The 56,329-nt window shown below is 37.2% G+C and carries 61 protein-coding genes and 1 pseudogene; 45 read left to right on the top strand and 17 right to left on the bottom strand.

Annotation, left to right across the window (positions count from 1 at the left end; genetic code table 11):
- Positions 1-228 precede the first annotated feature (228 nt).
- Positions 229-1,505 (top strand): annotated as a pseudogene (locus ACFXN8_RS16295) (IS3 family transposase).
- Positions 1,506-1,638: 133 nt separating this feature from the next.
- Here the strand turns inward: ACFXN8_RS16295 and ACFXN8_RS16300 are convergent.
- From ACFXN8_RS16300 to ACFXN8_RS16310, 3 genes are all read right to left on the bottom strand, one after another.
- Positions 1,639-1,932, bottom strand: a complete 294-nt coding sequence (locus ACFXN8_RS16300) for a DJ-1/PfpI family protein (protein WP_386846616.1) — start codon at positions 1,930-1,932, stop codon at positions 1,639-1,641.
- Positions 1,929-2,177: a DJ-1/PfpI family protein gene (locus tag ACFXN8_RS16305; RefSeq protein WP_386846537.1), complete on the bottom strand. Its 249-nt coding sequence runs from the start codon at positions 2,175-2,177 to the stop codon at positions 1,929-1,931. The genes ACFXN8_RS16300 and ACFXN8_RS16305 overlap by 4 nt, the downstream gene beginning before the upstream one ends.
- A gap of 84 nt (positions 2,178-2,261) precedes the next feature.
- Entirely contained in the window at positions 2,262-2,774 is a 513-nt protein-coding gene (locus tag ACFXN8_RS16310) for a GNAT family N-acetyltransferase (RefSeq protein ID WP_386846539.1), read from the bottom strand.
- Positions 2,775-2,983: 209 nt separating this feature from the next.
- On the opposite strand from ACFXN8_RS16310, the gene ACFXN8_RS16315 reads away from it, so the two are divergent.
- Both ACFXN8_RS16315 and tkt read left to right on the top strand, forming a co-directional pair.
- The gene (locus ACFXN8_RS16315; RefSeq protein ID WP_386846541.1) at positions 2,984-3,217 is read left to right on the top strand and encodes a DUF896 domain-containing protein; all 234 of its coding nucleotides are present in this window, start codon (positions 2,984-2,986) and stop codon (positions 3,215-3,217) included.
- Between the two features lie 126 nt (positions 3,218-3,343).
- Positions 3,344-5,338: a transketolase gene (tkt, locus tag ACFXN8_RS16320; protein ID WP_386846543.1), complete on the top strand. Its 1,995-nt coding sequence runs from the start codon at positions 3,344-3,346 to the stop codon at positions 5,336-5,338.
- 161 nt (positions 5,339-5,499) lie between these two features.
- On the opposite strand, the gene ACFXN8_RS16325 is transcribed toward tkt, so the two are convergent.
- Positions 5,500-5,715 (bottom strand): hypothetical protein, encoded by a 216-nt coding sequence (locus tag ACFXN8_RS16325; protein WP_386846545.1) that lies wholly within the window; start codon positions 5,713-5,715, stop codon positions 5,500-5,502.
- Positions 5,716-5,851: 136 nt separating this feature from the next.
- Between ACFXN8_RS16325 and ACFXN8_RS16330 the strand changes: the two genes are divergently transcribed.
- Together ACFXN8_RS16330 and ACFXN8_RS16335 are read left to right on the top strand one after the other, a co-directional pair.
- A complete protein-coding gene (locus ACFXN8_RS16330; RefSeq protein ID WP_386846547.1) occupies positions 5,852-6,838 on the top strand; it encodes a serine hydrolase domain-containing protein in 987 nt (328 codons plus the stop codon).
- A gap of 19 nt (positions 6,839-6,857) precedes the next feature.
- Entirely contained in the window at positions 6,858-7,505 is a 648-nt protein-coding gene (locus tag ACFXN8_RS16335; protein ID WP_386846549.1) for an HAD family hydrolase, read from the top strand.
- 65 nt (positions 7,506-7,570) lie between these two features.
- Here ACFXN8_RS16335 and ACFXN8_RS16340 read toward each other — a convergent pair whose 3' ends face one another.
- The 6 genes from ACFXN8_RS16340 to ACFXN8_RS16365 form a co-directional block, all read right to left on the bottom strand.
- Complete coding sequence (locus ACFXN8_RS16340) at positions 7,571-8,203, bottom strand: response regulator transcription factor (protein ID WP_386846551.1); 633 nt, start codon at positions 8,201-8,203, stop codon at positions 7,571-7,573.
- Positions 8,178-9,215: a sensor histidine kinase gene (locus tag ACFXN8_RS16345; RefSeq protein WP_376069593.1), complete on the bottom strand. Its 1,038-nt coding sequence runs from the start codon at positions 9,213-9,215 to the stop codon at positions 8,178-8,180. Before ACFXN8_RS16345 ends, ACFXN8_RS16340 begins: the two co-directional genes overlap by 26 nt.
- A complete protein-coding gene (gene liaF / locus ACFXN8_RS16350; RefSeq protein ID WP_376069596.1) occupies positions 9,212-9,895 on the bottom strand; it encodes a cell wall-active antibiotics response protein LiaF in 684 nt (227 codons plus the stop codon). Before liaF ends, ACFXN8_RS16345 begins: the two co-directional genes overlap by 4 nt.
- Before the next feature lie 278 nt (positions 9,896-10,173).
- Positions 10,174-11,262: an alpha/beta fold hydrolase gene (locus tag ACFXN8_RS16355; protein WP_386846554.1), complete on the bottom strand. Its 1,089-nt coding sequence runs from the start codon at positions 11,260-11,262 to the stop codon at positions 10,174-10,176.
- Positions 11,263-11,404: 142 nt separating this feature from the next.
- A complete protein-coding gene (locus ACFXN8_RS16360; RefSeq protein WP_386846556.1) occupies positions 11,405-12,043 on the bottom strand; it encodes a PspA/IM30 family protein in 639 nt (212 codons plus the stop codon).
- A 15-nt stretch (positions 12,044-12,058) separates the two neighbouring features.
- Positions 12,059-12,412, bottom strand: coding sequence for a lmo0954 family membrane protein (locus ACFXN8_RS16365; RefSeq protein WP_376069607.1), 354 nt, complete (start codon positions 12,410-12,412; stop codon positions 12,059-12,061).
- 274 nt (positions 12,413-12,686) lie between these two features.
- On the opposite strand from ACFXN8_RS16365, the gene sirA reads away from it, so the two are divergent.
- The 3 genes from sirA (at position 12,687) to ACFXN8_RS16380 (ending at position 14,047) form a co-directional block, all read left to right on the top strand.
- Positions 12,687-13,112 carry a sporulation inhibitor of replication protein SirA gene (gene sirA, locus ACFXN8_RS16370; RefSeq protein WP_053483154.1) on the top strand — a complete coding sequence of 142 codons (426 nt, stop codon included), beginning with the start codon at positions 12,687-12,689 and terminating at the stop codon, positions 13,110-13,112.
- A gap of 100 nt (positions 13,113-13,212) precedes the next feature.
- Positions 13,213-13,431, top strand: a complete 219-nt coding sequence (locus tag ACFXN8_RS16375) for a YneF family protein (protein WP_386846558.1) — start codon at positions 13,213-13,215, stop codon at positions 13,429-13,431.
- Between the two features lie 145 nt (positions 13,432-13,576).
- Positions 13,577-14,047: an S-ribosylhomocysteine lyase gene (locus tag ACFXN8_RS16380; protein ID WP_376069611.1), complete on the top strand. Its 471-nt coding sequence runs from the start codon at positions 13,577-13,579 to the stop codon at positions 14,045-14,047.
- Positions 14,048-14,128: 81 nt separating this feature from the next.
- On the opposite strand, the gene ACFXN8_RS16385 is transcribed toward ACFXN8_RS16380, so the two are convergent.
- A complete protein-coding gene (locus ACFXN8_RS16385) occupies positions 14,129-15,100 on the bottom strand; it encodes an alpha/beta hydrolase (RefSeq protein ID WP_386846561.1) in 972 nt (323 codons plus the stop codon).
- A gap of 256 nt (positions 15,101-15,356) precedes the next feature.
- Here ACFXN8_RS16385 and ACFXN8_RS16390 point away from each other — a divergent pair, with 256 nt between their 5' ends.
- From ACFXN8_RS16390 to ACFXN8_RS16450, 13 genes are all read left to right on the top strand, one after another.
- Positions 15,357-16,541, top strand: a complete 1,185-nt coding sequence (locus ACFXN8_RS16390; RefSeq protein ID WP_386846563.1) for an acetyl-CoA C-acetyltransferase — start codon at positions 15,357-15,359, stop codon at positions 16,539-16,541.
- A 23-nt stretch (positions 16,542-16,564) separates the two neighbouring features.
- Positions 16,565-16,831: a YqkE family protein gene (locus ACFXN8_RS16395; RefSeq protein ID WP_079560678.1), complete on the top strand. Its 267-nt coding sequence runs from the start codon at positions 16,565-16,567 to the stop codon at positions 16,829-16,831.
- A gap of 459 nt (positions 16,832-17,290) precedes the next feature.
- The gene (locus tag ACFXN8_RS16400; protein WP_386846565.1) at positions 17,291-18,385 is read left to right on the top strand and encodes a sugar ABC transporter substrate-binding protein; all 1,095 of its coding nucleotides are present in this window, start codon (positions 17,291-17,293) and stop codon (positions 18,383-18,385) included.
- Between the two features lie 67 nt (positions 18,386-18,452).
- Positions 18,453-19,976 (top strand): sugar ABC transporter ATP-binding protein, encoded by a 1,524-nt coding sequence (locus ACFXN8_RS16405; protein ID WP_386846567.1) that lies wholly within the window; start codon positions 18,453-18,455, stop codon positions 19,974-19,976.
- Entirely contained in the window at positions 19,963-20,937 is a 975-nt protein-coding gene (locus ACFXN8_RS16410) for an ABC transporter permease (RefSeq protein ID WP_386846569.1), read from the top strand. The genes ACFXN8_RS16405 and ACFXN8_RS16410 overlap by 14 nt, the downstream gene beginning before the upstream one ends.
- A 12-nt stretch (positions 20,938-20,949) precedes the next feature.
- Positions 20,950-22,143: an S-methyl-5-thioribose kinase gene (gene mtnK, locus ACFXN8_RS16415; protein ID WP_376069627.1), complete on the top strand. Its 1,194-nt coding sequence runs from the start codon at positions 20,950-20,952 to the stop codon at positions 22,141-22,143.
- Positions 22,143-23,183 carry an S-methyl-5-thioribose-1-phosphate isomerase gene (mtnA, locus tag ACFXN8_RS16420; RefSeq protein ID WP_386846572.1) on the top strand — a complete coding sequence of 347 codons (1,041 nt, stop codon included), beginning with the start codon at positions 22,143-22,145 and terminating at the stop codon, positions 23,181-23,183. Before mtnK ends, mtnA begins: the two co-directional genes overlap by 1 nt.
- 20 nt (positions 23,184-23,203) lie before the next feature.
- Positions 23,204-23,992, top strand: coding sequence for a DeoR/GlpR family DNA-binding transcription regulator (locus ACFXN8_RS16425; protein WP_376069632.1), 789 nt, complete (start codon positions 23,204-23,206; stop codon positions 23,990-23,992).
- Positions 23,993-24,035: 43 nt separating this feature from the next.
- Positions 24,036-24,689 (top strand): L-fuculose-phosphate aldolase, encoded by a 654-nt coding sequence (locus ACFXN8_RS16430; protein ID WP_376069635.1) that lies wholly within the window; start codon positions 24,036-24,038, stop codon positions 24,687-24,689.
- Between the two features lie 257 nt (positions 24,690-24,946).
- Complete coding sequence (locus ACFXN8_RS16435) at positions 24,947-25,450, top strand: GNAT family N-acetyltransferase (protein ID WP_386846575.1); 504 nt, start codon at positions 24,947-24,949, stop codon at positions 25,448-25,450.
- Between the two features lie 162 nt (positions 25,451-25,612).
- Positions 25,613-26,134: a hypothetical protein gene (locus ACFXN8_RS16440; RefSeq protein WP_386846577.1), complete on the top strand. Its 522-nt coding sequence runs from the start codon at positions 25,613-25,615 to the stop codon at positions 26,132-26,134.
- Between the two features lie 315 nt (positions 26,135-26,449).
- Positions 26,450-27,334 (top strand): protein kinase domain-containing protein, encoded by an 885-nt coding sequence (locus ACFXN8_RS16445; protein WP_386846579.1) that lies wholly within the window; start codon positions 26,450-26,452, stop codon positions 27,332-27,334.
- A gap of 185 nt (positions 27,335-27,519) precedes the next feature.
- Positions 27,520-27,939 carry a flavoprotein gene (locus ACFXN8_RS16450; RefSeq protein ID WP_386846581.1) on the top strand — a complete coding sequence of 140 codons (420 nt, stop codon included), beginning with the start codon at positions 27,520-27,522 and terminating at the stop codon, positions 27,937-27,939.
- Positions 27,940-28,157: 218 nt separating this feature from the next.
- On the opposite strand, the gene ACFXN8_RS16455 is transcribed toward ACFXN8_RS16450, so the two are convergent.
- Positions 28,158-28,649 carry a VanZ family protein gene (locus tag ACFXN8_RS16455; RefSeq protein ID WP_386846583.1) on the bottom strand — a complete coding sequence of 164 codons (492 nt, stop codon included), beginning with the start codon at positions 28,647-28,649 and terminating at the stop codon, positions 28,158-28,160.
- Positions 28,646-29,545: an aldo/keto reductase gene (locus tag ACFXN8_RS16460; RefSeq protein WP_386846585.1), complete on the bottom strand. Its 900-nt coding sequence runs from the start codon at positions 29,543-29,545 to the stop codon at positions 28,646-28,648. Before ACFXN8_RS16460 ends, ACFXN8_RS16455 begins: the two co-directional genes overlap by 4 nt.
- A gap of 76 nt (positions 29,546-29,621) precedes the next feature.
- On the opposite strand from ACFXN8_RS16460, the gene ACFXN8_RS16465 reads away from it, so the two are divergent.
- The 3 genes from ACFXN8_RS16465 (at position 29,622) to fur (ending at position 31,403) form a co-directional block, all read left to right on the top strand.
- On the top strand, positions 29,622-30,158 hold the full coding sequence (locus ACFXN8_RS16465; RefSeq protein ID WP_376069657.1) for an NUDIX domain-containing protein: 537 nt from the start codon (positions 29,622-29,624) through the stop codon (positions 30,156-30,158).
- A 73-nt stretch (positions 30,159-30,231) separates the two neighbouring features.
- Entirely contained in the window at positions 30,232-30,744 is a 513-nt protein-coding gene (locus ACFXN8_RS16470) for a hypothetical protein (protein WP_376069660.1), read from the top strand.
- Positions 30,745-30,938: 194 nt separating this feature from the next.
- Positions 30,939-31,403, top strand: coding sequence for a ferric iron uptake transcriptional regulator (gene fur / locus ACFXN8_RS16475; protein WP_079560689.1), 465 nt, complete (start codon positions 30,939-30,941; stop codon positions 31,401-31,403).
- A 62-nt stretch (positions 31,404-31,465) separates the two neighbouring features.
- On the opposite strand, the gene ACFXN8_RS16480 is transcribed toward fur, so the two are convergent.
- Positions 31,466-32,944, bottom strand: coding sequence for a TcaA NTF2-like domain-containing protein (locus ACFXN8_RS16480; RefSeq protein ID WP_386846588.1), 1,479 nt, complete (start codon positions 32,942-32,944; stop codon positions 31,466-31,468).
- 137 nt (positions 32,945-33,081) lie between these two features.
- Here ACFXN8_RS16480 and ACFXN8_RS16485 point away from each other — a divergent pair, with 137 nt between their 5' ends.
- The 12 genes from ACFXN8_RS16485 to ACFXN8_RS16540 all read left to right on the top strand — a co-directional run bounded on the left by ACFXN8_RS16485 (position 33,082) and on the right by ACFXN8_RS16540 (position 44,599).
- The gene (locus ACFXN8_RS16485; protein WP_376069667.1) at positions 33,082-33,504 is read left to right on the top strand and encodes a zinc ribbon domain-containing protein; all 423 of its coding nucleotides are present in this window, start codon (positions 33,082-33,084) and stop codon (positions 33,502-33,504) included.
- On the top strand, positions 33,504-35,096 hold the full coding sequence (locus tag ACFXN8_RS16490) for a hypothetical protein (RefSeq protein ID WP_376069669.1): 1,593 nt from the start codon (positions 33,504-33,506) through the stop codon (positions 35,094-35,096). Before ACFXN8_RS16485 ends, ACFXN8_RS16490 begins: the two co-directional genes overlap by 1 nt.
- Positions 35,097-35,209: 113 nt before the next feature.
- Positions 35,210-36,112 (top strand): site-specific tyrosine recombinase XerD, encoded by a 903-nt coding sequence (xerD, locus tag ACFXN8_RS16495; protein WP_386846591.1) that lies wholly within the window; start codon positions 35,210-35,212, stop codon positions 36,110-36,112.
- An 83-nt stretch (positions 36,113-36,195) separates the two neighbouring features.
- Complete coding sequence (gene deoB, locus ACFXN8_RS16500; RefSeq protein ID WP_386846593.1) at positions 36,196-37,377, top strand: phosphopentomutase; 1,182 nt, start codon at positions 36,196-36,198, stop codon at positions 37,375-37,377.
- Positions 37,378-37,391: 14 nt separating this feature from the next.
- A complete protein-coding gene (locus ACFXN8_RS16505; RefSeq protein WP_386846595.1) occupies positions 37,392-38,642 on the top strand; it encodes a thymidine phosphorylase in 1,251 nt (416 codons plus the stop codon).
- Between the two features lie 292 nt (positions 38,643-38,934).
- On the top strand, positions 38,935-39,246 hold the full coding sequence (locus ACFXN8_RS16510; RefSeq protein ID WP_386846597.1) for a hypothetical protein: 312 nt from the start codon (positions 38,935-38,937) through the stop codon (positions 39,244-39,246).
- 149 nt (positions 39,247-39,395) lie between these two features.
- Complete coding sequence (gene spoIIAA / locus ACFXN8_RS16515) at positions 39,396-39,749, top strand: anti-sigma F factor antagonist (protein WP_376069693.1); 354 nt, start codon at positions 39,396-39,398, stop codon at positions 39,747-39,749.
- Entirely contained in the window at positions 39,742-40,182 is a 441-nt protein-coding gene (spoIIAB, locus tag ACFXN8_RS16520) for an anti-sigma F factor (protein ID WP_386846600.1), read from the top strand. The genes spoIIAA and spoIIAB overlap by 8 nt, the downstream gene beginning before the upstream one ends.
- Positions 40,183-40,240: 58 nt before the next feature.
- Complete coding sequence (gene sigF / locus ACFXN8_RS16525; protein WP_386846618.1) at positions 40,241-40,972, top strand: RNA polymerase sporulation sigma factor SigF; 732 nt, start codon at positions 40,241-40,243, stop codon at positions 40,970-40,972.
- Between the two features lie 27 nt (positions 40,973-40,999).
- Positions 41,000-42,448, top strand: a complete 1,449-nt coding sequence (locus tag ACFXN8_RS16530) for a spore germination protein (protein ID WP_376069698.1) — start codon at positions 41,000-41,002, stop codon at positions 42,446-42,448.
- Between the two features lie 257 nt (positions 42,449-42,705).
- Positions 42,706-44,025, top strand: coding sequence for a diaminopimelate decarboxylase (gene lysA / locus ACFXN8_RS16535; RefSeq protein ID WP_376069701.1), 1,320 nt, complete (start codon positions 42,706-42,708; stop codon positions 44,023-44,025).
- Positions 44,026-44,224: 199 nt separating this feature from the next.
- Positions 44,225-44,599, top strand: a complete 375-nt coding sequence (locus ACFXN8_RS16540; RefSeq protein WP_386846603.1) for a GNAT family N-acetyltransferase — start codon at positions 44,225-44,227, stop codon at positions 44,597-44,599.
- On the opposite strand, the gene ACFXN8_RS16545 is transcribed toward ACFXN8_RS16540, so the two are convergent.
- Positions 44,593-45,099 carry a DUF309 domain-containing protein gene (locus ACFXN8_RS16545; protein ID WP_376069707.1) on the bottom strand — a complete coding sequence of 169 codons (507 nt, stop codon included), beginning with the start codon at positions 45,097-45,099 and terminating at the stop codon, positions 44,593-44,595. The two genes, ACFXN8_RS16540 and ACFXN8_RS16545, sit on opposite strands and share 7 nt — an antisense overlap.
- Positions 45,100-45,154: 55 nt before the next feature.
- On the opposite strand from ACFXN8_RS16545, the gene ACFXN8_RS16550 reads away from it, so the two are divergent.
- The 3 genes from ACFXN8_RS16550 to ACFXN8_RS16560 all read left to right on the top strand — a co-directional run bounded on the left by ACFXN8_RS16550 (position 45,155) and on the right by ACFXN8_RS16560 (position 48,027).
- Complete coding sequence (locus ACFXN8_RS16550; RefSeq protein ID WP_376069710.1) at positions 45,155-45,934, top strand: segregation/condensation protein A; 780 nt, start codon at positions 45,155-45,157, stop codon at positions 45,932-45,934.
- Positions 45,906-46,499: an SMC-Scp complex subunit ScpB gene (gene scpB / locus ACFXN8_RS16555; protein ID WP_386846620.1), complete on the top strand. Its 594-nt coding sequence runs from the start codon at positions 45,906-45,908 to the stop codon at positions 46,497-46,499. The genes ACFXN8_RS16550 and scpB overlap by 29 nt, the downstream gene beginning before the upstream one ends.
- Positions 46,500-46,956: 457 nt before the next feature.
- Positions 46,957-48,027 carry a D-alanyl-D-alanine carboxypeptidase family protein gene (locus tag ACFXN8_RS16560; RefSeq protein WP_386846606.1) on the top strand — a complete coding sequence of 357 codons (1,071 nt, stop codon included), beginning with the start codon at positions 46,957-46,959 and terminating at the stop codon, positions 48,025-48,027.
- Between the two features lie 369 nt (positions 48,028-48,396).
- Here the strand turns inward: ACFXN8_RS16560 and ACFXN8_RS16565 are convergent, their stop codons facing one another.
- Positions 48,397-48,528, bottom strand: coding sequence for a hypothetical protein (locus ACFXN8_RS16565; RefSeq protein WP_386846608.1), 132 nt, complete (start codon positions 48,526-48,528; stop codon positions 48,397-48,399).
- 466 nt (positions 48,529-48,994) lie between these two features.
- On the opposite strand from ACFXN8_RS16565, the gene ACFXN8_RS16570 reads away from it, so the two are divergent.
- The 6 genes from ACFXN8_RS16570 (at position 48,995) to ACFXN8_RS16595 (ending at position 56,132) form a co-directional block, all read left to right on the top strand.
- Complete coding sequence (locus tag ACFXN8_RS16570) at positions 48,995-49,726, top strand: pseudouridine synthase (RefSeq protein WP_376069727.1); 732 nt, start codon at positions 48,995-48,997, stop codon at positions 49,724-49,726.
- 343 nt (positions 49,727-50,069) lie between these two features.
- Positions 50,070-50,603, top strand: a complete 534-nt coding sequence (resA, locus tag ACFXN8_RS16575) for a thiol-disulfide oxidoreductase ResA (RefSeq protein WP_376069730.1) — start codon at positions 50,070-50,072, stop codon at positions 50,601-50,603.
- 13 nt (positions 50,604-50,616) lie between these two features.
- Positions 50,617-52,293, top strand: coding sequence for a cytochrome c biogenesis protein ResB (resB, locus tag ACFXN8_RS16580; protein ID WP_376069732.1), 1,677 nt, complete (start codon positions 50,617-50,619; stop codon positions 52,291-52,293).
- Positions 52,290-53,477, top strand: a complete 1,188-nt coding sequence (gene ccsB, locus ACFXN8_RS16585) for a c-type cytochrome biogenesis protein CcsB (protein WP_386846611.1) — start codon at positions 52,290-52,292, stop codon at positions 53,475-53,477. Before resB ends, ccsB begins: the two co-directional genes overlap by 4 nt.
- Before the next feature lie 170 nt (positions 53,478-53,647).
- Complete coding sequence (locus ACFXN8_RS16590) at positions 53,648-54,364, top strand: response regulator transcription factor (RefSeq protein WP_049668637.1); 717 nt, start codon at positions 53,648-53,650, stop codon at positions 54,362-54,364.
- Positions 54,357-56,132, top strand: a complete 1,776-nt coding sequence (locus tag ACFXN8_RS16595; RefSeq protein ID WP_376069738.1) for an ATP-binding protein — start codon at positions 54,357-54,359, stop codon at positions 56,130-56,132. Before ACFXN8_RS16590 ends, ACFXN8_RS16595 begins: the two co-directional genes overlap by 8 nt.
- A 16-nt stretch (positions 56,133-56,148) precedes the next feature.
- Here the strand turns inward: ACFXN8_RS16595 and ACFXN8_RS16600 are convergent.
- The coding region (locus tag ACFXN8_RS16600; protein WP_386846614.1) for a hypothetical protein at positions 56,149-56,329 on the bottom strand (181 nt) is incomplete at its 5' end.

Raw genomic sequence — 56,329 nt, forward strand, 5'->3', positions numbered from 1 at the left:
ACGGCGGAAGACCTCGTTAACATCAACAAGGATTTAGTGAAATAAAGTCTTTTTGTAATGGAATAAAAAAAGGATACCATCCCGATCAAGAATGTAATATGGTACCTGTAGTTAGGACATTTGAAAAAGAGTGTGCTAACTGCAGGTGTTTTTTATATACTAGACTTTCAAGATTAAAGGAGAAACCAGAGGCTACATGAGTAAAAATTTTTTTTACCAAAACAGGTACTGCAACTTCAAAAAAACCCGAACGTACAACAGGTTAGCGAACGTACGATTACCTATACAGATACATTTAAGAGTCAATTCCTTGATGAATACTTCGCAGGGAAAACACCGAGACAAATTTTTAAGGAATATGGCTTTGATGAAGAGATAATTGGAATCAAACGTATTGAACAATCAGCATTTCGTTGGCGTAGAGCATATGAAAAGAACGGCTTAAATGGCTTAAGGATACACTCAGATCTGGATCAGGAAGACCGATTAAACGCGAATTAACAGCGGGAGAAGTCATTGAAAGGCAAGCTGCACGCATTCAACTATTGGAGGGGCAACTAAATTTACTAAAAAAGCCCGAAGCGACAGAAAGGAGGCTGCTAAACGACAGCCAAAAACTAAGCACTAATAAGGTCTTTCACCTCATTTCAGATACGCTCACTCAGTTTTCATTTGAACGGCTGGTGACGTATTTTAATGACTTATTAAAGGTTTCTCGCTCAGGCTATTATAGCTATTTACAGGCGAGTGATGCACGAGCAGTGAGAGAACAGAAGGATTTAAAGGCACGCGATTTAATTTTAAAAGCCTTTGATTGTCGTGGTTATAAGAAAGGCTCTCGTTCGATTAAAATGACACTCGAGCAGGATTTTCAATGTGTGATGAGCCGAAAAAAATCCAACGTATTATACGCAAGTACGGGATTGTCTGCCCGCATCGTAAACCGAATCCATATAAACAAATGGCGAAAGCAACGAAGGAACATCGCGTTGTGCCAAATAAATTAAATCGTGAATTTAAGCAAGGTATCCCTGGGAAAGTATTATTAACGGACATCAGCTATGTGCCATATAACGGAAAGTGTATGGCTTATTTGTCAACGATAAAAGATGCCTCAACGAACGAAATTTTAGCGTACCATGTCTCAGACCGAATCACGCTCGAAATCGCTACGGAAACGATTGGAAAATTGATCTGTTATAAGCGCGTTCATCTTCATCCAGAGGCCTTTATCCATTCAGATCAAGGGGTTCACTATACAAGTCCACGCTATCAAACGTTCTTAAAAAACATGGCTTAGGTCAATCGATGTCACGCCAAGGAAACTGTTGGGACAATGCGCCACAGGAATCGCTTTTCGGTCATTTTAAAGACGAAGTAGACTTTAGCTCATTGAAGACACTTGAAGAACTAAAAGCGAAAATTAATCACTACATGTTCTATTACAATATAATCTAAAAAGGATGGCTCCTGTGCAATACAGAAACCATCTCTTAGCTGCTTAATCTCTTTTTTAGTTTGTCCTTGACTTGGGTACCACATTAATTTCTACCTCTCTTTCTCAATATTCTATATAATGTTTGAAGAGGAACTTGCCATCTTTTGCTATAGTAATCTTTTCTATCAATTAGAGCTACTTTATTCTCTGTACCAACTTTCATCAAAAGAGAGCTGTAGGGCTTTACCCACAGTAATACCAAATTGTGTAAAACCTCTACCTCTTGCAGTTATTATGTTACCATCTTGTACAACTAGATCCTCAGAGAAATGATTAAGATCGAAGAAGTCTAATTTTCTTATACCTTCTAGCGGCAATCCGACAGTATACTTTCTGTTTTTTAATACTCCAGCTTTCGCTAAAAGAGATGGAGAGCTAGAGATACTGGCAATAATTGCTCCTGTGGCATTCGTATTACTAATAAAATCAATTATTTTTGCTCATTTATTAGGTTAGCTATATCCATACAGCCTGGTAGCAACAAGCTATCGATTTCGTCAAGATTAACTTCACTTATTTGTATATCGGCTATACAAGATAACCCCGATTCCCCTTTAATTTTTTCATTGTTTAACCCAACAGTAATAATGGGTTTATCTCCTTGCATTAATATTGATAATGCCACACTCAGTTCATATTCACTAAATTGAGGATACAATAATACAGCGGTCCTTTTCATATAATTCTCTCCTCTATTTTAAAACGAAGATTTAGAAATCGACATGGTAGTATAGTAGATTTTATCAATTCCTGAAAGTGTATCTTATGCCCATTCCTCATCTAAGACAGCATAGTAGTATTCATCCCACCACTCATCTCCATTGGGTATACATTTTTTAAAATAACCCTCACGTCTCATGCCGATTTTCTCCATCACTTTATAGGAGGGGATATTTTCTGGCTGGCATGTTGCAATAATTCTATGAAGTTTCATTTCTTTAAATCCGTAGTCCAGTACAGCCCTTGCTGCTTCAGAGGCATATCCATTATTGTAATAGTTCGGATTCAATACCCAGCCAATCTCATACGTATGGTCACCAAAATATTGATGGAAAGTAATATGACCAATAACAATATTTTCACTTAGTAAAATAACAGGGAAGTATTTTGCTTTTTCATCGCTATTTTCTGAAACAAACTTTTTTGCTTGCTCCTCATTAAAAACGCCCTCCGGAATATACCTCATCACATTTGGATTTGAAGTATATTCATAGACAGCTTGCCAATCTTGAATTTCGAATTCTCTTATTAATAGTCTTTTTGTTTTGATAAACAATTCATTTTCCTCCAAACATAAATCGATTGTTGTTTTGGAACCCTATAAATCAGTTATACACTTCTAACTTCTCAAAGTCATGTAATTTATGGTATTTATTTCAAAAACATATGATTGCTAGAAAGGTTGGTATAACTGCATTTTAAGGGAATTCATGCTATACTTTGCATACCATATTCATTAAGATATGTATTGAAAGGTGTGTAATTATGTTATCAAAAGAAAAAATTAACCGAATCAATGAACTTTCTGCTAAGGCTAAAAATGGTACTTTAACAGAGGCAGAAGCTAAAGAACGAACAGCGCTTCGTAAGGAATATCTAGATACATTTAGAGCAACGATGCGTGATACAATTGAAAACGTAAAAGTGGTAGATGCTGAAGGAAATGATGTAACACCAGAAAAAGTTAAACAAGCGAAAAAAAATAAATTTCTCAATTAATATGACACATTTCTATAAAGTATGTTATAAAACGTTAATAGTATAACAAAACCATTGTTTTCTGAAGCAATGTTGACTAAACTGTAAAAGAACAATATATAGGACGAGAAAGGATGTCACAAAATAATGACTCAACATGCGGATCAACTAGCGATTAATGCTATCCGAACTTTGTCAATCGATGCAATTGAAAAAGCAAACTCAGGTCACCCAGGTTTACCGATGGGGGCAGCGCCAATGGCTTATACGCTTTGGACAAAACAACTTCGCCATAATCCGGCGAATCCAAAATGGTTTAACCGCGATCGTTTTGTACTTTCTGCAGGTCATGGCTCTATGCTTCTATACAGCCTACTTCACCTTGGGGGCTACGGCTTACCAATGGAAGAAATTCAAAACTTCCGTCAATGGGATTCATTAACTCCAGGACATCCTGAATATGGTCATACTGTTGGGGTAGAGGCAACAACAGGTCCTCTAGGTCAAGGTATTGCTATGACAGTTGGTATGGCAATGGCTGAACGCCATTTAGCAGCTACTTACAATAAACCAGGACATGACATCGTTGATCACTATACATTTGCACTTTGTGGCGATGGCGATTTAATGGAAGGTGTAGCAGCTGAAGCTATCTCTTTAGCAGGTCACTTAAAACTTGAAAAGTTAATCGTTTTATACGATTCAAACGATATTTCTTTAGATGGTGATTTAGAAAAATCATTCTCAGAAAATGTCCAAAAGCGTTTTGAATCTTATGGCTGGAACTATTTAAAAGTTGCTGATGGTACTGATGTTGAAGCAATTAACGCAACTATCGAAGAAGCTAAAAAATCAACTGGCAAGCCTACACTGATCGAAGTGAAAACTGTTATCGGTTTTGGTTCACCAAACAAATCAGGTAAAGCTGCTTCTCACGGTGCACCACTTGGTCAAGATGAGGTCGTTTTAACAAAAGCAGCATATGAATGGGCGCATGAGCCATTCCAAATTCCTGCTGAAGCATATGATACATTCGCAGCAGCTGCTGAAGTTCAAGGGGCACAACCTGAAGAAGCTTGGAATGCTAAGTTTGAAGCATATAAGCAAGAGTTCCCAGAATTAGCAGCACAATTTGAAAACGCAATGAATGGTCAATTACCAGAGGATTTCGCTTCAGAATTACCAGTTTATGAAGCAGGTAAATCAGTAGCAACTCGTTCTTCTTCTGGAGATGTAATCAATGCCATTGCGAAGAAAACTCCTTCATTCTTCGGTGGTTCAGCTGACCTTGCTGGCTCAAACAAAACAACGATGAAAGACGCTGGAGATTTCTCTGCAGATGATTATGCTGGCCGTAATATTTGGTTCGGTGTACGTGAGTTTGCAATGGGTGCTGCTATGAATGGTATGGCACTTCACGGTGGTGTTAACGTATTCGGTGGTACATTCTTCGTATTCTCTGATTATGTTCGTCCAGCTGTACGTCTTTCTGCATTAATGGGTCTTCCTGTTACTTATGTATTTACACATGACTCAATTGCTGTAGGGGAAGATGGTCCGACACATGAACCAATCGAACACCTTTCATCTTTACGTGCAATGCCAAATTTATCTGTTGTTCGCCCAGCTGATGCAAATGAATCAGCAGTTGCATGGGAGCTAGCAGTAGCATCTGAAAAAACACCAACTGTGTTAGTATTATCTCGTCAAAACTTACCTGTGCTTGACGCATCTATTGATACAGTACGTGAAGGTGTTACAAAAGGTGCTTATACAGTGTCTCCTGCTACAAAAGAAGTGGCAGATGCCATTTTAATTGCAACAGGCTCTGAGGTTTCACTTGCAGTTGAAGCACAAAAAGCACTAAAAGCTGAAGGCATGGATGTGGCAGTTGTTTCAATGCCATCTATGGATCGCTTCGAAAAACAAGATGCAGCTTACAAAGAGTCTGTTCTTCCAAAAGCTGTAACAAAACGTCTTGCAATCGAAATGGGCGCATCATTCGGCTGGCATAAATACACTGGTTTTGAAGGAGACGTTCTTGCTATTGACAAGTTCGGCGCTTCTGCACCAGGTGAATTAGTAATGGAAAAATACGGATTCACAGTAGAAAATGTTGTAGCGAAGGTAAAAGCGCTATAATTTATAAAATACCGCAATACTCAGAGGGGGTTAAATCTCCCCTGAGTGCTGCGGTATTTTTTCGCGTTTAGAAGATTTCATTAAAGAAATCCATATAGCTGCACAATGAATTAGAAGTATAGCAACAAAGTAGTAAAAGGCCTTGGAACTTCCTCCAATGTTTAGTTCATCAACAATAATCCCACTAAACCAAAGCAGCTGACCTGTGACAATGACTGAGAGACTACAAAAAGTAAACAAAACCAAATAGATACTTTTTTTACAATCACAATGATGAGTAGCAAAACAGCAAAAAGTAGGGTAGCTTCAAAAATAGGGTCAAGAAGTGAAAACGTATTTTCATTTACGAAATGCTTATAAGTAAATCGAGTATCCACACAACCCCTCCTTGAAAATAATAATGTTTTTGGTAATAAAAGGTTTTTTGATTAAGAAACTTATCTAGTATTAATTTCCATTTGGTATACAATGATAAGTGTAGCTATCGAACTAGAAATGTTGAGGTGTATTTAAATGAATTCACAAGCTATACTCACACAAGTAAAGAAAACTTTCTCAAAATTAGATTGTACAGGTGGCGGAGTTATTATTAATAAACATGGTCAAACCGTACTAGAAGAATATTTTGGTGTGCAAGGACAACAACAAGACGCCAAAAGAGTAGGACCACATACTTTTTTTCATCTTGCTTCAGTTCGTAAAACATATGTAGGATTTGCTGTAGCATATGCGATATTTCATAACTATATTGCCTCAATAGATGATACACTAAGTGATTATTTAGAGAATGAAAAAGTTTTTGCCGATGTATCAATTAGACATCTACTAACACATACTCACGGTTTACGTCGCCAAAATGAAAAAGTGATGCAGGAATTCAAAGCAGGCTATAACTGGGCATACCGAGATATCAATGTAGAACTACTTGCACAAGTCATTTTTAAAGTTACTGGAAAAAGTATTGCTGAAATTGTGGATGAGCAAGTATTTCAGACATTGTCTTTAACTGAAACAAATTGGTTCAGTGAAAAAAACGAACAGTATATAGATGTAATACATAATGATAGTCCATTTTGGTATAAAAGTGATATATGTGATGGTAGCAAAATGAATATGTATAGCTCATTAAGAGAGTTAGCTAAGTGGGGGCAAGTGCATCTTGATAAAGGGAGATTACATGGAAAACAAATTATACCTGAAGAAATCATACAGCTAATGACGACAATTCAATCCCCGAATTCTAAACCAAAGAATCTACCAACTAATGGTTTTTTCTGGTTTGTTCAGCCAGAACAGAAAGAAGGGATTACAGAGTTAAGCCCAAAATTACCACAAGGAAGCCTTCAGTTACTTGGTTATACAAGTGTTGCATTATTGGTAATTCCAAAAGAAAATATTGTCGCGGTCCGTGGATTTAATAGTTTCGGGTCACCTAAGGGGTTTGATTATATCAAGGATATTCATGATTTTGGTTCAACCGTGTATCAATCAATACTTTAACAATAAAAGGAGAGCTTGTATGAAAAAGTATAGCGTAGTTTTATTTGATTTAGACGGCACAATATCTGATCCTAAAGTAGGGATAACGAAATCAGTTCAATATGCTTTACAAAAAATTGGTATAGTTGAAGAAGATTTGGATAAGCTTGAAACGTTTATTGGGCCGCCGTTACAAGTATCATTTCGAGAAATATATGGATTGGATGATGTTCAAATACAGCAAGCGATTGCCTATTACCGTGAACGTTTTATTCAAATCGGCATGTATGAGAATAATTTGTATCAAAATATATCTTCATTATTAGAATATTTACAGAAAGAGGGATATCAGTTAGCAATAGCTACATCTAAGCCAACCGTATTTGCAGAACAAATATTACAATATTTCAATCTTAAACATTTTTTTGACCTTGTCGCAGGTAGCAACTTAGATGGTACACGTTCAGCAAAAGGGGAAGTCATCACATTTGCACGCGAACATTTTAATGAAGCGAATATCGATCAATTTATTATGATTGGAGATCGTAAATACGATATTGTTGGGGCACATGAAAATCAAATGGATTCTATCGGTGTTACTTATGGCTATGGCTCACTTGACGAATTATCGGATGCGCAAGCAACATACATAGTTAACAGTGTAAACGAGCTTCAAGAAATTTTTTAATAGATTAGGTTAAAAAAATACGAAACTGCAGAGTAAAAATGCAGTTTCGTATTTTTTTGAAAAACTTACTTCGCAATCCCATTTTGAAAAGCGTAGACAACTGCTTGTGTGCGATCTTGAACATCGAGCTTCGCTAAAATATTGCTGACATGTGTTTTTACGGTTTTTACTGCAATGTATAAATCGTCGGCGATTTCCTGATTTGCTTTGCCTTGAGCCATGAGCAATAATACTTCCATTTCACGCTCGGTAAGTTGCTCATACAATGGGGTACTAGAGCCGTGGCGCATGCGATGCATCATTTTGGATGTTACTTCTGGCTCTAAAACGGTTTCACCGCCCATTGTTTTACGAATGGCGTCAGCGATTTGCTTCGCATTTGATGTTTTTAAAATATAGCTGACTGCACCAGCCTCTAATGCAGGATAGACTTTGTCATCATCTAAAAAACTTGTCACCATCATAATTTTTGCTTCTGGCCATGCAGCTAAAATTTCAACTGTCGCCTCAGCTCCTGTCATGACTGGCATTACATTGTCCATTAAAATAATGTCTGGACGCAAGGCGAGAGCACGTTCCACTGCCTCTTTACCATTTTCAGCTTCACCTACAACAGTGATATCTGGTTGTGCTGATAGATAGGCAGATACACCGATACGCACCATCTCATGGTCATCCACTATTAACACTTGAATCATTCACTTCAACCTCCTTTTGTAAATGGGTTTTCACCTCTACAATTGTTCCTTCCCCAGGTACTGACACAATTTTGTACGTACAGCCTATCTCCACAGCGCGTTCAGCAATATTTTGCAGTCCATAAGAAGTAGATTTATCTGCTTCGACATCAAAGCCAAGGCCATTGTCCTGAATACGTAAAATGGCTAAATCATCGCGGGCAACGAGCAGTAATTCAACTTCGCTAGCTTTTGCATGGCGTAGCGTATTCGATAACGCTTCCTGTGCAATACGGAATAAATGGTCCTCCTCCGCTTTGGATAGTGACATTTCTTCAAGCTCATATTCAATATGAAAAAATACTTTTTGCTGCAGCTCAATAATTAACTCCTCAAGACCTTGTGCAAGCGTTTTATTGTGCAGAGCTACTGGACGTAAATGTAATAATAATGCGCGCATTTCAAGCTGTGCCTGTTGCACAACTTTTTCAACCTGTTTTAAGCTTGTAGGATTTTCAGCAGTTTCGGTTAATGCGGAAAGCAACATCGAAGCTGCGAATAATTGCTGTGATACAGAATCATGGAGCTCACGAGCAAGGCGTTGACGTTCAGCAATAATTCGCTCTTGAATAATTTTATCATTAGCTTCTGCACGTTCATTGGATAAGCGTTGTAAGCTTTTTCGTTGGGTATCGATTAATTCACTTGTTTGAACTAAAGCTTTTTTCAAAGGTTTTGGTAAAGGTTGTTTTTTAGGTAATACAAAATCCGGTTCAACTAACTGTTTTACGATACGGGTTGCCTGAGCCTCTCTTGCACGGGCAGTCATACTAATCCAGCTTGCAATCAGTAAACTAAGCGCAAAAAGAATGACGACAATAAAACCACCGAGTGGGATATTATTATAATTCTGCTGCCATAATGGCTCCCACGTTTTCTCGTTTGGCTCGCCCCACACAACGACAAGAAGACCGAATGCAGCACTCATCAAAATAAAAAGTAGAGTAAATATTCTCGAGATAAAGGCAATCATTTACGTAGCACCTCCAAGTCCCCAAGCCATGTTGCAACATGTATCACAAGTGTACGCTTTGCATCCTCTGGGTTTCCATCTGAGAAACTTACACTTTCATTGAGTAAGCGTTGCGGTCCAACATGTAGGCATTTTAATTCACCAAACAAGGTCGTATAGTGTAAGCGGAATGGAATTTCATATGGGATATAAATTTGTACCTTACCAATGCCTTGTCGAATTGTAATGAGACTTGTGCCAGCAGGTAAAATTGTTTGTGTTGTATCAATCGTAATGTCACCTACAAGTCGCTGAATTTGAACATCTTGCCATTTATAGGCATCTAATGGTGCAGGCATTGTGCCGAATAATTCGTTCTTCGTAGCAGGAAGTTTTTCGAAAAGCTCCAAGCCAACAACTTTGGCTTCGTTTTCTCTTTGCAAGTATTGATAGAGCATATATAAGAGAATGATGACGATAAATAAGCGTAAACTCCACATCGTAAAGAGGGCAATCGAGATAAAGAAAATTCCTGTCCATTTAAAGAAACGATTTTTTTTCGAGAAACTTAAATAAAGAAGTCCTACTCCAATCAATAGACAAAAGGCGCCACCGTTATTAAAAATTGTGAGCTCCATAAAAACGAGTAAAAAGAAGCATAGTACCCAAAAAGTGAGCTTATTAGTTGTGAAATTTTGCAAGAGGGTCACCCTTCTTTCTACGAATTGATGAGAGAAGACGAACTTCTCTTAAAATAAGATATTTCATTTTAAAATTTTTTTGTGGCTCATCCCCATAGCATAGGGTTGATTTCCGTTCCGGCTGGGCGCTTTCCTGGGGGCGTCCGATGAGCCGCTTCACTCGCGCTGCTCGCTCCAGAGTCTCATCCGTGACGCTGATCCCCAAGGAGTCGCCCAGCCTCCACTCCAATCAACTTAATACATGGCAAATGTCTTCCAAATTTTTGGTGATGGGCCTTTTAATGATTTTCAAGCATTTTTTTGAATGTATCATTTAGCAATGTGGAATCGAGTGTATTTGGATAATGAGCGGAGTGCTCTAAAGTGATAAATTCCTTACCATTCGGTGCATCTAATAGTTCATAATATTGCTTTGCTAATTCATAATTCGTCTGTTTATCATATTTACCTTGTATTAAATAAACGGGTATATCTATACTTTTTACAGAATCAAAAAAATTAGTATGGATAATTTCTTTTTTTAGTTCTTGGCTTTTTATAAGGCTAAATTGTGGCCCTGAAATAAATGCTTTATACAGATCCTGTAAAGAGTAATCAGGGGAAGTAAATGCCCCTTTTATCAAGTCAAAGAGATTCACTTTCTTTATCGAATCATCAAAATAATTCATGCCTTTATACTGATTGATAAGATCGCTAAATTGATCCTCATCTTTTGCTAAATAAGGACCCTCGCCTATATCTTTTAAAATTTGGAGTGTTTTTTTATCTCCATTAGCTAGTGCTTCACTATGTAACCAATTGTAGCCAAGTTCTTGACCTTTACTAATATTTGTTACTTGAGAAATGCCCAAATAGGCATGAAACTTATCAGGATAATTAGATACTAATTGAGTTCCAATTACTGTACCGAAGGACTGACCAATGACAAATATTTTTTCCTGTTGATAATGTTCTCTAATAGTATCAACTATTATAGTAGCATCTTTTGTAAATTGAGAAAGGGTCAGTGTATTATTCGTTAATTTCTTGTTAAAACTTTTTCCGGAACCTCTTTGATCATAATAAACTGCTACGCAATTTTCGGTTATTTCAGGATGCAATGTTCGAGCACTCACGCCATAGGGGAATGGTGATCCTGGCCCACCATGTAGGAATAAACAAAATGGTTTCTCCTTATCTTTTCCTTCAATTAATATATATTGTTTATCGCCATTTACATTGATTTCCTTTAATTCGCTAATACCACCATTTTCAATAATTGCAGCACTTTTTTGTTTAATTTGTTGTTGTACAGTAAAGCGATAACCTACTAACATGATTATAAGTACTATAAGAATAAAAAAAGCAAAAAGACATATTTTAATCATAGGACTAAACCACTTTCTGTTTACATTTTTTTCATTAAGATTATTTTCTCTATCTCTTTTTGGTCACATTCAAAAGCTTTTTCTTCAAAGAAATAGGATGCTTCAATAATTGAGGCATCCCTTATTTCTTTTATTATAACATTTATTTGCTTTCAATTAGCAGTGGTGCGTTATCTTCTGTGACATTTTTTTCTAGCTGTGCAAGACGAGTCTCGAAAGATGTTACTTCATGATCTTTGTCGATTTGGTAAGCAAGTTTATCGATGTATGATTCTAAATCTTCAAAGTTGGTTTTATTGTTTTTAGCAATCATACCGTCCATTTGATGGTGAGCGCGTGTGACGTTTTCTTTGCCCATAAGCTGTAATTGACGCACTTTCATATCTTTAATTTTGTGTTTCATCGTTTCAAATTTGCGTTCAAGCTCGAAGTATTCACGTGTACTTGCTTCAATACTAGTTTGTAATGTATTGTTGCGTGCTGTGTAAGCAGCTACTTCATCAGTAGCAAAATCGATTAAATCTTGCTCCCCACTAGTAGAAGCTAATTTAAGTTGAGCCTCACGTTTAGCTAGTAAATCTGCATTTTGTTTAAATTCCTGCTCGAGTTTTTCCTTTAATTGACCTTGACGCTCTAATAATTTTCCAGTTTGCTCTGTTTGTTTTTCTGCTTCACGAATGTATTGGTTTAACATTCCGATTGGATTTTTTTGTTCCTTCTTATCAAATAAATGATGTAAATCTGCCTCTATAGTATATCTAAAGCGTTGAAATAAGTTCATGTAAATTCGCTCCTTTTATTTTGTTAAGTTAGACCATTCTTTTTCAAAGTTTGTAAACGGATCTTCTTTTTTAGCTTCAATTGTTGGGATTTTTACATCTTCGTTGTTCCATTTTTTATAGATAACATAGATAACAGCGATTGCTGCTAAACCAACCATTGCTGGGATATTAGATATTGCTGATAGAACACCTATCAGACCTACTGTAAACCATAAGATTTTGCCGAATGTCGATTTACTCGCAGCGTAGAAGTGCATACCGAGTGCTACAAACAATCCTGAAAATAGTAGACCTGCAAGCGGTGCAGTCAAAGCAAGTGCGACACATCCTGCGATAAAGCCTCCTATTAGTAGAAAAAATTTTCTCATATGTTTTAGCTCCTTTCGTTGATATCTTTATATTACCTATTAGCGCGCTTTGCTAAAACGGACTGGAAATTGATTTTACTCTAGGTCTTGAGGCTGAGAGTATTCTAAGCACTGTAGAAAAAGCAAAAATGCAATTAGCCATAAAGCATTTAATAGAACTGAAAGTAGAAAGTTTTCGACAAAAATAGAAGATGAATGCCTCCTTCGTTTGACAAATTAAAGAGTTTGGATGAGCTATACTTATGAAAAAGAAATGAGCGAAGGAGGATTTCTAGTGAGAACCTATTCCATATATAAAATAAAAGAAGAGCATTTAACGTTTATTTTCGGCAGAGAGCGTAAGTTATTAGAAATGATGCAAGGCTGTGAAGACGCTAACGAGAAATCCTTAAAAGAACTTGCATATATATGTGAAACCGTTCGCTTCGATGAGATAGCTACGATGCTAGAGGCGCAACTAGATTCTAAGTATGCACATTTAGAGAGAGCTCGTAATGCATTATTTTTAGAACATCCTATAAAAGGAAAAATGGCTATTTATTTAGTGGAACGCAAAATTTGTGTCTATTGTGAGGGTTCACGGATGCTTGATTTAGATCTATTCCAAATGCTTGCAAAGATGAGCGAGCGCTTTATTGCATTTAATAAACAAGATAATGAGTGTGGATGGCTAAAGCCAATGAAGTATACAATGCATTAGGAAATTTCACTACAATATATAGTAACACGCTAATATTTGGTGTATAATGGAGCGTGGAGAGTTTTTTTCTCGGTATATTGTAGTGGAGGAGGTTGGTTGTATGCCTACATGGGGCTGGATTATTATTGTAATTATCGCATTAGCAGCGGGCGCGGCACTTGGTTTCTTTTTAGCTCGTCAAGCTATGATGAAATATTTGAAAGAAAACCCACCAATTAATGAGCAAATGATTCGTATGATGATGGCGCAAATGGGACGTACACCGTCTGAAAAGCAAGTACGCCAAATGATGTCACAAATGAATAAAATCCAAAAATAAGAGGGATTTTTAAAGAACAACTAGTCCAAGCCAGGGCAAGTTGTTTTTTATTTTATCCACGATTTAAAAAATTCAAAAAAACCATACAATTCTATCGGAAAACTCGTTATAATGGAAATATTCTAAATAAAAGGGGTTGTCTGCATTGGAAAAAGAAAAAACAAATGTTGAAAGCTTTGATTTAGATCATACGAAAGTAAAAGCGCCATATGTACGTTTAGCAGGTGTTAAAACAGGAAAAAATGGCGATGAAGTGTACAAATATGATATTCGTTTTAAACAGCCTAATAAAGAGCATATGGAAATGCCTGCATTACATTCCTTAGAGCATTTATCGGCAGACATTATACGCAATTACTCTGATCATATTGTTGATTTCAGTCCAATGGGTTGTCAAACAGGCTTCTATGTATCGCTAATAAATCACAATGATTATGAAGACTTATTAAATATTTTAGAAAAAACATTTACGGATGTAACAAAAGCCACTGCAGTCCCAGCCTGCAATGAAGTGCAATGTGGCTGGGCAGCTAGCCATAGTCTAGAGGGTGCACAAGCGTTAGCTAAAGAATTTTTAGCAAAACGTGATGAATGGCATGTCGTTTTTGCAGAATAAATTGAAAGGCAGAAAAGTTGTTATATCAACATTTCTGCCTTATTTTTGTTTATTTACATAACCTTTTTGAGACAGCTTCTTTCAAAAATGAAATGGAATGACATTGGACGAAGAAGAATCACGATTAATTTTTTGATAGATGAAGTTTTCTAAAAAATCATGGATTAAATCCTCATATTCAGCCATATTTTCATTAAAGGATTGTGCATGGGCACCTTTATCAAATAACTTTAACTTTTTAGGACCAGTTTTTTTATTGTATAAATCCAGTGACATGGAAGCGGGGATAAATGTGTCAGGGATACTATGGATAAAGAGTACTGGCTTTTCAATAGTTGTCACAGCTTCAGAAGGTGTCACACTTTTAAAGGAATAACCGTCTCGTAAGCGGACGAAGAAATCTGCAAAACGAATGGGAATAATCGATCCGTATTTAAATTCGGTCTTAGCAATTTGTTTCAGCAGCATTGAAAAATCAGAAAACGCACAATCAGAGATATAGAAATCCGCACCGTCCTCTACAGTTCCTGCATATAGGAGCATTGTTGCGGCACCCATCGATTCACCATGAATACCAAGAATAGCGTCTTCACCAATCATTGCCTTGACAGTTTTGACAACTGCGTCAAGGTCATTTTTTTCATAATAGCCGTAGCTAGTCGTTTTCCCACCTGTTTCCCCATGTCTACGATGGTCAAAAATAACGGAATTGTAGCCAAGGCGTTCAAAAAGTCGAGCATATTTGACAGAGTTGATTTTATTTTCTGTTACACCATGGCAAATAATGATGGTATTATTTGTTTCCAATGGCTGAAACATAATACCGCGAATCGTATAACCATTTGGAGAATCGATATTTAATTCACATTTTAAATTTTTATTGAACCAAGCTTCATCAAAACGTTTTGCAGTCGTTTCACGTTCACGAACAAATTCAGGATCCTTTTGCTTAATGTACATTAATTTATTGGAGAGCGCGAAGCCAAACAGACCTGTTGCTGCTGCGGCAATCGTCGTCGTTATACCTGAAAATAAAAGCATTTTCTTTTTCATTATTAACACCTCCACATCCTGTTTCATTTGTTGTCTAGGCATACAAGCGACATCATTCGTATGTATGCACTTTGCTTAATTGTAATGTTCCCAACTGAGACTGTTTAAAACACGTCAACATTTTACAATATCTTTGGCAAAACTGCGATTATTTCTATTATCGAAAATCGTCAAAATATTTGTTAAAATAGATATATCTGCTAGTAGCATATGCATGCAGTGTTCATTTTTGAACGGGGAAAAGGGGAGAATGTTTATGACAAACGAGGTAGTAATAGTAAGTGCAGTACGTACAGCTATTGGTTCATTCCAAGGAACAATAAAGGATGTACCAGCGACAAAATTAGGGAGTATTGTTATTAAAGAAGCATTAGCACGTGCTGGTGTAGCAGGCGAAAAAGTTGACGAGGTCATTATGGGGAATGTCTTATCAGCTGGGCTTGGACAAAATCCAGCTCGTCAAGCAGCAATTGCAGCGGGTTTACCGCATGAAGTATCTGCATTAACGATTAATAAAGTTTGTGGCTCAGGACTAAAAGCTGTTCATTTAGCGACACAAGCCATTTTTGCAGGGGATGCGGATATTATCGTTGCAGGTGGCTTTGAAAATATGAGCCAAGCACCGTATGTCTTAAAAAATGCACGAGAAGGCTTCCGCATGGGGGATCAAAAAGTAGTTGATACGATGATTCATGACGGATTATGGTGTGCTTTTAATGACTATCATATGGGCGTTACAGCTGAAAATTTATGTGATGTCTATGAGATTTCTCGTGAGGAACAAGACGCCTTTGCAGCACGTTCACAACAACGTGCAGAAGCGGCCATTACAGCAGGGAAGTTTAACGATGAAATCGTAGCGGTGGAAATTCCTCAGCGCAAGGGTGATCCTATTATTTTTGATAAAGATGAATTCCCGCGTCAAGGCGTTACAGCGGAATCTTTATCTAAACTACGTCCTGCCTTTAAAAAGGATGGCTCCGTGACAGCTGCAAATGCATCGGGCATTAACGATGGTGCAGCGGCAGTCGTTGTCATGTCGAAAGAAAAAGCGGAAGAGCTAGGCATTCGACCAATGGCACTAATTACAGCGAACGCAAGCGCGGGTGTTGACCCAGCGATTATGGGAACAGGCCCAGTAACGGCAGTAAAGAAAGCATTAGCAAAAGCTGATGTGACATTAGATAATATAGATTTAATTGAAGCGAATGAAGCTTTTGCAGCTCAATCTATTGCTGTAGATCGCGAACTAGGCTTTAATCATGATAAACTAAATGTGAACGGGGGCGCAATTGCTCTTGGCCACCCAATTGGTGCAAGTGGAGCACGTATTTTAGTCACGCTTTTACATGAGATGGAAAAGCGTGATGCAAAAACAGGTCTCGCAACACTATGTATCGGTGGTGGACAAGGCGTGGCAACAGTTGTCAAGCGCCCTTGAAGTGAATAAGAAGGTGAATTGCAATGGGAAAGAAAAGAAAACAGCAGCAACGTGTAGATAGTAGCGTGACAGCTAGTCTACCAAAGCAGGAGGCAGTGACATTAGCCGATCAGCTAGGCGGTGACGTGCTAGCCAAATTAAAAGCTGCAAAGCAAGATTTAACAGTGAAAGAACAAGCCGCTGAAGAAGAGCGCCAAGCAAAGCTAGCCTTTGAGCGCAAACAACGCGAAAAAAACAAATCGTTTGAAGAACTACTAAACGAATACGGCGATAAAGGCTCCAAATTTTAAATTTAAAAACAGTGAATCCAAATGCGGATTCACTGTTTTTATGTTTTATCGGAAAGATTTCTAGATTTATCGGAACAATTTTATGTTTTATCGGAAAGATTCTAAGATTTATCGGAACAATTAGCAAAAGAAATAATTGTTGCCAAATACTATTTTTAAAAACAGTTTTATTATTATTTAATTTGAGAATCGTGAAAACTACCAAATAGATCTGTATTACTCACGAAGATAAAAGAGTTGATTTTATATATTCTTCTGTATTGTGAAATAATAAACGTTTTGATTTGTAATTCCGTTTGAAATAAACAAAATGGAATTATTAATGAAAAAAAATAACTAAATAATGATTTTATTTAACAATTTGAGTTGACAAAAAATATTCTGAATAATATGATTATTGTGAAATTGATGCTTAATCAAGAGTTTTATATCATTTTTTAATAGAAAAGGGGGATTTTCATGAAAAGATTTGGAGTCTCGTTGATGTTGCTTGTGGGAATGTTTGTTTTGGCAGCTTGTAGTAATGATAACGGGAATGATGCTAGAAGTGACACGAATGAAATTATTGAAGGTGTGCCTGAAGGAGTACAAAACGGCAAAAAAATTGCTGTTTTACGTAATCTAGCTTCAGATGATCATACGAAGCAATTTTTAGATGGTGCACGTAAGGAAGGCGAAGCTTTGGGGTTCAAAGTGGATACGAATATAGTTGAAAATAATGATGCTAAGTTCCAAGAATTAGTTTCACAAATTACACAGCAAGACTATGACGGTATTATTATTTCGCACGGAAAAGAAGATTATTCATATGACATGATTAAGCCTGCTGTTGATAAAGGAATTAAAGTGACATTATTTGATACTGTCGCTAAAAAGAATGGTCAGAGTTTAGATGGTGTTACTGCAACATTCCAAGATGATTATGAGTTAGCACGTTTATCTCTTCAAGAAATTGCGGATTTAAGTAAGGAGCCCGTAAAGGTTATTAAACTATGGTTTGGAGGTTTATCTCCTTTAGATAGACGTCAGGAAATATATAAAGAGTTCGAGGATAAGGGTGAAATTGTCACTTTAGAAACAATTGGACCTACTAATTTCCAAGATATTCAAGGTGACATTGCTGCAAAAGTGAATGCCGTTTTAGCAAAATATCCAGAAGGTACAGTAGATGCTATTTGGGGCTCGTGGGATGAGTTAGCAAAAGGGGCTTATAAATCATTAGTAGATAACAATCGTTCAGACATTAAATTGGTTTCAATCGATGTATCGAACCAAGATATTAACTTAATGAAAGAAGATAATAGTCAATGGATTTCGACAGCTGCTGTAGACCCAGCGCTAATTGGTCGTATGAATATGCGTTTAATGGCAAAAAAATTAGCGGGTGAAGAAACTCCTGCAGAGTATGATTTAGATGCAAAATTAATTAAACAAAGTGATTTAAAAGATAACACAACGATGCTCAATCTAAATGAAATTATTGATGGCTGGGGCGTATCTACTGATTTTGATGAGGAATGGATGAAAACATTACGTGAACACTATTCAAAATAATACAAAGATGACGTCTTGTTTTCAATAAGACGTTTTCTTTTACCTTAATGTGAAAGGGGTATTTGTTATGAAAGCCAAGACAGTCATTGAGATGAAAAAAATTTCAATTGAATTTCCCGGTGTGAAAGCCTTAAGTAATGTCGATTTCCAATTAGAATCAGGCACGATTCACGCTGTCATAGGTGCTAATGGGGCTGGTAAATCAACTCTAATGAAAATTCTTTCAGGAGCCTATCCGCATTATACCGGTGATATTTTTATAAACGGTGAACTAGTTTCTATTACTGATGCGAAAAAATCAAAGGAATTAGGTATAGATATTGTTTATCAAGAAGTAGATACAGCGTTAATACCCTATTTAAGTGTTGCAGAGAACATTATGCTAGATCAACTGATATTCGATAAAAAGTCAATTATCAATTGGCGAAAGATCCGTCAGTGTGCAAAGGATGTGTTAGATCGGATTGGTATTGAGTTAAATATTGAAAAAAAGGTGCAGGATATTTCTTTAGCGGATAAACAAATGGTGTTAATAGCGCGGGCATTAATTCATGAGAGAAAATTTCTAATATTAGATGAGCCTACCGCCCCTTTAAGCCAAGCAGAAACTGAGAAATTGTTTTCTATAGTCCGAGATTTAGTTAAAAATCATCATCTTGGAATTGTCTTTATCTCTCACCGGATACCAGAGCTATTTGAAATTTGCGAAAAAATCACCATTATGAAAGACGGCAAAATTGTAAAAGAAAGCTTAATTGAAGGGATTACTCAAAATCAAGTTATCGAGCAAATGCTTGGTAAAACTTTTGATTTAGTTCATCACAAACAATTAAAAGAAAAAGGACAATTAGCCTTACGGGTCAACCATCTTTTCGACGATTCAGGCTTAGTTAATGACGTATCTTTTCATGTCAATAAACATGAGATTATTGGTCTTGCTGGCTTAGTTGGAGCTGGAAAAACAGAATTATGCAAAGCGATATTTGGCATGTCTAATATTAAAGCGGGTTCCATTGAATTATATGGAAAACCTATTAAAAACCTAACTCCCTACCATGCTGTTAAAAACCATTTCGGTTTAATTCCTGAAGAACGTCGGAAAGAAGGGATATTTGTTGAAGAACCGATATTCAAAAATTTATCGGTGGCCAATTTACAACCATTCACATGTTTAGGCAGCTTTATTAAACAAGCGAAAGAACGAGAGGCTGCTCGATCGATGATTCAAAAAATAGGTGCTAAAACACCGAACGAACATCAAAAGGTAGCGAATCTTTCTGGTGGTAATCAACAGAAAATCGCAATTGGTAAATGGTTAATGACCGATGCAGAAATTCTTCTGTTTGACGAACCTACAAAAGGCGTCGATGTTGGAGCTAAAAGCGATATTTTTAATCTAATTGATGAGCAGGCAAAAGAAGGAAAGAGCGTTATCTATGCGACGAGTGAATTAAGTGAAATTTTGTTAATTACTGATCGAATTTACGTAATGTACGACGGGAAAATTGTGAAAGAGTTAGTCACTAGCGAAACGACAGAAGATGAAGTTATGTTCTATGCTACTGGAGGCGAAGCGTATGCAAGAGCGTAAAAACAACCGAACGCTTTTATTTATTAAGGATTGGGCCATTGTACTAGCAGTTATTTTATTGATTATTGTTTTCACTGTTACTATTCCTAATTTTATGCAAACAAATAATGTCTTAAATATTTTAAGAAGTATTTCAATCGTTACGATAATAGCAGTTGGATTAACGGTTTCTTTATCTGTTAATGGTTTCGACTTATCGATTGGTTCGACAGCCACATTGGCGAATTCAGTTGTTGTATCTATGTTTGTATGGTTTAGCCTGCCAACAGGTGTATCCATTTTGGTTGCTATTTTAGCCGTTCTTTGTGTAGCACTATTTAATGCGTTTTTAATTGTAAAAGTGAAAATACCCGATCTGTTTGCCACATTAGCAACTATGTTTATTGTTGAAGGCGTTGCTATGACCTATACAGGGGGCGGTTCAATCTCTGTTGGTATGCCTCGTTTAGATGGGACACCAACAGAAGGTAGAATTTCGGATTTCTTCTTATTGTTAAGTAAGACACCTTGGATTATTTTAATCATGTTGTTCATCGTTATGTTAGTACATGTATTTTTAACATACACCAAACATGGACGATTTTTATACGCTGTTGGTGGTAATGAAGAAGCCGCAAAATTATCGGGGATTCCTGTCAACCGTTATAAAATGTTAGCTTATATTTTTTCAGCAGTTTTAGCCGGGATTGGTGGGCTATTGCTCGCGTCTCAAATCGGGTCTGCACAAATCAATGCAGGTGCAGGTTATTTAATGCCAGCTGTTGCTGCTGCTTTTATAGGGCAATCATTCGCTGGTCATGGCAAACCAAATGCCATTGGAACATTATTCGGAGCCGCATTAGTCGGTATTTTAGAAAATGGATTAGTAATGTTATCAGTTCCTTACTATTCTTTAAATATTATCAAAGGACTTGTTTTAGCATTTGCGCTAGCTTCAACGTATTACAGTAGAAAAAAATAGGAGGTTATTGTTATGTATTCCAAATATTTTTTAATGAACGAAGAAGATATTAAAAGCTATGTACAAGTAAAAATTAAAGGTTTTAGTGGAACGCTACATAGTGACGAAATTGGTGATGGCAATTTAAATTATGTATTTCGTGTGAAAAATGAGCAAGGTGACTCTGTCATCGTCAAACAAGCTGGTCCACAAGCTCGTATCTCTGAGGATTTCGTGCTATCTACAGATCGAAATCGAATAGAAACAGAAGCATTATTAATTGAGGGTGACCTTACACCTTCCCTTGTACCAGAAATTTTATTGTTTGATGAAGTTATGAGTTGTTGCGTAATGGAAGATTTAAAAGATTTTGAGATTATGAGAAAGCAATTGAACGTATTTAAAACGTATGATCATTTCGCCGAGTTAATCTCTACTTTTATGGCGGAAAATCTTATTCGAACAACGGATTTTTTACTAGATCCAAAAAAGAAAAAAGAATGTCAAAAGCGATTCATCAACCCTGAGCTGTGTGAAATTACAGAACATCTAGTTTATACGGAGCCTTATATTGATTTCAAAAAGCAAAATATTTTAACGGCTGGAAATGAAGAGTGGATACATTCGTATGTATACGAGGATACAGATTTACATTTAGAAGTTGCTAAACGGAAAATGCAATTTTTAACAGAGGCGCAAGCGCTTTTACATGGTGATTTGCATACAGGCTCTATTTTTATTAATGATGAAACATTGAAGGTTATTGATCCAGAATTCGCCTTTTATGGACCTATAGGTTATGATGTGGGAAATTTAATCGCTAACCTAACATTTGCCTGGACAAGAGGATTAGCTTACGAAGAAGACGAATTTGTTTCGTGGATTGAAGAAACATTACTATCTACTATTCAATTATTCCAGAAGAAGGCACGAAATATCTTAGCCACATCAACGGAGCAGTTTGCTGTCTACTCGGCTTTACTCGATAACTATATGGAACGAATCAGTCGAGATGCTTTTGCAATTGCAGGGATTGAAATGAACCGTCGTATAATTGGCTTAGCCAAAGTAGCAGATATTACGACCATTGAACCAATTGATGCTCGTATAACAGCCGAAAGACGTTGTTTAAAGGTTGCGAAAGAGTGTATTTTAAATAAGGAAATCAGCCATATTCAAGGCTATATTAAGCTATTACACAAATATAAGAATGGGGTGTTGATTTAATGGAATTGAATACAATAGAATGGAAAAAAGATACACTCATTCTACTAGATCAAACAAAATTGCCAAATGACATTGTGTATGTAGAAGTCCAAACTGTAGAAAAAGTATGGAATGCTATTCATACAATGATTGTACGAGGGGCTCCGGCTATAGGTGTAACAGCAGCTTACGGGGTATATGTGGCGATTCAGCACTATGAAGGTTCTGTTAGAGCGGCAAAGGAAGAGGTACAAAAGCAAGTACAGTATTTAGCAACATCTCGTCCTACAGCTGTCAATTTATTCTGGGCTTTAGAAAGAATGGAACAGAGAGCCTTGCAAATAGAGTTAGAGACGAATGATTTAGAAATATTCCAGGACATTTTATTACAAGAAGCGATTGCTATTCATACTGAAGATATCGAGATTAATCGTTCCATAGGTGAACATTTATTGACGCTTTTGGAAGATGGTCAAGGGGTACTAACTCATTGTAATGCTGGGGCTCTGGCTACAACAAAATATGGCACAGCGACTTCTCCTTTTTATTTGGCAAAGGAGCGGGGGATGAGTTTTAAAGTATTTGCTGACGAGACAAGACCTCGTTTCCAAGGTGCTATGCTTACATCTTTTGAACTCTTTAATGCTGGTATTGATGTTACGTTGATTACGGATAATATGGCAGCGACGGTGATGGCACAAGGCAAAGTGCAGGGGGTCATTGTTGGCTGTGATCGTGTAGCTGCAAATGGCGATGTTGCTAACAAGATTGGGACACTCGGTGTGGCTATTTTAGCTAAATATTATAATATTCCCTTTTATGTAGCGACACCTACACCGACGATTGATTTACATTGCCCAACTGGTGCAAATATCCCGATAGAAGAGCGTAGTGTAGATGAAGTGTTAAAACCAACAGGACAATACATCGCGCCAGCTGATGTAAAGGTGTATAATCCGTCCTTTGATGTGACACCTGCTGCACTCATAACAGCGATTGTCACAGAAAAAGGGATTATCGAACACCCGACAGAAGAAAAGGTGCGTGCAATTTTTAACTAATCAAAGATAGGATGACACGCATGACAAATTCTCTTAAACGAAGACAAGATGAAATTAATAAACTAGTGAACCAAAAAAATTACGTAGAGATTTCAGATTTAAGTGAACGATTTCAAGTGTCTGAGATGACGATTCGACGCGATTTAGAAAAGATGGAAAGTGAAGGGTTATTAATTCGTGTGTTGGGCGGCGCAAAGCCTATCCAAAAATCCTTTGTTGAAGATAATTTAAATTTACGCGCATCTGAAAATTTAGAAGCTAAGCAATTAATGGCTCAAGAAGCGGTTACATTAATTCAAGATGGGGACGTAGTGGGTATCGATGCAAGTACTTCGGCAGCAGAAGTCGGAAAATTGATTAAAGGGATCAAGAATATAACAGTAGTTACGAATAATATAAGCGTTGCCCTCGATTTAATATCGAGTGAAGTGACGACGATTTTACTCGGCGGTTATGTACGTCCGAACTCTATTTCAACGATGGGAACGTCATTGAAGAAATATATGGAATCTATCAATATCGATAAACTGTTCATCTCTGCAAGGGGCTTGACATTACAAGAAGGATTAACAGACTCAACAATTGATGAGGGCGAAGCTAAACAAGCAATGATTCACAAATCTAATGAGGTAATAGCACTTGTTGATCAGAGCAAGGTTGGCGTCAAAAAACTATTCCAAGTCATGCCAGCCGATGCTATTTCTACAATTATCGTTGATGAAATAAAACCATTTAACGACGAACAACAAGAAGTCGTAAATGAATTTTTGAAAAGTAATTTAGATTTACGCATTGTGCGAAAAAAATAAGCGTCACCATATTGTGATAGAGCAATAGGAAAGGTGGAATTAGATGAGACTTCAAACGGAGCGAGAAAAAGTTGTTCGTCATTGTCAATTAATGATTCGAAATGGATTAACAAAAGGAACTGGCGGAAATATTAGTATCTATGTTCCTTCTGAAAATTGCGTCGCCATAAGTCCAAGTGGTATCCCCTACGAGGAACTAACCGCTGCTGATATCGTTTTGATTGATTTAGAAGGGCATGTAATCGAGGGGCATCATAAACCTTCTAGTGAATGGGCGATGCATACAATGGTGTATAAAAGGCGCCCTGAACTTAAAGCGGTTGTGCATACACATTCTATTTTTGCCAAAACACTTTCTTGTTTACGTGAACCCTTACCTGCAGTCTCTTATTTGGTTGCAGTAGCTGGTAAAGCAGTTCAATGTGCTGAGTACGCAAGTTTTGGTACACCAGAACTCGGGGAAAATGCACTTATAGCAATGGAAGATTCGAAAGCAGTTTTGCTTGCTAATCATGGTTTGTTAGCAGCGGGTGCAAATGTGGAAGAAGCCTTTAATATCGCTGAAGAAATAGAACTATGTGCAGAAGTATATATTCGTGCTAGATCTATTGGCACACCAGTTATTTTAGATGATCAAGAAATGACATATATGTTAGAACGATTCCAAACTTACGGGAAACCAGTAGAAAATAAATAATCATATAAACCCTCCTCAAATTATCAACTTTTCGAGGAGGGATATTTTATTTATCGGAAAGATTTCGAGATTTATCGGAACAATTAGTTGTGAAGATGAAATTATTTACATTATATTCCTTGAATGATAAAATTAATCACCTTTAAATACAAGGATAAAAGAGTGCTATCCTTTATTTAAAAATTTAAAAACGGGAGACGCTGCCAATACATATATCTCTTAATAGTTTAGTTACAATCTATGATAGGAGAGAAAAAATGATTGAATTAAGCACTAAAAGATTAAGATTAATCCCATTAAATGCAGAGTATTTAGACTTACTAATTAATGAAGAAGAAACATTGGAAATAGAGTTGTCATTAAATAGTAAAGAAGTTTTTCTTGATGAAGAACTAAGACAAGCTTTGAAATTTAGACTATCGAAAGTATTAGAAGATGAGGAAAATTATATTTGGTACACAAATTGGTTAATCGTATCGAAAGAAAAAAACTGTATCGTTGGTGGCATTATGCTAAAAGGTCTACCGAATGAGCAGGGTGAAGTCGTAATCGGGTATTATACATTTCCACAATATCAGGGAAAGGGATACATGACGGAAACTGTTAGGATGATGAAAGATTGGTTACTACGTCAATCTAATGTTAAGTATGTGGTTGCTGATACTGATAAAAATAATATTGCCTCACATAAGGTATTACAAAAAGCAGGTGCAACGTTATATTCAGAATCTGAAGAACTATATTTCTGGAGATTCGAATAAGATTATAAAAAAGACAAAGAGAACTCTTTAAATTTTATTAAAAGTCAAGAGTCAAAGTAATACACTTAATAGATCAGTATCCTATATACAATGAGCAACATTATAATACGTTATTTTTAAGCTGAACTATGATGCCGAATTAAATAGGGAGATTGATACACTTTGGTAAAATTAAAAGACTTTAATATTGATTTTGACTGTACTCAAGTAACACCTTTTTTCCAAGTCCATGAAGACAATCGGATACGATTTGATATTGAGAAGCTAAGTAGTGTTAACCTACAATTAATTATTAATCAAATATTTAATGGAAATAAAGATATTAATGCTATCTTTGTTTCTGAATATATTTTCAATAAAAAACGTAAGTCAGCCAAAACAAAGATTGGTCAAATTATTCATTTGAAAAATTGGAAAGAGGATGTAGTATTAGAAGGCGATACAAATGATGGAGTAATTTATGCTTCTATAAAAAACTTAGATCCTTTAGATGTATATAATTACTGTTTTAATGTTAAAAAAGGATTAACAGGAGCATATATTTCATTCTATTCCAATGAATATTTATTATATGTAAGTAGTGATGTTATTGATATTATTTCAAATGATTCTACTAATATTAATAAGCTAAAAGGTAACTATAAAAACCTTTATGATACGTACTATGAGATCTCTAATGAATAATTAAAAGATTTGTTAATTTACTAATTAAGTAAAGCAGTATTGTACCTAGGGGCTTTCCTTGAAAAAGGGGGGAGTCCTTTTGTTATGTAGCTAAAGGGGCAGTTTAGCTGAAGAAGAATAATTGACAAAATAAAAAGAATTTCACGAAAGATACAATGTATATGAATGGTAAAATGGTATAATTTTCTTTAATGGAATGGAAGGAGGCGTTGTTCTATGAAAATAACGATGAGACTTAATGGGGTATTATTAAAAAGGTGAACGTATCATTACCCCTATAAACTACGTGAAGCCTTTAAATAGGGGGACATAATTTTGATAAATGTAAAGCAACAAAATTTAATAACAATATCAATGGACAAAGTAAGTTTCCAGTTACAAGAGGAACATAATTTTTTTTGGTTAAAAAAAATAGGAGATGTTTTTTGTGTATTCGATGAACAAGATTCAGGAAACATTAGTTTCGGAGTAGAAAAAAACAACAAAAAGTTCTTTGTCAAATATGCTGGGGCTAAACCGATGGACTTTTCTGGTAATCCAAAAGATGCAGTAGCCCGTTTGATAAAGGCGGTACCAGTTTATAAAAAGTTAGAACATCCAAATTTAATAAAATTGGTTGACCATTTCACTATTGAAAATGGGTATGCAGTAGTATTTGATTGGTTCGAAGGTGAATGCTTACATTCTCATTGGTCTTTTGGTGGAAGGGCTAAATATACTAACCCTGAGTCACCTTTCTATCGGTTTAAAAATCTTGATATCAATAAACGTTTGGATGCCCTTGATACCATTTTTTCTTTCCATACGTATGTAGAATCACAAGGATTTGTTGCCGTAGATTTTTATGATGGGAGTATTTTATACGATTTTAAAAATCATAAAACAAAAATATGTGATATAGATTTTTATCGTAAATCACCTTCTATTAATGATTTAGGTGAACATTTCTGGGGTGCTACAAGGAGTAAATCTCCAGAGGAGTTTAATCTAGGTAGTCCTATTGATTCAAAAACCAATGTATTCACAATGGGTGCCATAGCATTTGGTTTATTAGGTGGGGAAATGGTTCACTCAATTTCAAAGTGGGAAGCTAATAAGAACTTGTATGAAGTAGTAATTAAAGCTGTCGAGGAAGAAAGAGATAAACGTTATTCAACGGTTAAAGAATTTTATGATGCTTGGAAGGCTGCATTAAGATAATTAAAATCTTTATATTTTGGGTTGGTACTTTAATAAGGTGTCAGCCCTTTTTCTTTTTGGGACAAGCTAGACAAGTTTGTTTAAATGCGTTCTTAATTAGTATAGATTTTATTTGTGAAGGATTACACTTAAACTAACGGAGCAGTTTAGTTGAATAAGAATCATTATATTGGGAGGATTTTTTTATGGAAAATAATTCATTTCGCAAGTTTCTTGAATTGTATCTAGAAGTTTGGAGAAATTCATCATTAACAGACTTGAAAAATATAATTTCCAAGGATTATAAAGCAAGAGAGGTTTCAAGTGGCGAATTAGTAGATTTTGGTTATGAAGAGTCGATAATTGGTTGGGAACAAGGCTTTAATTTCGCAAAAGAAAAAGAAAGTAAATGGGATTTAAATGAAATTTCAATAGTTCCTTTACGAGAAGATGAAGTTATGGCTATCTTGTCTGCTACATTAATTATCGGTGGAAAGAAGTTAGAGAATGTTAGCTTATTTTTTCAAACGTTTAAAAAGAAAGAAAACGATGATTGGAAATTGATACGAAGTTACATAGAAACAGGAGTACCTAATGAAAATATTAAAAAAATCCAATTCAACTAACGGAGTGCTTTAGTTGAAGAAGAGACAGCAATCGCTGTCTCTTTTTACTACTTAAATGATTCAAAATGAGCTGTAACCCATTTTCGTTTTCTGAAATATACTGTTCAGCAAGAATCAGTCTTTGGGAGTACACCACTATATATGAGTGATGTACTAATTATTTAATATAATGTGTGACATTAAAGACAATCTCTTGATATTACTGTTTTATAATACATTCACTTGTCTTTAATTTTACAGAGTAGAGCCCTTTGTCTTTTAAAAATCTTCCTCACCAACACTACAATCCCAACAAAAACAATCGCTCCAGCTGTATCCAAAATAACATCCTGTCCGCTCATCGTGCGTCCGGGTGTAAAGCTTTGACGTAACTCATCAAGCATTGCTATAAGAGCTGTCCCGGCAATAGCGATACTTGCGGCGAATCGACGTTTTCCCCATGCGAAGTAAATACCAAGTGCGATGCAGCCGAATCCAGCAAAATGCGTGAATTTCCGAATTAAAAATTCTACAAACTTAAAATAACCACGCTCTTCAACGGAAACAACGGTGTCCCAATAAGGGATTTTTAACACAGATAATTGCTTTTCAAACGGCTTATTTGCTAATATTTGCTCTAATTCAGGAATAATTGACTGTTGTTCATAGGTCATACTAGAGGAAATCGCAAGTACTACTAAAAATGCTAATAATATAAGCCATTTTTTCATCGGTGATCCATATATTGTTCTGCTTTAGTTAGCTCTTTGACTGCTTTAAAATCTGTTATCGAATCCATTTTTTCATAGGCAGCAAGTGTTTGCGCCAGCTGTTCCTGTGAGCTTGCACCAATCACTGTTGAGGCGATAGTAGGTTCCTTTAGATTAAAGGCAAGTGCTAGTGCATGTAAATCGTCATAATGTGAAGATAAGCTTGGTAATGTTGTTGTTAATTCGTCCGCTGTATAAGTGTTAAAGCCATTGACACGCTGTAAACGTTCTTTCCAGCTATTTGTTAGTAAACCTTTTGCAACAGTCCCACGTGTTACTACGGAAGCCCCTTCACTTGCGATAAAGTTGAGCCATTCCTCTGGACGACGATCTAAAGCACTATATTGCATCATGACACTTTTTGCAGAACTTGCTGGTAAAAAACGCTTTAGTACATTTGGTCGAATAGAGGAAATACCATATTCTCGGATTAAGCCATCCTTTTTCAAATCTTCAAATGTGTCGATAATGCCATCCCAATCGTCCTCAATAGTACCACCGTGTAACTGATAAACATCAATATAGTCAGTACCTAGCCGTTTCAAGCTAGCGTGTAGAGCTTCCTTTATATAAGAAGGGGATGCATCCCAATGCCAACCTTCTACTCCTTCTGTCCATCGATTACCAACTTTCGTCGCGACTATTACATCTTGACGACGCTTTCCTAAAATAGCTCCGATCATTTCTTCATTTGCCCCAAAATCATATAAATCAGCTGTATCGATGTAATTAATGCCAGCATCTAGTGCCATATCGACGATATCAGCAGCCTTTTTCTTATCTGTCGAAAGAGACATGCCCCCTAAACTAATTTCTGAAATAAGCAATTCACTTGAGCCAAGCTGTCTTTTTTTCATACTAATGCCCTCCTTCGATTTCTCTACTTGTAATGGTACAATGAACATATCTGAAGAACAAGCGAGGTAATAGTCAATGAAAAAGTTTGAAGAAAAAACGACAAAGACTACACCCATTTATGACGGGAAAATTGTGAAACTACAAGTTGATGATGTCACTTTACCGAATGGTAATGTTGCAAAAAGAGAAATTATTAAGCATCCTGGTGCAGTGGCAGTTATTGCTGTTACCGATGAAGGAAAGTTAGTATTAGTGGAGCAATATCGCAAAGCTTTAGAACGTTCAATTGTTGAAATTCCAGCTGGTAAGCTTGAACCTGGTGAGGAGCCAGTTGTGACGGCACGGCGTGAATTAGAGGAAGAAACAGGTTACGGTGCACAAAGCTTAACTTATTTACAAGCGTTTGCAACATCCCCAGGCTTCGCAGATGAGATCATCCATCTATTTGTGGCAAAAGATTTATATACAATAGAAAACAAGGCAGATTTAGATGAGGATGAATTTGTCGAATTAGTAGAAGTTTCGTTGGAAGAGGCGGGGCAAATGGTTGCAGATGAGCGTATATACGACGCTAAGACAGCGTTTGCAGTACTTTGGCTAGCAGCACAATAAGATAATAATCTTTAGCATAATAGAAGCGGACGAGCATAAGCTGTACAAACCTTGATAGAAAAGGAGCATGTTTATGTCTCGTACGGTGTCTATATTTTATCACGCATCCATCATTGCAGTGAGTTTCGTTTGTGGCGTTATCTTATTTCATATTATTGGTGGGCCGAATGCAGAGCCTTTTATTTCATTTATAGAGCCTCGTTTAATAGATGGGGACAGGCATTCTCTATTTCGTTTAGTGTTACCTGTTGCTGTTTCAATCGCTCTTGTACTATTGCTTGCAACACATAGTGTCCTGAAGGTTTTAGTACGTGTAACGGTGGCGATACGTGCAACTTTTTTTGGCTTTAGCTCGGTTTTTTTATTACAAAAACTTGAGGCTTTCTGGGTTTATACGATTTGGTGGTTTCCATTTCAGCTCATCTATTGTATATTGTTGCTAGTCCTATGTAATTTACTTGTACCAGCCTGGTCTAAGAGAAAAATCGGGAAAATGATACATGGTCGGACAATTTTGTTGAATTTTTTCGCATTTTTCATCATAATAGTGGCTGAGTTTATAGTTATTTCTTATGTAATAAATTGATCATTACACTTTGAAAGTGGCTTATCACCAAAAGCTGTGGATGACATTTGTTAAACCAACCGCATATTATGGTGATGAGCTACGAAAATTTAGCATCAGGTAAAAAAATACAAAAGCATATTTGAAATCTATTCACTATCTTGTAATAGGATTTACTCCTTTGGTATAATGGAAAGAGTTTAGGGGGGCGTCACATGGAGAGCCGAATTGATCGTATAAAAAAACAGTTGCATAGTGCTAGTTACAAGCTGACGCCGCAGCGAGAAGCAACAGTTGCTGTACTGCTTGAACACGAGGAAGACCACCTAAGTGCAGAAGATGTTTACCTTTTAGTAAAAGAAAAGGCACCAGAAATTGGTCTTGCGACTGTCTATAGAACGTTAGAATTACTAACTGAGCTCAAAATTGTCGACAAAATCAACTTTGGCGATGGCGTTTCGCGCTATGATTTACGCCAAGAGGGAGCTGCGCATTTCCACCATCATCTTGTTTGTATCGAATGTGGTGCGGTTGATGAAATTCAGGAAGATTTACTTGAAGATGTGGAAGCCGTTGTTGAAAGACGTTGGAATTTTATTATAAAAGATCACCGACTAACTTTCCACGGCATTTGCTGGCGCTGTCATGATAAAAACGACGAAGTATCAGAAGAGAAGTGAAAAAAGATGTCCCAAAAAGTCATAAAACTTTTTGGGACATTTTTTTATTGGCCGGTGTTTAGTTAATCTGAAATTTTAGTTTTAATAACTTTTGAACGGTCTTGGATGTCTGTAATCAGTAATCTATCATTTGATACTTTCATTGTGTAACGTTTTTCGCGCTGGTATGACCAAGTACCATCTTCTGTTAGGTAAAAATCAAAAATTTCCGTCGAATCAAGAATGATTGTGGATGGATCCGTAGCATATATCTTGTCTATCATATTAGATTTGAAATCATAGGAATAGTATTCAAATGTGTTATGATCCGTTACGAATTTACTGTAATCTTTACGTACTTGTGTACCCTCTAAAAAATAATCCTGAACATAACTAAAATCAGCATTGTCTAAAGCGTACTTGTAGTTATTACGAAAATCATAGTAGAGAGAGCGAGCCGTGTCTTCATATTCGGATAAGAAATTTGCCATTGCTAATTGATTTGCTTTTTTTTCTGCCTCAGCTCTTTCTTTAGTTTGTATAGAGCCAAATTTAAGATGATGGTTTGTATTATTTAGTGTAATGATTTCGGATTTTTCTTCTTGACCATCTTGTCCTTTGTTAACAGCATATACTTTAACAGTATCATCTAGTTTTGCAGTGAAAAGTTTAACATCTTGTGCTTTTTTGTCAGTACTTTTTCCGTTGATAAATACAATTGCATCTTCAATATCAGATGTAAGATGTACCTGATAATCTGCAAGATCTAAAGAAAGCATCTGTCTGTTCTCTTCATTATTGGAAATCATTAGCTGATCTTTGATTTCATTTTGAAAATATTCATCTTTTAACGTTAAACTATAAGAGTAAATACCAGGAGCGAACTTACCAATTTTTTTTGTGTCATCAGATAGATCAGTAGAGACCAATTCTCCTATTTTAAATTTTGTGTCAAGTTTAACAGGACTACTAGTATGTACACTTAATTCAATTGGCTGAATATCAAATGTATATTTTTTGTAGAATAATAAGAAATTGTTTTCTTTTATAGTAATTAATTTTGAATCATCCTTATTTGTTATAGGGTCGGTATATCCTTTTTTTATTATTTCATTCAACTTTTCTTCTAGCTCAGGATTAATATTTTTTGTCCAATTTTGATCCTTCATATACTTGTAAAATGCTTTATCATCAATGATTGTTTCATCAGGAAAATTGAATGATTGGGCGAATTGTTCATAATTTTCTTCAGAAAAAGAATTGTTTAGATTAGCTAGCTGTTTTTTAGGGTCTAACTGGCTTTTAATGATAAAATGCCCACCAATAAGCAGTGCTAGTATAGCGACAATACTACTAATGATAACCTTTTTTGTTGTGCTCATAGGTCCTTTTTTGGGGGATGTTTTAGAGAAATAGGTTTGTTCGTGTTTTCCATCTTCTTTTTGGATATTTTCTACAACTTCTGTCTCCTCAGAATGAATAGATGGGAGTTTAGTACCGCATTCTAAACAAAATTTCTCATTCGATATTGCTTGTTTTCCACAACTCTGACATTCACGCATTATAAAACTCCTTTTTTGTAAATATAATATAAATATACCATGTAAAAAGGAAGAATAAAGAATAACTTATTGAAAAAATAATAAAAAATGGATACTATTAAATGGATAACAATAGAAATTGTGAAGGAAGTGCGTAAATGATTGATATGAAAGATATAAGTACAATGGAGTTAAAGGATTTAAAAAATGGGTTAAAATTGGTTAAAGATAAGCGTATGGAACTGATTATTAGATTAGGAGAATTGGTTCATTCGCAATTATTAAACAAAAAACTCAATCATGATGAATTATCAGAAATTTCTTTTGAAATTGCGTCGCAGGATCGCTTAATATATCGATATGGTAAGCAGATAACAAATATCAATGCGGCATCACAACAGTGTTCAAAATGTATGCAATCACTTGGTGAGAATGCAAAATTCTGCGGGAATTGCGGAACACTGAATCCTACTTATGTTGATCCAAATACTGTATATAAGTCATGTCAAAGCTGTTCGGAAGAAATACATGAATCAGCTCTATTTTGCCCATGCTGTGGTATGAAACAGGGGGCAGTATAATGACTTGTAGGCATTGTCATGAGCAACACCCTAATTATTTTACATATTGCCCCAAGACAGATGGAATTATTGAGCATGAGCCATTTAAATATACTTATGCAACGAATGATTTTTGCTTATCTTGTGGCACAAAAAACGAAGAATCAGGTTCGTTTTGTAGTCAATGTGGCTCGATAACCATTAAAAAAGTCGAGCAAAAAACGACATTTAATAAAGTGATAAGCGAAACGTTAAAAAATGTGAATGTACCAAACATGGGGAAAATGAAAGGTCAAGATTTAAAGGCTGTCTCAAAAGAAAAAGTGAATTTCTTTAAAAATAACCCATTATTCTTTGTTCCAATTGTTGTGTCCATTTTATTATTATTTTTGTTTACTCTCTTTGTGAAAAGTAGCATATTAGATGTAGTAACAGCTGATCTAGATCAAGAAGAAACAGCTATAGTTAAAGCAATTATGAGTGACCCTTCAGAGCTAGAGGGTAAGATATATGAGGAGTTTGGTATCAACCTAAGTATACCCAAAATACTCTCACTTCCAAGCTTAGTGACAGTGCTTCATAATGTTAAAGCAGAATGGAATGTTGGTATAGATGCAGGGTATACTCATAATTCTTTGAATATATCTATGGACAATGTGTTATTTGGGCTAATGTTCATTCCTTTAATTGCTTTAGCAATAGGCGGTGTTATTTACGGTATTCTGGCACGGAAAAATAATTGGCCTTTATATCAAGGAATTGTTTATTCTACAATTGTGTATGTTATTGTCATGTTAGTTATCTCTGTCATGTCAAATTTCAATGCAAGGATTGGTCAAGCAGGGTTATTTATGATGGAGGCTACAATGAATTATTCTGCTTTGGATATGATTCTGTCAGCGACTATTTTATCAATTGTCATATTTGGGTTTACTGCAATTTTAACTTATTTTAATAAATCTATTATTGAAAAATTGAGCTATCAAGTAAAATATGTGCAGTATGCTATGTTTTCTGTGGCAATTACATGTATTGGGTTACTTATTAATTTCTCAAACATTTATTTTAGTTTGGATAAAAAGGTTTTAGAATCAGAAGCGCCAGAGGAATTAGTTGGAACTCTTTCGATTTTTGGTAGTATTTATATGGGTACTTGGAATTGGATTTGTACGTTTTTTTCAAAGCTACATATGAATCTATCGTTGGAAGGTCTTACAGAGAGCGTATCTTACAGCCTTTTTGGGAACGATAAATCTGGCGTAGATAATTCTTACTTTTTTAATAGTTTATTTGAAGAAGGTAAATTTTCGGTATTGCCATCATTTATATTAGTACTAATCACGATCTTATTGATTGGTGCAGCTGGCTATATATTATATATTGTCCACCGTATGAAATGGAAAGAATGTTTGATTTTTGCAGGTATGTTTACGGCGCTACAGTTAATGATTATTTATTTTGTGAATATTCAACTCGATATTATAGCTTCCGATGGATTAGTCCAGTATTCGTTTTCATTTGAAATAATCTTGACATCTTTACTTATTTTGATCGTCTCTTCTGCAAGTTTTGTCGCTGGAGGTTTTTTGCGACAGTATCAATTAAAAAAATAAATGGACTACCTCTCTTACACGATGCGTGAAGGGAGGTTTTTTTTGTAGAGTAAGCATTTGGTTTATTGAACATGTTAATATGGAAGATAGTAGAATGTTAAGGGGGCGCTGTGATGAATGAATTTCAATATGCAATAGAGGATTATATCCATTTTATCCAAGTAGAACGACAATTATCTGATAATACATTAGCATCCTATCGCCGAGACTTAGATAATTACGTGAATTTTTTGCGGGAAGTGGAAGGAATGTCTGACTTTCGTAAAGTGGAACGGACGACCATTTTGCGTCATTTAGAGCAGTTGCGAATGCAAGGAAAGACAAGTCGTACTGTTGCCCGTCATATCTCCTCTATTCGTAGTTTTCACCAATTTTTACTTCGAGAAAAGCGAGCCGAAACAGATCCGACAGTTCATTTAGAAATGCCAATCATTGAGCAAAAGCTACCCAATGTCCTCTCGATTGAAGAAATTGAAGCTTTATTAGCAGCACCAAATCGCAGCAAACCTCAGGGCATTCGGGATGTGGCAATGCTAGAGCTATTATATGGGTCAGGGATGCGCATTAGTGAGCTGATTGCATTGGATTTAGCTGATATTCACCTAACGATGGGCTTTGTACGCGTTTTTGGTAAGGGAGGCAAGGAGCGTATCATTCCTCTTGGAAAAAGCGCCCTTTCTGCATTAAGTACTTATTTAGATGGCGCACGGAGTCAATTACAAGGGAAATATCCAAAAACAGAAGCTTTTTTTATCAATCAAAGAGGAAAACGTTTAACAAGGCAAGGTTGTTGGAAATTAATGAAGGAGCATGCTTTAAAAGCAGGCATAAAACATGAATTAACGCCACATACATTACGCCATTCTTTTGCAACACATTTAGTGGAGAACGGTGCTGATTTGCGAGCGGTACAAGAGATGTTAGGACATGCCGATATTTCCACAACGCAAATTTATACACATATTAGTAAATCCCGACTATCAGAGGTTTATAAGCAATTTCATCCACGCGCTTGAAAATTATTGGTTAGTCGGAGGTCTGACCTTTATTTTTCGCTGTTTTTTGGTAAAATAGAGACATAAGAGTAGGAGGCAAAATTATGAATAAACCATTTAAAAAAATCCATGTAGTAGTATTGGACTCAGTTGGAATTGGTGAAGCTCCAGACGCAGCGGATTTTGGAGATGTAGGTTCACATACTCTCGGACATATCGCTGAAAAAATGAATGGGCTTACAATGCCACATATGGAGTCTTTCGGCTTAGCAAATATTGAACCATTACAAGGTATACAGGCTACTGACAAACCAAAAGCATTCTACGGAAAAATGCAAGAAGCATCTGTTGGTAAAGATACGATGACAGGGCATTGGGAAATTATGGGGTTAAATATTGATAAACCGTTTAAGGTGTATCCAGAGGGATTCCCTGCTGAGCTTATTGCAGAGCTTGAAAAACGTACAGGCCGCAAAGTTCTTTGCAATAAACCTGCAAGCGGAACACAAGTAATCGATGACTTTGGCAAGGAGCATATGGAGACAGGAGCGATTATTGTCTATACATCTGCTGACCCTGTTTTGCAAATTGCTGCACATGAGGAAATTATTCCATTAGAGGAATTATATAAAATTTGTGAAATTGCTCGTGAGCTAACATTACAACCAGAATATTTAGTTGGTCGTGTTATTGCTCGTCCATTTATCGGTACACCAGGAAACTTCTCACGTACTTCTAATCGTCATGACTATGCGTTAAAGCCATTTGGTCGTACAACGATGAATGTCTTACAGGACGCAGGTTTAGATGTTATAGCGATCGGGAAAATTTCTGATATTTTCAACGGTGAAGGCGTTACTGATGCAGTACGTACGAAAAATAATACGGATGGTATGGATAAGTTTGCAGAGGTAGTACGTCGTGATTTCCATGGTATAAGCTTCTTAAACTTAGTGGACTTCGATGCGAATTTTGGGCATCGTCGTGATCCTCTAGGCTATGGTAACGCACTACAAGAATTTGATGCACGTTTACCAGAAATTACTGAGGCAATGACAGAAGATGATCTACTAATCATTACAGCGGACCACGGAAATGATCCAACATTCCCTGGGACAGACCATACACGTGAATATGTACCGTTAATTGTTTATTCACCACGCTTTAATGGTGGTAGTGAGCTAGCACTTCGTGATACTTTTGCAGATATTGCAGCAACAGTTGCAGAAAACTTCAATGTAGAAGCACCAATGTTTGGTAAAAGCTTCTTAAATGATCTGAAGTAAGGGGGATTATTGATATGAATATGGCACAGTTGTTTGAAAAGAAAAAGCAAGGCAAGGAGCTATCACAGGATGAAATTCAGTATTTTGTAGAGGGTTACACTACTGGTGCAATTCCTGATTACCAAGCAAGTTCCCTATTAATGGCGATCCGTTTATTGGGCATGACATATGATGAAACATTTTATTTAACAAAGGCAATGATAGAATCTGGAGATGTTATTGATTTATCATCTATTGAAGGGTTTAAAATTGATAAACACTCAACAGGCGGTGTAGGCGATAAAGTTACACTAATTGTTACGCCGATCATTGCTGCACTAGATATTCCTGTGGCGAAATTCAGTGGTAAAGGTCTAGGCATTACAGGTGGTACAATCGATAAATTAGAATCAATTCGTGGCTTAAAAACAGAACTTTCATCACAAGAATTTATCGACAATGTCAATAAACATAAAATTGCAGTTGCTGGTCAAACAGGTAATCTTGTACCTGCTGACAAAAAATTATATGCGTTGCGAGATGTGACAGGTACTGTCGATTCTACACCACTTATTGCCGCGTCTATCATGAGTAAAAAAATAGCAAGTGGTGCAGACGGCATTGTGCTAGATGTTAAATGTGGCTCAGGTGCATTTATGAAAACACAAGAAGAAGCTCAAGTTTTAGCTGAAACGATGACTGCAATCGGTGAAAAGCTAGGGCGTAAAGTAGTAGCGCATATTAGTGATATGGATAATCCACTTGGTAAAATGATTGGCAATAAGCTTGAGGTAGTAGAAGCAGTTGCTTTATTAAGTGGACGTATGGACGAAACGCACGAGGATCTGCTTGAAGAATGTATTATTATCTCTTCACTAATGTACCAAGTTGCAGCTGGAGTGAATGAGGCTGAAGCAACAGCAGCTGTTAAACGAGTATTAGAGGATGGTTCAGCCGCTGCAAAATTCGAGGAATTTATCGTAGCACAGGGCGGCGATTTAGCAGATATCGTACAAAAAGATACAGCAAACAAAGTAGCTGTCAAAGCACCTACTGAAGGTACTGTAGGGACGATTAATGCACTATTAATCGGAGAAGCTAGCGTTGGTCTTGGCGCAGGTCGATTAACGAAGGAATCAGCACTTGATTATGATGCTGGTATTCAATTGATTGCCAAAAAAGGCGACCAAGTACTTGCTGGCGAAACGATTGCTTATTTATATTCAAATGGTCAAATTGCTGAGGAAACAATCGAAAAAGTACAAAAGGCTTATACAATTGCATAAACAATATGAAGCGAGAATTCTCTTTAACAAAGGGGATTCTCGCTTTTTTTTGTTCTATGGAAAGGCGGAGAGTCCGAGCGATGGAAAGAAGGGCCAAGGTGACAGAAAGAAATCAGAGCGACGGAAAGAAAAGCTAGAGCGACGAAAGAAGCGCTAAAGCGACGGAAAGAAAGGCTGAAGCGACGGAAAGAAGTCAGAGCGACGGAAAGAAAGGCCGAAGCGACGGTAAGAAGAGTCAAAGCGACGGAAAGAAAGGCCGAAGCGACGGAAAGAAGTCAGAGCGACGGAAAGAATGGCCAAAGCGACGGAAAGAAAGGCCGAAGCGACGGAAAGAAAGGCCGAAGCGACGGAAAGAAGTCAGAGCGACGGTAAGAAGGGCCAAAGCGACGGAAAGAAAGGCCGAAGTGACGGAATGAAATCAGAGCGACGGAAAGAAGGGCTGAAGCGACGGAAAGAATGGCCGAGGCGACGGAAAGAAGTCAGAGCGACGGAAAGAAAGGCCAAAGCGACGGATAGCCCCGCCAAGGCGACGGAACAAACAGCCAAAGTTTTGCTGACCTGCAACATAATAATAATTCTTATGAAAAGTGTCAGCTATGTTTAAAAAATGTTGATTTATCCCATACTGCAATTAACCTAAAAAGCTATAAATATGTCGATTTGACACTATTTCGGAAGACTTTGCACTAGTTCTGTCAGCCGCAAGGAATCACCACATTGAATGTGGAATTGCACGAGGAGGAGGCGATGTTCATGCATTTTCAATTAGAGATGGTAACAAGAGAGACAGTAGTTGTACGTTTATTTGGGGAGCTCGATCATCATGCAGTGGAGCAAATTCGAGCTAAAATTTCTACAGCAATTTTTCAGGGCACTGTAACGACTATTATTTGGAATTTAGAGGGGCTGTCCTTTATGGATAGTTCAGGTGTAGGTTTAGTGCTTGGTCGGATGCGTGAATTAGAGGCAGTTGCTGGACGGACAATATTATTGAATCCATCGCCGACAATGCGAAAAGTATTTCAATTTTCAGGTTTAGGGCCATGGATGATGGATGCAACAGAAGAAGAAGCGATTGATCGAGTTAGGGGGATTGTAAATGGATAACGAAATGACATTAACTTTTTTAGCAATTAGTGAAAATGAAGCCTTAGCGCGTATAGCTGTGACAGGCTTTATTGCACAATTAGATCCAACCATTGATGAACTATCCGAATTTAAAACGGTTGTTTCAGAGGCTGTTTCTAATGCCATTATTCACGGTTATGAAGAGGACGGTATGGGCGTTGTTACAGTTCATGCGAAGCGTGAGGATGATATTGTAACTGTGTCTGTTATGGATAAAGGGTATGGTATTGAGGATGTAAGCCAGGCAATGGAACCGTTATTTACGACGAAAAGTGCGATGGAGCGTTCAGGTATGGGCTTTACCATTATGGATAGTTTTTCAGATCAGTTGACAGTAATGTCCAAGTGGCAAGAAGGTACAACTGTCACATTTACGAAGAAATTTTACTCGGTTCGCACACCGGTAATGTGAGGTTGCTATTGTGAAGCCGCTAGAACAGTCGTCCGATAAGCTATTGTCACAGGGAGAAATGCGAGATTTAATTGCACGTGCACAACAGGGCGATCATGAGGCTCGTAAACGAATGATTGAAGGGAATACGAGGCTTGTGTGGTCTATCGTCCAACGCTTTACAAGCAGGGGCGTGGAGCTCGAGGATTTATTTCAAATTGGCTGCATCGGGCTTATGAAGTCTGTGGATAAATTCGATCTAACGTATGATGTTAAATTTTCGACATATGCTGTACCAATGATCATCGGAGAAATTCAGCGCTTTTTAAGGGATGATGGAATGGTGAAGGTTAGCCGATCTATTCGTGAGCTTAATTTTAAAATTCGTCATGCAACTGATGAATTTATTAAAAAAAATGAGCATCCACCAACCATTCATGAATTAGCGGAGGTTCTTGGAGTTACAACTGAGGAAATTGTAACAGCTTCAGATGCATTGAGAGATCCAGCTTCCTTGCATGAACAATTGTATGAGAGTGAAGGGGATTCTATTACATTAATGGATCAGATGAAGGACGAAAAATCTGAGCAGCCATTTGACTATATTCCACTAAAAGAGGTGCTCACAAGACTTGAGCCTAGAGAGCAATCAATTATTTATTTGCGATATTTCTCAGATTGTACCCAAACTGAAATTGCCAACAGGCTTGGCATATCACAAGTTCAGGTATCACGATTAGAGAAAAAAATTCTTGCCCAATTGAAAACTTGGATGGCCACAAGTGCCACAGTTGAAGAGGAAGAAGTATAAAAAGACATCTAAGAAAATGGTGACAGCATGACAGAAAAAGATAAACTTTTTAACAGCGTAGAAGAAGCCGAAAATTTTCTTAAAGAACAATTTGGTGACGGCGAATCATTTGACATTAGTATTAAGCATGTATTTGTCAAAGATTTGCCGGTTCTTTGTGCATATATAAGTGGACTTGTGGATGGAATAGTCTTAACACAATTACTCTCTAATATGTTGCCTGATGAGGACATTGATATTGAGGATGAAAAGGAGTATTTTGAAGCCTATTTCAATTACCAAGGTCGTTCAGAGGAAACCAAACGTGAAGCCATTTTGTTGGCCATATTAAGTGGACAAGTAGTCTTTATAACTAAAAGTGGTTACGGCTATGTTGCAGAGATTCGAAGTTATCCAGGACGTACTCCTGCGGAGCCTGACAATGAAAAGGTTATTCGTGGATCTAGGGACGGCTTTGTAGAAGGTATTTCACAAAATGCTGCTTTGATTCGTCGACGAATTCGCAATAGTAATTTACGTTTCGAGCTACATAAAATATCCGAAATCGGTCAAACCGATGTCGCGCTAGCGTTTATAAAGGGTATTGCGAGTGATGAAACGCTAGATAAATTACGACAGCGCATGGAACAAATTCATCATGATGGCTTGACTATGACTGATAAATCGCTAGAGGAATGGCTGTTTAAACAGAAGTTTCATCCAGTTCCTTTTGTACGATATACGGAACGACCAGATATTACCGCAGCTCATTTACTTGAGGGGCATATAGCCATTATTGTCGATACGTCACCTTCCGTCATTATCGTGCCAGCAACGGCCTTTCATTTACTGCAGCATGCTGAGGAGTACAGGCAGGCACCAATAGTCGGAACCTTTGTCCGTTTTATGCGCTATTTTGGAGCAATTATGGGTTTATTATTATTGCCTTTGTGGTATTTATGTGCAACGCACGGGATACATTTACCGGATGAGTTATCCTTTTTAGGGGCAAAGGAAAAATCACATATCCCAATTTTACTACAAGTACTTATTGGAGATATTGGGATAGAGTTTTTGAGGATGGCCGCCATTCATACCCCATCACCATTATCCACTGCGATGGGGTTAGTTGCAGGTGTAATTATTGGTCAGATTGCCATTGATGTTGGGGTATTCTCGCCAGAAGTAGTGTTATATACAGCCATTTCAGCTATTCTGACATTTATTATCCCTACGTATGAGCTGGGTATCTCCATTAAACTCTTTAGACTAGTGTTGTTAATAATGACTGGAATATGGGGAGTTAATGGGTTATTTATCGGGATCTTTATATTATTTACGTATTTATGTTCATTACGTCCGATGCAAGCGCCCTATTTATGGCCACTTATTCCGTTCTTTCCAAATGCGATGCTTCGCGTACTTGTCCGTTTCCCAATGACAGCAGATGCATTGAGACCATATGTTGTCGATTCCCAACAACGAAAAAGATCATAGAAGCCGTTGCACTCGTTTTTTTCATGTGATAAAGTTCACATATAGTATTTTGTGATTTTTGCGAAAATTATCTTCATTCATCAAAAGGTTCACCACGTGTTGAAACACATGTGTTATTAAACCTTATGGACTATCCAACTAGTTGAATGAAGAAATATCCCTCTAAATAAGGATTGTAGGCTAAATTGCCCAAAATTCTTCTAAAATGAGGGGCAACTTATCACAAGACGGAACGATGTGAAAAGGGAGAGATGCACATGCATTTATATGGAACACAAGCAATTTCTGAAGATGGTCATTTAACGATTGGACAGGTAGATACATTAGAGCTTGCAAAAGAGTATGGTACACCTTTATTTGTGTATGATACAGCGCTTATTCGTAAGCGTGCACGAGGCTTTATTGATACGTTTAAAAAACTAGGTGTAAAAGCAGAAGTAGCTTATGCTTCAAAAGCATTTGCATGTGTAGCTGTGTACCAATTAGCGGCAGAAGAAAATCTATCTTTAGATGTTGTCTCTGGTGGAGAATTATTTACAGCTTTAAAAGCTGGATTCCCTGCAGAGCGCATTCATTTCCACGGTAATAATAAAAGCATTGCTGAACTAGAATTAGCCTTTGACTCGAAAATCGGTTGTATTGTCGTGGATAATTTCTATGAAATTCAACTTTTACAAGAAATCTCAGAGCGCCGTCAACAAAAAATGCGTATTTTACTACGTGTCACACCAGGTGTTGAGGCACATACGCATGATTTCATTACGACAGGTCAAGCGGATTCTAAATTTGGCTTCGACTTAAATAATGGTCAAGCAGATGAGGCTTTCCAACAAACTTTTAAGCATGAATACCTAGAGCTCCTAGGATTACACTGCCATATTGGCTCTCAAATTTTTGACACAGCGGGCTTTGGCTTAGCGGGAGAAAAACTAATTGATAAAATTTCGGATTGGAACAAGACTCACGATTTTACGTGTACTGTGTTAAACTTAGGAGGGGGCTTCGGAATTCGTTATACTGAGGAAGATGCACCGCTTGAGCCACAAGTATATGTAGAGGATATGATTACAGTTGTAAAGACTAAAGCGACTGTACTTGGTCTAACTATGCCGGAAATTTGGATTGAACCAGGGCGATCACTTGTTGGGGATGCAGGAACATCACTTTATACAATTGGTTCACAAAAAACAGTACCTAATGTTCGTAAATATATTGCTGTCGATGGTGGAATGAGTGATAATATCCGTCCTGCACTATATGATGCGAAGTACGAGGCGGTCATTGCGAGTAGAGCAGAAGAATCAAAAAGTGAAACATATACAGTGGCTGGTAAACTTTGTGAATCAGGTGATAAATTAATTATTGATGCTAAGCTTCAGGAAGCAGCTTCTGGTGATGTGCTAGCAATCTTCTGTACTGGTGCGTATGGATATTCTATGGCGAGTAACTACAATCGTGTGCCACGACCAGCAGTTGTATTTGTAGAAAATAGCGAGCATCAATTAGCAATTCGACGCGAAAGTTATGAAGATATTGTACAAAACGATCTCCCGCTAACGTTGAAAAAGGGTGAGTAAATATGAGAAAAAATAAATGGGTATTACTAGCGTCCATTTCAACTTTTATTTTGTTGTGGGGCGTTGTCTATTGGGTATTGGCGTCTAAAGGTATTCTCGGGCCTGGTTCGTAAGACAGAAATTGACTTGCGGTAAAAGTACAAATCGTGTAGGATAGTCAAAGATTATGTACAGCTAGAAAAAGAGGGAATAGACAAATATGTTAATTCGATATAAGAAAGCTTTCGAGAAAATAGCAATGGGGCTACTCTCGTTTATGCCTAACGAAAAAGACATAAAAAAGCTCAAAGAGACAATCCACTCCTATGAAAATGATAATAATTGGGTTTTATATTTATGGAAAAAGAACGATGAGTATGTTGGTATTGTTGGACTTGTAACAGACAGTAATAATATAGCTATGATTCAACATGTTTCCGTGGTCCCTTCTTATAGAGGTGAAGGTGTTGCGAAGGAAATGCTACAGGAAGTGGCAGATCTTGGCCAGTATGAAAGTGTGCGTGCAACGGAGGAAACGCGTAATATTGTTCAAAAATGTATAAATTGTATTGATGAAGAAGCAGACGATCATTGACGTCTGCTTTTTCTTTGTTTGCTTTCTTGACGTTCTGCAAGAATATGTGAGCGATCTCGAAGCATATGTTTATGAAGAAGATAATTAGAGCTACTTGATGGTAAAAGCTGTATGCGAGCAAATACTAATTCCTCCAATGTAGGTGAAAGAGGAAGCTGAAATGCTTGAAAGGACTTGCCCATCTGGATAGCAGAAAGTGTATCTGTTAGTTGTGTTAGTAGTATTTCGTAGTCGATTTCATCAAAAAAGATATGTCCCATATTATATCGAAAATTTTTGAGTGCTTTTTCTAAGATTCGTGCGGCGCCTATACAATTGTCACGTCGCCAATGATATAAACCTGTTGCGAGCTGTACGTATCCAACGAGAGGGTGCTTTTTATCACCTGGAGCAATATCTTTCCAGTAATCCTCAAGGACTTCATGGCATTCAAAAAAATCGTGATTACCATTGAAAAAAGTACAGTAGTCGATAAATAAAGTATGGTGCTGTGGATGCATTTTAGACTCCTTTCTACTATACTATAAGAACATAGAATCTCAGGGTGGTAAAACAATGTCTTATGAAGTGAAATTAGAAGCCTTTTCAGGGCCTCTTGATTTATTATTACATTTAATTAACAGATTGGAAATTGATATTTATGATATCCCAATGGCTGAAATTACTCAACAATATATCGACCATATACATGCTATGCAGGTACTGGAGTTAAATGAGGCTAGTGAATATTTAGTGATGGCAGCAACATTATTGGCTATTAAAAGTCGTATGCTTTTGCCAATTCATGAAGGTGAGCTTGATGATGCAGAATTAGAAGTCGACGGCCCAGACCCTCGTGAAGAACTGGTGCAACGTTTAATAGAGTATAAAAAATATAAAGAAGCAGCGAGTAGCCTGCAAGAGCTTGAAACAGATCGGGCACAGGTATTTACACGGCCACCAGCAGATTTATCTGGGTTAGCATCAGATGAGCAAATGGCGTTATTTGATTTGAACATCAACATCTATGACATGATTGGGGCCTTTCAAAAACTGATGCGTCGAAAAAAATTAAAAAAACCACTTAAGACAACTGTAGCGAGACAGGAACGCTCCGTAAAAGATCAAATGCGTTCGGTTGTCGATTCATTACGATTTACAGGTGGACGTGCATCATTTTTTGAGCTGTTTCCCTATGAAGATAAGCCAACGCTTATTTTGACATTTTTATCCATTCTTGAGCTGATTAAACGTCAGGTCGTCATCGTAGAGCAAAATGGTAACTTTGAAGAATTAACAGTTACCTTACAGAAGGAGGAATGGGATGATGACGAAAAAAATGATGCTACAGAGTAGAATAGAATCCTTACTATTTGTTGTTGGAGACGATGGCTTAACCATTAAACAATTGTCACAACTTTTAGGCGAACCGGAAGAGTTAGTCGTAGAGACGATGGAAGCATTGAAAACAACATATGAAGAAGATTTAACTAGAGGAATTACGGTAAAAGAAATAGCTGGAGTTTATCAGCTTATAACAAAGCCTGAATTAGCAGATACGATACAAAGATTAGTAGAAAATCCAACTGCTCAATCATTATCTCAAGCTTCACTTGAGGTATTGGCTATCGTGGCATACAAACAGCCAATTACACGTGTAACAATTGAAGACTTGCGTGGTGTGAAATGTGAAAGACCAATACAGACTCTCGCTTCTAGGGGGTTAATCAAGGAAGTTGGTCGCTCAGAAGGAACAGGACGTGCTATCTTATATGGTACAACAAAAGAGTTTTTAAACTACTTTGGTTTAAATAGTATAGAAGAAATGCCGTCTTTACCTGAAGATGAGTTAGTTGAAACAGAGCAAGAAACAGACTTATTTATGACTAAATTCCAAGAAACCTTTAGTGGAGTAAAGTAAATGAATAAGGCCTAATTAACTTCTTTCAGCGAATGTTTTCTGTAACGTAAGTGAAACGGCAGTTACAGAAGTCCCTCATCTCTATAGGTGGTGAGATGAATGCGATTTTAAGTCATTTTTTCAGCAGGTGTCCAAACATCCGCTGAAATAGAGGAACTCAGTCTAAGAGCGCCACGTCCTGTGGAAACGACTGAGTGACCAACTTCGTGTTGTTGCCGCTGACGCTTTGCTTTCGCGCAGACAAAAACACGTTGCTACCGCTGCGTTAGCACTACGCTTTCGCACAAAAAAACATCTGCTGCTGACGCTTCGCTTTCGCGCAAAAAACATTTGTTGGCCTAAAGCCTCAAGCGGATGTCACGGAATTATGCCGAGGCATAATCGATAGGTATAATGCTTTGCTTAAAACATAAATATAATCTATATTTTCCTATTACTTTTAATAAGGAGTGGCTCGTTGCTTCGATTAGTACGTTTAATATTGTTCATGATAGTCGTGGTAATGTTAATGCTTCCTCAAACCAGTTTAGCACGGGGAGGGAGCGGATATGCTGTTTTAGATGGTGACACGGGCCGTGTTTTATTCAAATCAAATAGTGATGCACGGTTACCAATAGCAAGCTTAACAAAAATTTGGACAGCACTCGTTGCTATTGAAAATAGCAATCTTCAAGATGAAGTGGTTATTTCACCGAGGGCTGCAACGTCTGAGGGCTCGTCTATTTACTTGCAGGCAGGGGAAAGAGTAACGGTAGAAACATTGTTATATGGTTTGATGCTTCGCTCAGGAAATGACGCAGCAACAGCTTTAGCAGAGCATGCCGGCGGATCGGTAGAAGGGTTTGTAAAGTTAATGAATGAGCGAGCTGTTGTTGCTGGACTCACAAATACAGTATTTATGAATCCTTCTGGCTTGCACCATGATGAGCACTTATCTTCAGCGAGAGATACGGCTGAAATGTTAAGGATTGCTCTTCAAAATAAAACTTTCAAGAAGATTGCCTCCACAGTTTTATATCGTGCCAATACTGAAAACGGGATGTTATGGGAAAATAAACACCGTTTATTACGAGAAGGGTCAGGGGTTGCCATCGAAATAGGTGATGTGACACAACAACCTGTTAATGCATTAAAATCAGCAAAAGGTTCAGCATTTGCCGGAAAAACAGGCTTTACGAAGGTAGCTGGTCGGACCCTTGCAACTGCCTTCCAAAAGGACGGGCAAACATGTATTGTCGTCACGTTGAATGAATCCGATGACTGGAATGTACATCGAGGTTTATCCAACAAGGTTTGGCAAGATTACAGTCTTGAAACAGTGGTGAAAAAAGGTAAATATAAAGTCAATAAAAACCTTTCCATTCGTTTAGAGGAACCAATTCTTTTGCAGTTAAATAAAGAAGAAAAAGAAAGTGTAAGGCAAGTATTACATGTTTCTAGAAAACGTATGGAAGGCGTACTATCCATCTTTCTCGGTGAAGAGCGTATTTATGCAGTGCCAGTAAAGGTTGAATCAGCGGATCGTTAAAAGCGATCCGCTGATTTTTTTTTAGCATTTGTAATTGCTTGTGCCATATTTTTATACATTAACGCTAAAAGCCCCGCTGGAACGTTGAAGAGGGGATTAAAAGCGACACCTAGAAAATCAATCTTTGTTTATTGATATATATTTTTTATGAATTCTTTTGTAGAAGAGTGAGAGTTATTTGTTAAACGTATGCCACGTATTTAAAGTTGATCTTCGTTCCGGCTGGGCGACTCCTTGGGGATCAGCAATAGAGGAACGAAGGCTAAAATCATCACATCCTGTGATAACGCCTTCGTGACCAACATCGGTGCTGTTGCTGTCGCTTCGCTTTCGCACAGACGAAAACCTTTTGCTGACGCTGCGTTAGCACTACGCTTTCGCGCAAAAAACATCTGTTGGCCCGAGACTCTGGAGCGAGCCGACAGAGGAACGAAGGCTAAAACCATCACGTCCTGTGATAACGCCTTCGTGACCTACATCGTGTAGGCCCAAGCGGCTCATCGGACGCCCCCAGGAAGCTCTGCTCTGCGCGAAAGCGAAGCGTCAGCGGCAAATGTTTTATCTGTGCGAAAGCGAAGCGGCAGCAACAAATGTTTTATCTGTGCGAAAGCGAAGCGGCAGCAACAAATGTTTTATCTGCGCGAAAGCGAAGCGTCAGGGGCAAATGTTTTATCTGTGCGAAAGCGTAGCGACAGCAACAACAAAGCGCCCAGCCGGAACGGAAATCAACCTCACGTTATGGTGAGGATCCATAAAATTTAAAGTGCAAATTATCCAGAATTCGGCTAATAAAAACAATTGCAAATAATTTAATTACTTACGCATAATTAGTTTTTCTTTAATAATGTATAAAAGTATGACATAATTTTCACAGATTAGCGGGAAAAATAACCTTATTCATAATATGCGAATGAGGTTTATATTTTGGTGTCTAAAACCAAGGTGAATGAAAATTAGAGGTGAAAGAATGGAAAGATTACAGAAGGTTATTGCGTATGCTGGTGTGGCGTCTAGGCGTAAGGCAGAACAATTAATTGTAGAAGGTAAAGTAAAAGTGAACGGAGTCGTAGTGCGTGAGTTAGGTACAAAGGTTTCCAACTCAGATACGATAGAAGTAGAAGGCGTGAAGCTTGAGAAAGAGGATAAGGTTTATTACTTGCTATATAAACCACGTGGAACGATATCAGCTGTAACAGACGACAAAGGACGTAAAACTGTCACAGATTTGTTTAAGCATATCCCACAACGAATTTTCCCAGTTGGCCGTCTCGATTATGATACATCTGGCTTATTGTTATTGACAAATGATGGTGAATTTTCTTATATGCTGACACATCCGAAGTTTAAAATCGACAAAACATATATTGCTCGTGTTAAAGGTGTTCCGACGATTGAGGGCTTAAAAAAACTTCAACGAGGAATCAAGCTAGAAGACGGTAAAACAGCTCCAGCAATGGTTAGTATGACTTCTTTTGATGAGAATGCAGGTAAAGCAATCTGTGAAATTACGATCCACGAAGGGCGAAATCGTCAAGTACGTCGCATGTTCGAGGCGATCGGTACTCCTGTTGTTAAACTAAAACGTGAACGCTTTGCATTTTTAGATTTATTCGGACTAACGCCGGGGGAATATCGTGAATTAACAAAGCATGAAGTGAAGCAATTGCGAGTGTTAGCGGAGACAGGAAAAATCGGATAAATGAGCAATTACTAAGAGAAAGTGAAATACTTCTATGTGTAATAGTAATGTATTCACTTTCTTATTAGTGAAATCGTTCATAAATCATTCATAATTATTAGCTAAGCGTTTGTGTTTCCTTTTGATATAATAGGTGAGAATAGTACACCTAATTAGTTTTTCATCCAGATGAAATCGGTTCCACAAATTAATCAGGTGGTGTTTGACGCACAAGTGATTGACAAATATTAAATTTGACAAACATAAATGGTGTAAATAAGACGGTAAAATCTATACATATGAATGTTTGTATGAAAAGCTTAGCGTCTTGCTCTAAGCCGTAATTGATAGGGGGTTTATTAACTTGGAGAAAAAGAAAAAACGTCTCGTCATTCGTACCATTATTTTGGCAGTTTTAGTCTTAGCAATTGGTTACACGGTATACGGAACAGCGACAAAGGATAAAGTAGAGTTATTAGCAGTAGGCTCTAAAGCACCAGACTTCACGTTAGTAGATTTAAACGGTGAGAAACATAAGCTGTCTGATTATAAGGGGCAGGGCGTATTTTTGAACTTCTGGGGAACTTGGTGTAAGCCTTGTGAAAAGGAAATGCCTGCAATGGATCGTCAGTATAAAGTTTTTAAAGATCAAGGTGTACAAACATTGGCGGTCAATATTGCACAAACAGATTTTGAAGTACAGAATTTTGTCGATAGATATGAGTTAACGTTCCCGGTAGTTATTGACAAAACGAAAAGCGTTCAGACTACCTACAATGTAGGTAATTTACCTGCAACTCTCCTTATTGATCCAGATGGCAAAGTAGCCAAAATTATTACTGGTGAAATGACGGAGAAAAAAATTGCTTCGTACATGGAATTAGTGAAGCCGAAATAAGGAGTAAATGACTATGGAAAACATCATTTGTGCTTGTGGTCATAGTAACCCATATGGCACGAAGCTTTGTGAGAAATGTGGTCGTCCTTTAACTGAGGAAGGTAAACAAACAAAAGTTGTTGATATGCGCTACGATGGAACGGCGATTCGTTCAAAAACGTATAATAAGACAGTCATCGATAAAATTTGGAATTTCTTCTCGAATGTAAAAGTGGGGATTGCCCTAATTATTATTACGTTGGTCGCAGCGTCAATCGGAACAATATTACCGCAAGCGATATATGTTAATGCCCCGGAACCTAGTAAAGCGGAGTATTATGAGAAAGTGTATGGTGTTTTGGGCAAACTCTATAATAATTTAGGACTTTCTAATTTGTATAGCACTTGGTGGTTCCAAATTTTAGTGGGAATGCTTGCGATATCCATTATTGTTGCGAGTTTAGACCGTGGTATACCATTGCATAAGTCTCTAAAAAATCAACGCGTTAAACGTCATGAAAGTTTCATGAAGCGTCAACGTATCGTTGCAGAAGGACAAGTGCCAAACCCTGATGAATCGCTTGATAAAGTTGAGCAAAAAATGACGGAATTAAAATATCATGTTCGTCGTGATGGAAGTGCACTGCTAGCAGAGCGTGGTCGTTTTGCTCGGTATGGCCCATACATAAATCATGTCGGTCTCATTATCTTTTTAACAGGTGTTATGTTGCGCTTAGTACCTGGTTTTTATGTGGATGAGACGATTTGGATACGCGAAGGTGAGACACGAGCTATACCAGGGATGGATGGCTATTTTATTAAAAATAATAAATTTATTTTAGAAACCCATGGCGATAAACCTCAGGACGAGCAATCAAACCAAGGTGTAAATGCTATGGCGAAAAACTATCAAACAGACATCACGTTATACAAACAACCTGAGGGAGCTCTTCCTGGAGATTCAGACAATCTTGAAAAATTGAGAGATTACTCTATTCGTGTTAATCATCCGTTAAAAGAAAACGGTTTTGCGCTGTATCAAATGAATTATCGTCTTAACGAATTGAGACAGATGAATTTTAATTTAGTGAATAAAGCAACTGAAGAAGAATCACAAGGTCAAATTGAAATTGATTTAACGAATCCTAAAAAAGAATATGATTTAGGAAATGGTTCCTCAGTACAAATTCTTGTTTATACACCAGATTTTGATGGTTTTGAAAATGGTGAACCACAGACAAAATCATCAATACCAAATAATCCGGCATTTTTATTTAAAATGACAACACCAGAAACTCCTGAAGGTGAAGTAAGCTTTGTAGAAATCAGAAAGCCACCACTTGAACCACTTGGTGAAAACAAATATAGAATGAAATTCGCAGGAGCAGAGATGCGTAATTCATCAAACTTTACAATTCGTAAGGATAGTACGATACCAATTTTATTTGTTGGCGGTATTATTTTCATGATTGGTGTAGTAATTGGCTCATATTGGAACCACCGACGTTTATGGTTACAGGTGGAGCCGGATGGCCGAGTGTTGATGGCTGCCCATGTGAATAAAAATATGTTTAGTATGAAAAAGGATTTAGATACAGTCACTACGTTTGCTGGTCTTCCGCCATATATAGATCAGTTAGATAAGCCTGAAGATGATAAGAAATCCGAAAAGCGAGGCACTAAAGAAAAGGAAGGTGACAACACCTTATGAGTTTGATTGACATAAGTGGAAACCTATTATTTGTAGCATTCATTGCCTACTTAGTTGCAACGTTATTGTTTGGTGGTTCGATAAAGCAATCGAATGCAACAGGCAAAAATACTGAAAAATGGGGTAAGGTAGCAATTGTTGTAACAATTATAGGTCTACTTTCTCAGCTTGGTTATTTTGTCACTCGTTGGATTTATGCTGGGCATGCACCTGTTAGTAATATGTTTGAATTTACGACTGCGTTCGGAATGTTCATTGTTGGGGCGTTCATTTTAATTTATTTTATTTATCGTGTGACAGCTCTAGGCTTAGTGGCATTGCCTGTGGCGTTATTAATAATTGCCTATGCGGCGATGTTCCCAACTGAGGTTACTCCTTTAATGCCGTCTTTACAAAGTTACTGGCTAACAATTCATGTTATTACAGCTGCTTTAGGTCAATCCATTTTAGCAATTAGTGCAGTAGCAGGGCTAATTTATTTATTAAAAGTGGTTGATTTAACGAAGCCTTCTAAACAACGTTTCTGGTTAGAAGCAGTAATGTTCTTCCTTGTAGTAGTCGTTGGTTTCGTAGTTGCATCATCAGTTTTTAATATGATGGATTACGATTCAACATATACTTATGTTGATAAAGAGGGTAAGGAACGTCAAATTGACTACAACATGCCACCACTATTTGGTATGAATGAATATAAGGCAGTGGAAGAACATGGCATGTCTCCGTTAGTAGAAATGCCAGCACTCATTAATGCAAAGAAATTAACATCAGTTGTGTGGTCATTATTAGTAGGATCTGTTTTATACTTATTAATTCGATTAATTGCACGCCGTCGAATTAGTGCGATTTTCCAACCTTTTGTCAAACGAGTAAATTTACAATTAGTTGATGAAATTGGTTATCGCTCAGTAATAATCGGCTTCCCAGTATTTACGTTAGGTGCTTTAATCTTTGCAATGATTTGGGCACAACTTTCGTGGAGTCGTTTCTGGGGATGGGATCCGAAGGAAGTGTGGGCACTTATTACATGGTTATTCTATGCAGCATTCCTACACTTACGTTTATCAAAAGGCTGGGAAGGTGAAAAATCTGCTTGGTTAGCATTAATTGGTTTTGGAATAATATTATTTAACTTAATTGCTGTTAACTTGATTCTTGCAGGTTTACATTCATATGCTTCAGCTTAAACTGATTTGTTAAAAAAACTGATTAATTTGAGCACATAGATTTTTAACGTCGCTAGTATTAGAGAGAAGAGCCTTCTTGCTGTGGCAAGAAGGCTTTCTTTTCTTTTCAATAAGGGCTATACCATGTACAATAGAAGGTAGAGAAAGATTAGAAGAGAGGGATCGTGAAAGTGTCAGAAAATATTTCAGTATTAGTAGTAGATGACGAGGACCGTATTCGACGCTTATTAAAAATGTATTTAGAGCGAGAAGGATACCTTGTTGACGAAGCAGAAAATGGTGAACAAGCGATCGAAAAATCTTTAGAAAAAGAGTATCACTGTATTTTACTTGATATTATGATGCCTGAAAAAGACGGGCTTGAAGTTTGTGCGGAAATCCGTGAACGAGCAGCAACACCAATTATTTTATTAACTGCAAAAGGCGAGGAAGCGAATCGTGTACAAGGCTTTGAGCTTGGAGCAGATGATTATATTGTAAAACCGTTTAGTCCTCGTGAAGTTGTGTTACGTGTGAAGGCTATATTACGCCGTTCACAAGCATTCTCACCTTCGACAAATGCTTCTTCTTCAAAAGATTTAGTTGTGTTTCAACACTTAATGATCGATCATGATGCACACCGTGTAACAGCAGAAGGAATTGAAGTGAATTTAACACCTAAAGAGTATGAATTGCTGTATTTCTTAGCAAAATCACCAGACAAAGTATTTGACCGTGAACAATTACTAAAAGAAGTTTGGCATTATGATTTCTTTGGCGACTTACGTACAGTTGACACACATGTAAAACGTTTACGCGAAAAGCTCAACCGTGTCTCTGAAAACGCTGCAAAGATGATTGTTACTGTATGGGGCGTTGGCTACAAATTTGAGGTTGTCAATGAATAGAATATGGAATAGTGTTGTCGGGAAGCTATGGGTAACCATATTGCTTCTCGTTTCATTTGTATTGTTTGTTTTCACGGTTTTAATGCTTGAGTTTCTTCAAAATTACCATATGCAACAAGCAGAGAGCTCCTTGCGTCAAACTGCTGCAACGGTTGCAAGCATAGTAGATGATAATGAAACAGCAGAGTCGACTTCTGAATTATTAAAAGATATTTTACCTGAAAGTACGAATGCACTTATTGCTATTAACCATGATAGAGTCTCTTTTGCAATGCAGGAAGGTGTCAATAAAATAGAAATTCAGGATATGATTTTAGCCAATAAAGCGTTCCAAGAAGTTTTTCAATCTGATAAACCGATTATTAAGGAAATGATGATGCCTTCTTCTACGGATGAAAAGAAAATGGAATCGTATGTTGTGCTAGGTTTCCCGCTAAATGTGGAAAATACAGTACACGGGGCCGTCTTTATTTATCAAAGTCCAGATGCATTGCAAAAAACATCGAAAGAGACGACGAAAATTGTCTTTTTATCTGCTTTCATTGCCTTTGTGTTGACGACATTTTTTGCGTTTTTCCTTTCGTCACGTATTACATCACCATTACGTAAAATGCGTGAGTTGGCGTTTGAAATTTCTAAAGGGAATTTTGAAGCGAAGATGCCGACTACACAAAATGATGAAATAGGCCAGCTTGCAGTTGCCTTTAATCAAATGGGACGTCAATTGAAACACAATCTAGAAGTGATCAATCAAGAAAATGAACAGCTTTCAAATATTTTAACATCGATGACAGATGCAGTTATTACGTTTAATCGTGATCGTACAATATTATTAAGTAATCCACCAGCTGACCGTTTAATGCAAAAATGGTTCGTCAATAAAGGCTCACAAAGTGCGAAGCCAATTCCGCCAGAGCTTTATCATATGCTTGATCATGTACTGATGTTTGAGGATAAGCTTGAAGAAGAAATTGAGATGGATGGAAATTACTATACGTTTACGATTAGCCCTCTTTATAGTGAGGAATCGATACGTGGAGCGGTTGCAGTTATTCGTGATATGACGGAGCAGCATCGCTTAGAAAAACTGCGTTCAGACTTTATTGCCAATGTGTCTCATGAGCTTCGAACGCCAATTTCGATGCTCCAAGGTTATTCAGAGGCATTAATGGATGATGATTTTATTCAGGATCAAGAAGAACGTAATGAGATTACAAAAATTATTTATGATGAATCGAAGCGTATGGGACGCCTCGTAACAGATTTGTTAGACCTTGCTCGTATGGAATCGGGGCATATGACGCTGTACAAGGATGAGCTTCCGATTAATTCAACATTTGAACGTATTACGCAAAAATTTGCACAGGTTGCAAAAGAGAAGCATGTTGGTCTGATATTTGACAGTGAGTTTAATGACGAAGCTACGATTAGTATAGATGAGGATCGGATTGAACAAGTACTAACGAATTTAGTTGATAATGCTCTTCGCCATACTGCAGAAGGATCAGTAACAGTGAAGGTTGAGCAAGAGCCGACCTTTGCCAAAATATCTGTCCAGGATACAGGACATGGTATTCCACAAGAGGACCTGCCGTATGTCTTCGAACGTTTTTATAAAGCAGATAAAGCACGTACGCGTTCTAAAGGCGGAACTGGCCTAGGTTTAGCTATTGCTAGAAATATTATTAAGGCACATTCAGGCAATATTATGGTGGATAGTGTGCTGAAAGAGGGGACTACCTTCACGTTTTATTTACCATTCGATTAAAAGCATCGCTATTCAATTATGCCTCGGCATAATTGTTGCTGTCGCTGCGCTTTCGCACAGAAAACATTTGTTGCTGTCGCTGCGCTTTCGCACAGAAAACATTTGTTGCTGTCGCTGCGCTTTCGCACAGAAAACATTTGTTGCTGTCGCTGCGCTTTCGCACAGAAAACATTTGTTGCTGTCGCTGCGCTTTCGCA

The sequence above is a fragment of the Lysinibacillus sp. NPDC059133 genome (genome assembly GCF_042755925.1).
Lineage (GTDB): Bacteria > Bacillota > Bacilli > Bacillales_A > Planococcaceae > Lysinibacillus.

Bases quoted from the DNA above. Each gene is read 5' to 3' on its own strand.
- ACFXN8_RS16305 (WP_386846537.1), bottom strand. From the start codon at position 2,177: ATGAAAAGGACCGCTGTATTATTGTATCCTCAATTTAGTGAATATGAA.
- ACFXN8_RS16315 (WP_386846541.1), top strand. From the start codon at position 2,984: ATGTTATCAAAAGAAAAAATTAACCGAATCAATGAACTTTCTGCTAAG.
- tkt (WP_386846543.1), top strand. From the start codon at position 3,344: ATGACTCAACATGCGGATCAACTAGCGATTAATGCTATCCGAACTTTG.
- ACFXN8_RS16330 (WP_386846547.1), top strand. From the start codon at position 5,852: ATGAATTCACAAGCTATACTCACACAAGTAAAGAAAACTTTCTCAAAA.
- ACFXN8_RS16335 (WP_386846549.1), top strand. From the start codon at position 6,858: ATGAAAAAGTATAGCGTAGTTTTATTTGATTTAGACGGCACAATATCT.
- ACFXN8_RS16340 (WP_386846551.1), bottom strand. From the start codon at position 8,203: ATGATTCAAGTGTTAATAGTGGATGACCATGAGATGGTGCGTATCGGT.
- ACFXN8_RS16345 (WP_376069593.1), bottom strand. From the start codon at position 9,215: ATGATTGCCTTTATCTCGAGAATATTTACTCTACTTTTTATTTTGATG.
- ACFXN8_RS16355 (WP_386846554.1), bottom strand. From the start codon at position 11,262: ATGATTAAAATATGTCTTTTTGCTTTTTTTATTCTTATAGTACTTATA.
- ACFXN8_RS16360 (WP_386846556.1), bottom strand. From the start codon at position 12,043: ATGAACTTATTTCAACGCTTTAGATATACTATAGAGGCAGATTTACAT.
- ACFXN8_RS16365 (WP_376069607.1), bottom strand. From the start codon at position 12,412: ATGAGAAAATTTTTTCTACTAATAGGAGGCTTTATCGCAGGATGTGTC.
- ACFXN8_RS16375 (WP_386846558.1), top strand. From the start codon at position 13,213: ATGCCTACATGGGGCTGGATTATTATTGTAATTATCGCATTAGCAGCG.
- ACFXN8_RS16385 (WP_386846561.1), bottom strand. From the start codon at position 15,100: ATGAAAAAGAAAATGCTTTTATTTTCAGGTATAACGACGACGATTGCC.
- ACFXN8_RS16390 (WP_386846563.1), top strand. From the start codon at position 15,357: ATGACAAACGAGGTAGTAATAGTAAGTGCAGTACGTACAGCTATTGGT.
- ACFXN8_RS16395 (WP_079560678.1), top strand. From the start codon at position 16,565: ATGGGAAAGAAAAGAAAACAGCAGCAACGTGTAGATAGTAGCGTGACA.
- ACFXN8_RS16400 (WP_386846565.1), top strand. From the start codon at position 17,291: ATGAAAAGATTTGGAGTCTCGTTGATGTTGCTTGTGGGAATGTTTGTT.
- ACFXN8_RS16405 (WP_386846567.1), top strand. From the start codon at position 18,453: ATGAAAGCCAAGACAGTCATTGAGATGAAAAAAATTTCAATTGAATTT.
- ACFXN8_RS16410 (WP_386846569.1), top strand. From the start codon at position 19,963: ATGCAAGAGCGTAAAAACAACCGAACGCTTTTATTTATTAAGGATTGG.
- mtnK (WP_376069627.1), top strand. From the start codon at position 20,950: ATGTATTCCAAATATTTTTTAATGAACGAAGAAGATATTAAAAGCTAT.
- mtnA (WP_386846572.1), top strand. From the start codon at position 22,143: ATGGAATTGAATACAATAGAATGGAAAAAAGATACACTCATTCTACTA.
- ACFXN8_RS16425 (WP_376069632.1), top strand. From the start codon at position 23,204: ATGACAAATTCTCTTAAACGAAGACAAGATGAAATTAATAAACTAGTG.
- ACFXN8_RS16430 (WP_376069635.1), top strand. From the start codon at position 24,036: ATGAGACTTCAAACGGAGCGAGAAAAAGTTGTTCGTCATTGTCAATTA.
- ACFXN8_RS16435 (WP_386846575.1), top strand. From the start codon at position 24,947: ATGATTGAATTAAGCACTAAAAGATTAAGATTAATCCCATTAAATGCA.
- ACFXN8_RS16450 (WP_386846581.1), top strand. From the start codon at position 27,520: ATGGAAAATAATTCATTTCGCAAGTTTCTTGAATTGTATCTAGAAGTT.
- ACFXN8_RS16455 (WP_386846583.1), bottom strand. From the start codon at position 28,649: ATGAAAAAATGGCTTATATTATTAGCATTTTTAGTAGTACTTGCGATT.
- ACFXN8_RS16460 (WP_386846585.1), bottom strand. From the start codon at position 29,545: ATGAAAAAAAGACAGCTTGGCTCAAGTGAATTGCTTATTTCAGAAATT.
- ACFXN8_RS16465 (WP_376069657.1), top strand. From the start codon at position 29,622: ATGAAAAAGTTTGAAGAAAAAACGACAAAGACTACACCCATTTATGAC.
- ACFXN8_RS16470 (WP_376069660.1), top strand. From the start codon at position 30,232: ATGTCTCGTACGGTGTCTATATTTTATCACGCATCCATCATTGCAGTG.
- fur (WP_079560689.1), top strand. From the start codon at position 30,939: ATGGAGAGCCGAATTGATCGTATAAAAAAACAGTTGCATAGTGCTAGT.
- ACFXN8_RS16480 (WP_386846588.1), bottom strand. From the start codon at position 32,944: ATGCGTGAATGTCAGAGTTGTGGAAAACAAGCAATATCGAATGAGAAA.
- ACFXN8_RS16485 (WP_376069667.1), top strand. From the start codon at position 33,082: ATGATTGATATGAAAGATATAAGTACAATGGAGTTAAAGGATTTAAAA.
- ACFXN8_RS16490 (WP_376069669.1), top strand. From the start codon at position 33,504: ATGACTTGTAGGCATTGTCATGAGCAACACCCTAATTATTTTACATAT.
- xerD (WP_386846591.1), top strand. From the start codon at position 35,210: ATGAATGAATTTCAATATGCAATAGAGGATTATATCCATTTTATCCAA.
- deoB (WP_386846593.1), top strand. From the start codon at position 36,196: ATGAATAAACCATTTAAAAAAATCCATGTAGTAGTATTGGACTCAGTT.
- ACFXN8_RS16505 (WP_386846595.1), top strand. From the start codon at position 37,392: ATGAATATGGCACAGTTGTTTGAAAAGAAAAAGCAAGGCAAGGAGCTA.
- ACFXN8_RS16510 (WP_386846597.1), top strand. From the start codon at position 38,935: ATGGCCAAAGCGACGGAAAGAAAGGCCGAAGCGACGGAAAGAAAGGCC.
- spoIIAA (WP_376069693.1), top strand. From the start codon at position 39,396: ATGCATTTTCAATTAGAGATGGTAACAAGAGAGACAGTAGTTGTACGT.
- spoIIAB (WP_386846600.1), top strand. From the start codon at position 39,742: ATGGATAACGAAATGACATTAACTTTTTTAGCAATTAGTGAAAATGAA.
- sigF (WP_386846618.1), top strand. From the start codon at position 40,241: ATGCGAGATTTAATTGCACGTGCACAACAGGGCGATCATGAGGCTCGT.
- ACFXN8_RS16530 (WP_376069698.1), top strand. From the start codon at position 41,000: ATGACAGAAAAAGATAAACTTTTTAACAGCGTAGAAGAAGCCGAAAAT.
- lysA (WP_376069701.1), top strand. From the start codon at position 42,706: ATGCATTTATATGGAACACAAGCAATTTCTGAAGATGGTCATTTAACG.
- ACFXN8_RS16540 (WP_386846603.1), top strand. From the start codon at position 44,225: ATGTTAATTCGATATAAGAAAGCTTTCGAGAAAATAGCAATGGGGCTA.
- ACFXN8_RS16545 (WP_376069707.1), bottom strand. From the start codon at position 45,099: ATGCATCCACAGCACCATACTTTATTTATCGACTACTGTACTTTTTTC.
- ACFXN8_RS16550 (WP_376069710.1), top strand. From the start codon at position 45,155: ATGTCTTATGAAGTGAAATTAGAAGCCTTTTCAGGGCCTCTTGATTTA.
- scpB (WP_386846620.1), top strand. From the start codon at position 45,906: ATGACGAAAAAAATGATGCTACAGAGTAGAATAGAATCCTTACTATTT.
- ACFXN8_RS16565 (WP_386846608.1), bottom strand. From the start codon at position 48,528: ATGAGCCGCTTGGGCCTACACGATGTAGGTCACGAAGGCGTTATCACA.
- ACFXN8_RS16570 (WP_376069727.1), top strand. From the start codon at position 48,995: ATGGAAAGATTACAGAAGGTTATTGCGTATGCTGGTGTGGCGTCTAGG.
- resB (WP_376069732.1), top strand. From the start codon at position 50,617: ATGGAAAACATCATTTGTGCTTGTGGTCATAGTAACCCATATGGCACG.
- ccsB (WP_386846611.1), top strand. From the start codon at position 52,290: ATGAGTTTGATTGACATAAGTGGAAACCTATTATTTGTAGCATTCATT.
- ACFXN8_RS16595 (WP_376069738.1), top strand. From the start codon at position 54,357: ATGAATAGAATATGGAATAGTGTTGTCGGGAAGCTATGGGTAACCATA.